This is a genomic window from Aeromonas sp. 600948 (genome assembly GCF_049174875.1).
In the GTDB taxonomy this organism is placed as follows: Bacteria; Pseudomonadota; Gammaproteobacteria; order Enterobacterales; family Aeromonadaceae; genus Aeromonas; species Aeromonas veronii_A.
This window is the reverse complement of record NZ_JAAKTY010000026.1, coordinates 1-56,779: the sequence shown is the minus strand read 5'-3', so window position 1 is coordinate 56,779 and position 56,779 is coordinate 1. Positions and strand designations below refer to the sequence as shown.

Genomic DNA, 56,779 nt, shown 5'->3' with positions numbered 1-56,779 from the left:
AGCCCCTGCCATTTCCCGCGGCGGGTCGATATCCTCGATGCGCACCAGCCAGCGCCCCTGCTGCGCTCTGGCCTGCAAAAAGCTGCCGAGGGCCGCAATCAGCGAACCGAAGTGGAGCGGGCCTGAGGGTGAAGGTGCAAAGCGGCCGACATAGGGACGTGCAAGGGGTGAGGACGGGGGATTCACTGGCATGACTGTTCGGGTAAGCAATTCATTGAGGCTGCATTCTGGGGCGCGACCGCCAAAAGCTCAATAAAAAAGGGAGCCCGCGAGCTCCCTTTTTCATATACCAGAGGGTCGGGATCAACCGGCCATCTGTTTTTCCTTGATCTCGGCCAGCGTCTTGCAATCGACACAGAGGTCGGCAGTCGGACGGGCTTCCAGACGACGGATACCGATCTCGATACCGCAGTGTTCGCAGTAACCGAAATCATCGTCTTCAAGCAGCTGCAAGGTCTTCTCGATCTTCTTGATCAGCTTGCGTTCACGGTCGCGGGTACGCAGTTCAAGAGCGAACTCTTCTTCTTGCGCGGCACGATCCACGGGATCCGGGAAGTTGGCAGCCTCGTCTTTCATATGGTCGACGGTACGATCAACTTCCTGCATCAGTTGGTTGCGCCAGGCACCCAGGATCTTGCGAAAATGCGCCTTTTGTTGGTCATTCATGTACTCCTCACCCGGCTTTTCCTGGTAAGGCGCGACACCCGCAATGGCCAGGGGGCCCAGAGATTTCCTGTTTTCGCCTGTTGGCATGCCCTGTCTCCTAATTCAGCACGCTACCCGTGCCATCCATAAATTGAGGGCGACATCTATAGCAGAAGGGTAACGGGTAAGCAAACGAGCCGTACCAATAATGTTACCCACTCCAATATTTATGCACTCCCCTCGGGTAACAGGTGACCAGATTCAAACGGGACAAACCCTTGAGCCACCATGCCTTGCACCCCAACATGGGGCCGATAGCATAAAATTTCAACCCCCGCCGCGATTGCCTGCTCAATTAGCAGACTATAGTGCGGATCTATATGGGTTGCAGGGCGCATCCGGCTTATTCCGGAGTGCAGCACCATAAAGAGCAGCACGGCCCTGTGGCCCGCCGCTTTCATCGCCATCAACTCGCGCAAATGCTTGGCTCCACGGGCAGTGACCGCATCGGGGAAGTAGCCCATGCCAGCCTCCTCCCGCTCGTCGAGCAGGGTGACCGATTTTACCTCGATGTAACAATTGCCCTTTTCGTCATCTTCCAGCAACAGATCGATGCGACTGTTCTCTTCGCCATACTTCACCTCGGTGCGCAACCGGCTGTACCCCGCCAGCGGAGCGATGGCCTCCTGCTCGATCAGCTCCCGGGCAATCTGGTTGGCGCGCGCCGTGTTGACGCAGATAAAGTGGCCCGCCGTGCTCTCGGCGATCTCCCAGCTGTTGAGCAGCTTGCGCTTGGGGTTGTCGGAGGTGGAGTACCAGACCCGGGTGCCCGGATCGGCACAACCGGTCATGGCACCGGTATTGGCGCAGTGGATAGTGATGACCTCGCCGTTATCGAGTTGCACATCGGTCAGAAAGCGCTTGTAGCGGGCCACCAGCTGGCCCGATTGCAAGGGGGGATCAAAGATCACGGGTTAGCCCTCCGCGCGTCTTCTTTTACCCGGGCCTGCAGCGGCCAGCAGGCAAGCGGCTCGTAGCGCACCCCGTCCGGAGTCGAGATGGATTGATAGAGGCAGAACTCATCGGCCTGCAGCAGAAAATTTGGGGCAGGCAGGATGGCAGGGGCCTCGACCGCCTTGCGCGACAGGGTGACATGGGGGCGATAACCCTGCTCGCCATTGCCAAGACGCAACTTCTCACCGTGGCGGCGCAGCGCCTTCGCCAGCACGGTCAGCTCGTTGGGCCACTCCTTCGGGCCAATCCAGGCGGCCTTGGCCCGGCTGAACCAGCCGGTCTCATCCAGCCTGATGGAGAGCGGCGGACAGTGCTGACGCTCCACGGCGGCGATCAGGCGGCGGGTGGTCAACTCGTCAGCCTCACCCAGAAATGCCAGGGTCAGGTGGAGGTTGGCTTGCGGCACCGGCTGACCGGGCCAGGGCAGCTGATCGCGCCAGGCGATGAGCTCGGGGGCGAGCTCCTTGACGGGCAGGGCAAAGAAGAGTTTGGCCATGTGGTGATAATGCCTTTTTCACGCTCATTGGATGGACCCATTCTATGGCAGCCATTCGGCCATGTCTCGCCAGCCTCCCGCACGAGTAGCCATCTGCGCACATCCACTCACGGTGGCGCGGGTGGCTGTGGCAGAATAGGCGCCGTTTTACCGGTTGCTACAAAAGGTGCTCATCGCTTTGTCCCAGCTCCCCATCGTTTCGGTATTGCCCGAACTCTTTGCCGCCCTCGACAGCCACACCAGCGTGATCCTGCAGGCGCCGCCCGGCGCGGGCAAATCGACCCTGCTGCCGCTGGAGCTGGTGCGTCAGAACCGGCTGCCCGGCCGCATCATCATGCTGGAGCCAAGGCGCCTGGCTGCGCGCAATATCGCCACTTTTCTGGCCCGTCAGCTGGGGGAGAAGGTGGGCGAGCGCATCGGCCTGAGGGTGCGTGGCGAGAGCCGCACCAGCTCAGCGACCCGGCTCGAGATCGTCACCGAAGGGGTGCTGACCCGGATGTTGCAGCAAGACCCTGAGCTGACTGGCGTCTCGCTGGTCATCTTCGATGAGTTCCACGAACGCAGTCTGCACGCCGATACCGCGCTGGCCTTCGCCATCGAGAGCCAGCAAGGGCTGCGCGATGACCTAAAGCTCTTGGTGATGTCCGCCACCCTGGATGGCATGGCACTCGAGACCTTGTTGCCGGATGCCCCTGTGGTTCGCTCGGAAGGGCGCGGTTTTCCCATCGACTACCACTACCGCCCCGCCAATCGCCAGCAATGGCTGGAGCCGCAGGTCGGTGCCGTGGTGCTCGAAGCGCTGGCCGAGCAAGATGGCAGCCTGCTGGTCTTTCTGCCGGGACAGGGTGAGATCGAGCGACTGGTGCAATGGTTGGCAGACAAACTGCCGGACGACGTGACCCTCGCCCCCCTCTACGGCCGCCTCGACATGGCGGCGCAGCAGGCAGCCATCGAACCAGCGCCTGCCGGCCGCCGTAAGCTGGTGCTCACCACCAATGTGGCGGAGACCTCCCTCACCATCGAAGGGATTTCGGTGGTGATCGACAGCGGGCTGGAGCGACGGGCTTCCTTTGATCTGAAAAGCGGTGTCACCCGGCTGGAAACCCGCCAGATAGCCAAATCCTCCGCCACCCAGCGGGCCGGTCGCGCTGGCCGTCTCGGCCCCGGTTTCTGCTACCGGCTCTGGAGCAACGAAGTGCAGGAACGGCTCGCCGAGCAGAGCCCGCCAGACATCCTCACTCAGGAGTTGACCAGCCTGTTGCTGGACGCCGCCCAGTGGGGGGCAAAGGTGGAAGATCTGCCGCTTCTCGATATGCCTCCCGCCGCCGCGGTGGCCAGCGCCCAGCGGCTGCTGGTGGCCCTTGGCGCCATGAAGCCGGAGGGTGAGCAACAACTCACTCCCGCTGGCCGCGCCATGGCCGCCTTCGGTACTCACCCTCGCCTCGCTCGCATGCTGCTGCGCGCCCGCGAGCTGGAGTCAGAGGGTCTGACAGGGATTGTCGCCGATGCCGCTTATCTGGTGGCGTTGCAGGAAGAAGATCTGCGAGGATCGGAGCGCCTCTCGGTGCTGTTCCACCGCCGTCAAAACGCCCTGCGCCAAAACGCTGCCCGCTGGTTTGAACGGCTTGGCGCCCGCCCTGCCAATGCACAGGGTCAGTGGCTGGGGCTACTCTGTGCCCTCGCCTGGCCGGATCGCATCGGCAAACTGCGCAGCGGCAGTCGCTATCAACTCAGTGGTGGGGTGAGCTGCGATCTGGTAGAAGGTCATCCCTGTCAGGGACAAGCCGCCCTTATCGCTATCGAGATGGGGCAGAACGATCGCGGCAGCCGCATCTTTATCGCCGAACCGGTCGATCTGGACGAGCTGGTACGCCTGCTGCCGGAACTGGTCAGCGAACGGCAGTGGTTCGACTGGGACGAGCGCGAGGAGCGGGTGCGCGCCGAACGCCAGCAGGTGATCGGCGAACTGGTGTTGAGCCAGCGGCCGCTGACCGAACTCTCTGACGAGCAGAAAGGGCGCTGCCTGCTGCAAGGCATTCGCCGCAAGGGGCTGCATGTGCTGCCTTGGGACGAGAGCAGCGAAGGGCTGCTGGCCCGTCTGCGCTGTGCCCGCGACTGGCTGCCCGATGAGGGGTGGCCCGCGATGGATGACGAGAGCCTGCTGGCCACGTTGGAACAGTGGCTGCTGCCAGCGGTGAGCGGTATGACCCGGCTGGAGCAGCTGAAGAGGCTCAATATGAGCGACATCCTGCGCCAATCCCTGCCCTGGCTGTTGCCCAAACGGCTGGACGAGGCGCTGCCGAGCCACTTTGCGGCACCGACCGGCAGCCGGGTGCGGATCCGCTATCAGCCAGGGCAGGCACCGGTGATCCCGGTGCGGATTCAGGAGATGTTCGGGCAAGGCTCGACCCCCTGCGTGGCCGATGGCCGGGTGCCGCTGGTAGTGGAGCTGCTCTCCCCTGCCCAGCGACCGCTGCAGATCACCGCCGATCTGGCTGCTTTCTGGGCTGGATCCTACGAACAGGTGAAGAAAGAGATGAAGGGACGCTATCCCCGCCACTACTGGCCGGATAATCCGCTGGAGGCGATGCCGACCAGGGTCACCAAGAAGAAGATGGGTATCTAGGTTCGATTGGCCAGGCCCGATCGGACGTTCGCGAATGCGACATAACAAGTAGAAAAGAAAGCAAAGAGGATTTATGGCAACCCAACGACGCAAGCGAGCCCCCAAGAAGGCAGCGCCCAAACGCACCATCTGGCGCAAGCTGTTCTGGCTTGGCTTCAAGCTATCTCTGGTGGTGGCGGCCTTTATGGTGGTGTTTGGCATCTACCTCGATACCAAGGTGCGCGAGCGCTTCGATGGCGAGAAGTGGCAGCTGCCGGTGATGGTCTACAGCCGCCCGCTGGAGCTCTACCCCAGCCAGCGCCTGTCGCGAGACCAGATGCTGCGCGAGCTCAACATGCTGAGCTACAAGCAGGTGCGCCAGCCTCACACGCCGGGTGAATACACCATCAACGGCAACCGCATCGAGCTTATTCGCCGCCCGTTCGAGTTCTATGATGGCGCCGACGGAGCCCGTGGCCTGCGCCTCACCTTCAACGGCCCGCGCCTTGAGGGGATCCAGTCGCTGGAGAACCAGCGCCAGCTCGGTTACGCCCAGATGGACCCAGTGCTGCTCGATCGCCTCAATACCGAAGATCGGGAAGATCGCCTGCTGGTGCGTATCGCCGAAGTGCCCGACAGCCTGCTGGTGACCCTGCTCACCACCGAAGATCGCGACTTCTACCAGCATGGCGGCGTCTCGCCGGTGGCCATCATGCGCGCCATGTTCGCCAACCTGATCGCGGGTCGCACCGTGCAGGGGGGCAGTACCCTGACCCAGCAGCTGGCCAAGAACTTCTTCCTGACCCGTGAGCGCAGCCTGTGGCGAAAACTGCAGGAAGCCTACATGGCGGTGCTGATCGACTATCGCTACAGCAAGGACGAGATCCTCGAGTCCTACCTCAACGAGGTCTATCTGGGGCAGAACTTCTCGCAAGGGGTCTATGGTTTCGGCCTCGCCTCCTACTTCTACTTCGGCATTCCGGTCAACGAGCTGGATATCGATCAGGTCGCCCTGCTGGTCGGTCTCGTGAAAGGCCCCTCCTATTACGACCCATGGCGCTTCCCGGAGCGGGCCAAGACCCGCCGTGATCTGGTGCTGAAGCTGCTGATGGATCACGGCAGCCTGACCCAGGCAGAGTATGAACTGGCCAGCCGCCAACCCCTCGGCATCATCACCCGTGGCCAGATGAGTTATGGCCGCACCCCGGCCTTTATGGGACTGCTCAAGCGAGAGATCCAGAGCCGCTTCGGCGCCGATCTGCTCAAGCAGTCCGGCCTCAAGATCTTCACCAGCCTCGACCCCATCGCCCAGCACGCGGCCGAGCGGGCGGTCGAATCGGGCCTCGCCGATATCGAGAAGCTGCGCGGCAAGAAGAAGCTGGAGGCGGCCATGGTGGTCTCCGACTGGCACAAGGGCGAAGTGGTCGCGCTGGTGGGTGGCCGCGATCCCCGCTACGCCGGGTTCAACCGGGCGCTGGATGCCCGCCGCCAGATCGGCTCGCTGGTGAAACCGGCGGTCTACCTTACCGGTCTCTCAAACGGTCTGACCCTGGCGACCCCGCTCAAAGATCAGCCGATCCGCATTCGCGGTCAGGATGGTCAGGTCTGGACGCCGCAAAACTACGATCGCAAGTTCCGCCAGAGCGTGCCGCTGATGGATGCGCTGGCCAGCTCCCTCAACGTACCGACCGTCAATCTCGGTCTGCAGGTGGGGCTGGAGAAGGTAGTCGACACCCTGCACAAGCTGGGAGTCCAGCAGGAGATCCAGCCCTATCCGTCGCTGGTGCTGGGGGCAGTGGCCCTCTCGCCGCTGGAGGTGAACCAGATGTATCTGCCCATCGCCAATCAGGGACTGACCCAGCCGCTGTCGGCCATTCGCGCCGTAGTCAACGGGGATGGCAGCCTGCTCTATCAGCATGATCAGACCGCCAAGCGGGTCACCGACCAGCAAGCAAGCTGGCTGACCCTGTTCGCCATGACCAAGACGGTGAGTCAGGGCACGGCCCGCGCCCTCAGTGCCAAGTTCCCCGGCGCCACCATGGCAGCCAAGACCGGCACCACCAACGAGCTGCGCGACTCCTGGTTTACCGGGATGGACAACAACGAGCTGGTCAGTATCTGGGTCGGGCGCGACGACAACACCCCGGCGGGCTTGACCGGCGCAAGCGGGGCACTGCAGCTCTTTAGCGGCTACATGAGCCAGCGAGGCGTCAACAGCCTGAGCCTGCAGATCCCGGAGGGGATCACCTGGGCCAACTTCTCCCGTGCCAGCGGCACCCGCGTCACCAGCGACTGCCCGGGCAGCCTGCAGGTGCCGGCCAAGGTATCGACCATGGGCTCACCGACCAGCTGCAGCAGCCCGGGTACGCCACGCAGCGCACTGGACGACTGGTTCGGTGGATTCTTCAACTGACCGAGGGAGACGGGTAGCCCGGGCTGCCCGTCTCGCCATCCCGCTTACAAGGAGTCACCATGCACCAGCCGCTGTTTGAGGCCATCCACCACGTTGCCATCATCGCCAGCGATTACCAGCGATCGCGCCACTTCTATCACGAGGTACTGGGGCTGCCCATCATCGCCGAGACCCTGCGCGAGGCGCGCCAGTCGTGGAAACTGGATCTGGCCCTGCCGGACGGCAGCCAGCTGGAGCTGTTCAGCTTCCCCTCGCCTTCCGAGCGCCCCTCCCACCCCGAGGCGTGCGGCCTGCGCCATCTCGCCTTTCGGGTCAGCGACCTTGACCGCGTCATCGCCCATCTGCATGCCCATCGAGTCGATGTTGAGCCAGTGCGGGTGGATGAACTGACCGGCAAGCGCTTTACCTTCTTCGCCGACCCGGACGGTCTGCCGCTGGAGCTCTACGAAGCGCCGCGCTGAGCCTGCATCGACCAAGCAATCAGCCAAACAAAAGCCGCTCGGTTGCGACCGGGCGGCTTTTCTTATTGCTTCAGGTTATCAGGCGGTAGTCAACATAACGACAGCCAGCGCCATCACCATCATGCCAGCCCAGCCGATGGGCTTGAGCCGCTCACCGAAGAAGAGCAAACCGCCAAGCGCCGTACCGACGATGCCGATAGCCCCCCAGGTGGCGTAGGCAACAGCCAGGTCAATCTGGCCACCACTTACCGCTTCCGAGAGCAGGGTAAAGGCGCCGAGTACCAGCATGATCCCCAGGAAGCCCCACCCCTTGTAACGAAAACCCTTGGAGCGGTTGATGGCCATGTTGGCGCCGATATCGATCAGTGCGGCACCCAGTACAATCACAAACGGACTCATGCTGTGGCCTCCGCTTCTACTGACTTGTCTGCAGGCTCATCATGGGTCTCCCCCATGGTCACCATAACAATCCCCACTATCGCGAGAGCCAGGCCAATCAGCTCCTGAACGGTCACATCGTAACCAAGGAACATGACCGACACTATGGTGATCAGGGTGATCCCGAGCCCCTCCCAGAGCGCAAACGCAATACCAATGGAGATTGTTTTGGCGGCTTTCGCCAGCAACCAGTACGAGAAACCGATCAACAGCCACATCGGGATGTAATTCATCCAGCCAGCTCCCTGCTCGGGGATCATGGCCATGCTGGAGGTACCGGCGACCTCGGTCACGATGGCGCCGGTCAAAAATAGCCGGGCCAGAAACATACGACTTAATAACATATAAGATGCCTTTGTTGCTTCGACGGGAGAGATGGTAAACGGGGAGAAGCAACTCGCGACAATCGCTCAGCGTCGATTATTCCGACGCCACAGGTTTGCCTTGCCTTGGTTCGGCACGCTAAGGTGATGGTGAAAAACTCCGTCATGGTCTGTAAAACATGAAGTTATATCAGATAGAACTCTTTGTAGAGTCAGCCAATAGCGGCTCTATTGCCAACACCGCCCGTCGTCTCGGCAAAAGCCGCAGCGCTGTCAGCACCTCCATCGCAGCACTGGAAGTTGAGCTTGGCGTCGAACTTTTCGAACGAGGAGCCAATCAGAGTCGCCTGACCGAGATCGGCGAGCTGGTACTTGATGATTGCACTCGCCTGCTACAGGCGGCCAACAGCTTGCAGCAGAAGTGCAAACATTACGCCTCGGGTGCCGAAGTGGCGCTGCGGGTTGCCCGCGATGACGCAATCCCCGAGCAAGTGTGGCGCGAGATGCTGGCCAGCCTGCACAACCAGTTTCCCGGCACCAGTATCTCGCTGGTGCTTGCCTCTCCGCCTGAACTGCCAGCGCTGGTGGAAGAGGGGTTCGTCGATGCCGCATTTGGCCTTATTACCGAGGATCAGGAGCGCAGCGGCCTCAACATCGATCTGCTCAACCCGATCCGCACCCTGATGGTGGTGGCGCCCAGCCATCCGCTGGCCGGACTGAAGCGGGTCAAACAGCAGGATCTGACCGATCACACCCAGGTAACTCTCTCGTATGTAGATGAATTTTCTGTAAAAAGCCTGCTACCTGTGGGAGGCCAGCATATAGGTCTCTCCAGCTTCGAGTTGATGCGTAACGCGGTCCTCGATGGGCTGGGCTGGGCGGTGCTCCCCTCGCCACTTATCCAGAGCCAGCTGCGACAAGGCACCCTGCTGACCCTGAAGCACAAGTTCAGCCTGCAGTGGCGAGACTATGGCGTCTATCTGGCAGAAAATGCCTATCACGGCAAAGTATTGGCCTGGTTGAAAAAATCGATCCAGAGTTATCTTGAGCCTTTCGAGTAAAGATGAAAGAGGCGGTGCCAGCTCACGATATCTGCTTATCCTGATGATCCTGACAGAGGTGATCGTGCATACTCTTCACATACTCATTGAGCGCCGGAGGCGTAACCGATATGAGCAGTGCCCAAGACAAGGACGATATCTGGCTGGATGACGACATCATCGAACTCGATGATGAAGAGGTCGTGGTCCCCAAGGCACTCAATCCCTGGCAAGTGCTGATCGTGGATGATGAGCCGGATATTCATCACGCCACCCGGCTTGCCCTCTCCAATATTCAATACAAATCTCGCCCGCTCGAGCTGCTCAACGCCTATAGTGGTGCAGAAGCCGCCACCATGCTGGAGGCCAATCCCAGGATTGCCCTGATCCTGCTGGATGTGGTGATGGAGACCGAAGATGCCGGTTTGCGGCTGGTGCACCGGATCCGCAACGAGATGCGCAACTCGCTGGTGCGGATCGTGCTGCGTACCGGCCAACCCGGTCAGGCACCGGAACAAAGGGTGATCCTCGATTACGACATCAACGACTACAAGACCAAGACCGAGTTGACGGTACAAAAACTCTTCACCACCGTCATCGCCTCCCTTCGCTCCTACGAAACCCTCAGCGCCATCGACAAGAGCCGACAGGGACTCGGCAAAATTCTGGAGGGCGCGGGCGATCTCTACCATCTCCATTCACTCAAGGAGTTTGCTTCCGGCGTGCTCAAACAGATCAGCGCCATTCTCGATGTGGGCACCGAAGGGGCCATCTGTGCCGAACGCCGTCCAGGCGAACATGGGCTTGAGATCCTGGCGGCAACCGGAGACTACGAGGCGCTGCTGGAGGAGAAGAGCCTTGATGAATTTTCTGCCCTGAAAGAGTCGGTCATGAAGGCGTTAAACGAGCGCTGCAACCGCTTTGAACACCCGCAGGACTCTCTCTATATTGCAGCCCAGAATGGCCGCGAGTTCGTGTTGAGCTTCACCCCGACCCAGCCTCTGGATCCTCTCGAGTGCGACCTGCTGGATGTCTTCTGCCAGCGCATCTCGGCGGCCTACGACAATCTCTATCTCTACAACCAGCTGCTTCGTGCCCAGGAGGCCACCGTGGTGGCGCTGGCGGCGCTGGCGGAGTTTCGTGATTCCGATACCGGCGAGCATGTCTTGCGGGTGCAGAAGCTCTCGGATGCCATCGTGGCCGAATTGAAGCAGATGGCGGTCTACCCGGAGCAACTGACTCCGGAGTTTGTCGAAATGATCGGTATGGCTTCCATCCTGCACGATGTGGGCAAGGTGGGCACCCCGGACCATATCCTGCACAAGCCCGGCCGTTTCGACCCGGAAGAGCGGGCCATCATGGAGCAGCACGCCGGTATCGGCGCCAATATCCTGCACAAGGCGGGCGAAATGGTGGAGGGAACCAGCTACCTCTCGCTGGGGGCAGAGATCGCCCGGGGCCACCATGAGCACTTCGATGGCAAGGGCTACCCGCAGCAGCTGGCTGGCCAGCAGATCCCGCTGTCGGCGCGGATTGTGGCGGTAGTCGATGTGTTCGATGCCCTGCTCAGCAAGCGCCCCTACAAGGAGCCCTGGACGCTGACGCAGACCATGGAGTATATCCAGTCCCGCTCCGGTACCCAGTTTGACCCTCATGTAGTGACAGCCCTGTCGCGACTGGTCAACGAGTCGAGACTCCCCTACTCGCTCTGACCCTCTTTACTCGCAACTCCACATGCTCTGCCGGTGACCTTGCTCACCGGCAGAGCATCAAAACAGCCGTTTTGTTGCATCCCGCACACATCAAAGTGCCGCAAAGCGGAAACATCCCCCTTCTTTGTTAACGATAACCGCTGAAATATGGTCATTTAACATCACATCGCTATAATATCGGCCTGCAAACCTGATACTAACAACGAAGGAATTATCATGAGCCTGAACCTGGTACCGGCTGGCAAGAGCCTGCCCGACGATATCTATGTCATCATCGAAATCCCGCAGAATGCCGACCCGATCAAATACGAAGTCGACAAGGACAGCGGTGCTATTTTCGTTGATCGCTTCATGTCTACCCCGATGTTCTATCCGTGCAACTACGGCTACGTGAACGCGACCCTCTCTCTGGATGGTGACCCCGTCGACGTACTGGTTCCGACCCCCTACCCGCTGCTGGCCGGCTCCGTCATTCGCTGCCGCCCGGTTGGCGTGCTGAAGATGACCGACGAATCTGGCGAAGATGCCAAGATCGTTGCCGTGCCGCACTCCAAGCTGACCAAGCAGTACGACCACATCCAGGATGTGAACGATCTGCCGGAACTGCTGAAAGCCCAGATCCAGCACTTCTTCGAGCGCTACAAAGAGCTGGAAGCGGGCAAATGGGTCAAGGTGGAAGGTTGGGGCGACAAGGCCGCTGCCGAAGCCGAGATCAAAACCTCTGCCGAGCGTTACGCTGCCAAGTAAGCATCACTCGGTTTGTAAAAAAGGCGCCTTATGGCGCCTTTTTTGTCGGTGTTTGCGGCAGCAGACCGGCCGCCTCTTCGGCAGGATTGCCCTGAATGTATATTTCACGGCCATCTTTCTGGTAGGGACGATAGTAATCACCGCCACAGCGATAGCCGCCGCCCGGCTGGCTCATCAGCTCGCAGTTGACCGGCAACACCTCCAGCCACTTGATGGCCTGCTGGTAGCGCAGCCACTCCTGCCATTCGTGTTCGCGCGCCAGCTGGTCACGCAGGGCAAAGGTATCCGCAACGGACATCCCCTTGTTGACGATCACCTGACCCGCCATGGCTGGCAGGCTGAGCAGCCCAAACAGCACTATGATCCAAGGCTTCATAACCCCTCCAGAGTGACTTAATTTCACAATTAAATTAAAAGTCACATCAATCTGTTATCCAGATCACAAAACGAAACATCACCAAAGTGGTGCCGGCTCACCTAGTTGTTAATTATCGTCCACGGCAGGAAGCACCACCATGAAGCTGACCCCCGCGCTGTTGCTCAGCCTCACTCTCTACACCACCCTTGGCGCCACAAGCAACGCCAGCGAGATCAACATGAGCTGGCAGTGGCAATCCACCGATGGCCAGCGCAAGCACTTCCAGCTGACCACCGACGATCAGGTGATGGCCGCCAGTCGCCACGAGATGAGCCTGCTGAAGGCCTCTCTCACCAATCCGCTGGAGACCCTTTACGCCTATATCAGCCCACGGCTCTACAACAGCATCAACCTGATCAATCAGAGCAGCCCCGAGACAGCTACCAAGTTTCGCAATCTGGAGCAGGCCTTCACCCTGCGGGACGACAGCATGGAGTCGCTGCTATTCTGGCAAGCCTACCAACAGTATCAGGAGGATGCCTTCTACCAGATGAGGGTGATACCCTGCGTCCATCCTGCCAATCGCAAACTGCCTTGCGTACGCCCCGATTACTCCCAGCTCTTCTACCACTTCAAAGGGCACCTCAAGCCACTGGCGCAGCAGTTTGCCGCCAAGGATCTCGCCACCAGCGTCAGCCTGATGCAAGAGTGGCTAAACGCCATCCCCACCCAGCCGGAGCAGCTGGATCACTTCGCGCCGCCGCTGCAGGCACTGCAAGATAACAAGGCCGACAGCGATGAGAAGGCTCTGCTGATGGCCAGCCTGCTGGCAGAGCTGGCCCCGCAATATGTGCTCAGCATCATCTATCCGGATATCAGCATCGGCAGCGTCTCCCCTGCCTGGCTGGCCATTACGGCAGACAGTGGCGTACCCGGTGATGTGGTGGTGATCAACAATCAGCGCCATGTGCTGCTGACCGGCTCGTCCCTGCTGGCCCAGCAGATGACCATGGCCAAGATCCCCCTCATCAGCGAGTCGCTCTACTGACGCAGACAGCTCAGACCAGCAGCCAATTCATTGATTTTTATCGATGTCATGCCATCCTAGCCGCCCTTGCCAGCCAACCACCTGACTGGCGGGGCGCCGACGCTTCTGAATTGCGATCTTATTTAACACTTTTTAAACAGATCCGATCAGTTTAGGATGAAGCTCGTCCATTCCCTCAATCCGAAACTCGTTATAACATAACAAATGGAGTGTCATCAGGATGAAACATCTCGTACTTACTTTGGCGCTGCTGCCATCTCTGGTCTTTGCTCACAACTTCAAGGATGGCAACCCGGTGCCGCTGGTCAATGTCAGCGACAAGGGGGAGCTGGTACTGAATGGCAAGGATATCGGCTACCAGCCGTGGCAGAGCACCTCGCTCACCGGCAAGGTGTTCCTGATCCAGCATATTGCCGGTCGCTCCAGTGCCAAGGAGCTGAACGCCCCGATGATCGAGGCGATCAAGGCCGCCAAGCTGCCGCAAGACAAGTACCAGACCGTTACCGTCATCAACAGCAATGACGCCATCTGGGGCACCTCCGGCTTCGTGAAGAGCAGTGCCGAGGACAGCAAGAAAGAGTTCCCCTGGTCCGCCATGGTGCTGGATGCCAAGGGCATGGCGCGCAACGCCTGGGATCTGACGCCGGAAAGCTCGGCGATCATTCTGCTGGATAAAGAGGGCAAGGTGCTGTTTGCCAAAGATGGCCAGCTCGACGCCAACAACATTGCTACCGTGATGGGGCTCATCAAGTCCCATCTCTAAGTCAGAGAGAAAGGGCGCTGATGGCGCCCTTTCCATAAGGGTCTATGGGTCGTATCAAGCTGAAAATCTGGATCTTGCTGCTGGGCTGGTTATGGCTGCAGCCTGCCCTTGCCCGGCACCAGTTTGAATCTGCCCTGCCCGGCCACGACGACCATCACTGCCTGGTTTGCGCCCTCCATCTGGATGGCAAGCAGGTCATCACCGCCACCCCCTATTGTTTCCCCGGTTCGACCTCTGTTCTGCCCGTCGTTGCAACCATGCAGCGCTCGGCGGATACAGCCACGCTTCACAGCTATGCCATCCGTGCGCCGCCCGCCTCTGTTTTTATCTATCCCTTTGTTTAATTTCGCTATTTGTTTTGAAAAAGGATTAAAGATGAAAGCAGTTACTCTGTTGCTGGCCGCAGCGGCCTTTGGCGCACACGCAAATCACGACGAACACGAGAGCCACAGCCACGGCGCCCACGAGCATGGCCATGGCCACCTCAATCTGGTGGTCGATGGCGACCAGCTGATGATCGAGCTGCAGGCGCCTGCAGCCGATCTGGTAGGCTTCGAGCACGCAGCCAAGAGCGATGAAGAGAAGGCGCAGTATGCCAAGGCGGTCGCCCGCCTCCAGCAGCCTGACGCCCTTTTCCGCTTCGACCCGGCCGCTGGCTGCAAACTGACCCAGCAGGAGCTGCAAGCCGCCAAAGAAGAGCATGACCATGACCATGACCATGACCATGACAAGGCTGCCAGCAACAAACATGAAGACCACCATGATCATGACGAAGCGGGCCACGCCGATATGGGCGCCATGTACACCTACACCTGCGCCACGCCGGCCAAACTGACCGGCCTTGAGGCGACCCTGTTCAGCGTCTATCCGAGCCTTGAGAAGCTGAGCGTGCAGGGGATCCTGCCCACCGGCCAGACCGCTGGCGAGCTGACCCCGTCCGCCAACAAGCTGAGCTGGTAACGCCATGAAAAAAGCCGTGGTTGAGATCCGCGATCTGGCCTTTGCCTGGCCAGGTGGCGACGCTGTACTCGATCTGCCCGCCCTCACCATCCGCGAGGGTGAGCGGGTCTTTATCAAGGGCCCGTCGGGCTCCGGCAAGTCGACCCTGCTCGGGTTGCTGGCCGGGATCCAGACCGCCAACCACGGCACCCTGGAGGTGCTGGGCCAACCATTGGCCCGGCTCTCTGGCCGTGCCCGTGACCACTTCCGGGCGGCCAATCTGGGTTATATCTTCCAGCAGTTCAATCTGCTGCCTTTTCTCTCGGTGCAGGACAACGTGACCGCTGCCCTCACCTTTTCGCCCGCCAAACGGTCTCGCCTGCAAGGGAGTCCGGAGCAGGAGGCGCGCCGTCTGCTGGCGGAGCTGCAACTGCCGGATGACGCACTGCATCGCCCCGTCCATGCCCTCAGCATCGGCCAGCAGCAGCGGGTTGCCGCCGCACGGGCGCTGATCGGCTCGCCGCCACTGGTGATCGCGGACGAGCCCACCTCGGCACTCGACACCGACAACCGGGCCGCCTTTATCAAGCTGTTGTTCGAGGAGTGCGACAAGCAGGGCTCGACCCTGATCTTCGTCAGCCACGACCCTTATCTCGAACCCCTGTTCCCGCGGGTCGAAAACCTGCAACAGCTCAACCGGAGGGCATCATGCTAAAGCTCGCCCTGCAAAGTCTCTGGGCCCGCCGCCTTACCGCCGGGCTCACCCTGCTGGCCGTCGCCATCAGCGTCACCCTGCTGCTCGGGGTGGAGCGGGTGCGCACCCAGGCCCGCGAAAGCTTCTCCAACACCGTCTCGGGAACCGATCTCATCGTCGGCGCCCGCTCCGGTCAGGTGAACCTGCTGCTCTACTCGGTGTTTCGCATCGGCAACCCCACCAACAACGTGGGGTGGGACTCCTATCAGGCCATCAAGCAGAAACCGGGCGTAGCCTGGACCATCCCGCTCTCCCTTGGCGACTCCCACAAGGGATTTCGGGTGCTCGGCACCAATGGCGACTACTTCACCCACCTGAAGTACGGTCAGCAGCAGTCGCTGCAACTGCGGGAAGGGCGGCCTTTCGAGACGCCGTTTGAAGCTGTGCTGGGCGCTCAGGTGGCCGAGAAGCTCGGCTATCACCTTGACCAATCCATCGTCATCGCCCACGGCGCTGGCAACACCTCCTTCAGCCAGCACGACAATCTGCCGTTCAAGGTGGTGGGTATTCTGGCGCCGACCGGTACGCCCATAGATCGCACCATCCATGTGCCGCTGGCGGGGATCGAGGCGATCCATCTCGGTTGGGACACCGGCCGCCACAGCAAGAACGTGACACCGGAGCAGGCGCTGGCGCAGGATCTCACCCCGAAAACCATCACCGCCTTTATGGTGGGGCTGAGCAACCGCATTCTGGCGTTCCAGCTGCAGCGCAGCGTCAACACCTATCCCAAAGAGCCGCTGATGGCGATCCTGCCGGGGGCCGCCCTGCAGGAGCTGTGGAGCCTGATGAGCGTGGCGGAAACCGCCCTCTCGGTCATCGCCGGTTTCGTGGTGGTGGCGGGCCTGATCGGCATGCTGACTACCCTGCTGGCAGGGCTTAACGAACGACGCCGGGAGCTCGCCATCTTGCGATCCCTCGGCGCGGGCCCTGCCCACCTGTTCCTGCTGCTGGCGCTGGAGGCGATGGCGCTGACCACGGTCGGCATCGCTCTCGGCGTCGCCGTGCTCTATCTGGGACAGGGGCTTGCCTCGCCCTGGCTGCTCAGCCACTATGGCCTGCAACTGAGTCTGGGGCTGCCGAGCACCTACGAGTGGCAGTTGCTGGGGGTAGTGTGGCTGGCAGGCATGGTGATCGGCCTGCTCCCTGCCGCCCGCGCTTACCGCTACAGCCTGAGCGATGGTATGAGCATTCGCGTCTAGCGAGACGCCCAAAAATCGAAACAGAAGGACAGATGATGAAGTGGAAAATTGTGGCGCTGCTCGCCAGCCTGCTGGTGCTGCCCGCCCTGGCCGCCGATTACAAAACCATCGACTGGGATGTACTGATCCCGGAAGGGGAAAAACTGCTGCCACCGCCCCAGGTCAATCACGAAGATCCCATGTCGGTGCCGCAACCGGTGGGCGGGGTAAACAAGAAGCTGGACAACCAGGATGTGCGCATTCCGGGCTTCGTGGTGCCGCTGGAAGGGGATGCCAAGAAGATCACCGCCTTCCTGCTGGTGCCCTACTTCGGCGCCTGCATCCATGTGCCGCCGCCCCCCACCAATCAGGTGATCTATGTGAGCTACCCCAAGGGTGCACCGGTGGATGACCTGTGGGATGCCATCTGGGTGAAGGGCAAGATGCGCACGGTCAGCTCCAGCCACGAGATGGCCACCGCCTCCTATTCGATGGAAGCGGTCGAGGTGAGCGTCTACGAGGAGTAATCCTCCCGTTGCAAAAAAAGCGGCCTCCACGGAGGCCGCTTTGTTATCTTGGCATCCCGGTTGGAGTAACATTCAGCTCCAGAACCTGTGCGAATGGAGTCAGCATGGCAGACCTCCCCCCCCCGAAAAAAGAGAGTTCGATCCTGAGCAGCCAGGAGCAGACCCTGCGTCTGGCCCGCAGTCGCGGTATCGACGGCATGCTCACCCGCAACACCGACAGCACCTTCGAACAGCGCGCCACCTTTCGCCATCTGGCGGATCAGGCCGCCCGTCAGCGCAATCTGGAAGCCATCATGGTGATGGCCTCCCGCCACTGCGAAGAGACGGCAGCTGGCGGCGAGATGGACAGCGACTGGCTGACCCGCTTCCTGCAACTGGCGGAAGATATCAGCATGGTGCCGATGCAGCAGCTGTGGGGGCGGATCTTCGCGCTGGAAGTCGCCACGCCGGGCCGCTTCTCCATCCGGGCGCTCGCCACCCTCAAAGAGATGACCCAGCGCGAGGCCCAGCTGTTCCAACGTATCTGCTCACTGACTTGCCACTACACCGGCAGCGACGAGCAGCGACTGCTGCTGGGGCTGCACAAGGGGGCCACCCTGCTGAGTCGTGCCAAGGCAACCCGCCTTGGCCTTGGCAAATACCGGCTGCCCTACAACGCCCTGCTGCAACTGTTTGAGCTGGGGCTGCTGCATCGCGCGGAGCTGGAGTCCGGCCCGCTGCCCGCCGATGGGGTCGAGCTGGAGTTCGGCAACCAGCGCTGGCAGCTGCAGTGCAAGCAGAACAACATCACCCTGCTCTACTACCGCCTCACCCCGGTGGGCAACGAGCTTGCCCAGCTGCTGCAAGAGTCGCCGCTGGAGGAGTACCTGCAAGATCTGAAAACCGTGCTGGTGCAGGGTATCCAGATTGAAGTGATGCAGCTCGTCAGCGCCCCCTCCTCACCCGCTCCCGACCCTCTCCCCTGATCTCTGGCGGGGCAGTGGATGCCCCGTCGGTTCGTGGCTCCTTCGCATCAAGCTGCTGACTCCAAGCTCATGGGCTTGACCAGAATAGGTTGCAAATTGCAGATGCCGCAGAGGCACACCCCGTCTGCTCAGTTGCATATTGCAAACAGCAACGATCTTTTCCTGCCAAAACGGCACTAATAACACATCAATCATTAGCTTTTGCCAGCTGGCCCGCCCTTTGCACACGTCTTGATGCAGATCAAAATTTAACCACCACAGCTCGGGAGCAAGGCCATGAGAATCAATCAACCGGTTACCCAAAGAGAACGTCTCTACCCAGACCACCAGAGCCTCATCTCCACCACGGATCTGGAGAGCCGCATCACCTACGCCAACGAGGAGTTCTGCGAGATTGCAGGCTTCCAGCTCGACGAGCTAGTGGGGGAACACCACAATCTGGTACGTCATCCTGACATGCCGAAACAGGCCTTTGCCGATCTGTGGAACCATATCCGCGAAGGCAAGAGCTGGATGGGGCCGGTGAAGAACCGCTGCAAGAGTGGCGATCACTACTGGGTCAGCGCCTTTGTCACCCCCATCAAGGATGCCAGTGGCCGGGTGGTGGAGTATCAGTCGGTGCGCACCGCCCCGAGCGAGGAGCTCAAACAGCGGGCCGAGAAGGTCTATGCCGACCTGCGCAACAACAAGCTGCCGCTGGCGCTCAAGTTGCCCACCTTCTCCCATACCCTGGCCATCAACCTCTGTCTGCTGCTGAGCCTGCTCGCCATGTTTGCACTGGGCTACAGCCACGATATGAACTGGCAACTGGCGCTGGCCGCCCTGCCGCTGGCGATAGCGGCCATCACCCTGAATGCCCTCTCCCGTCGCCTCGGCAAGCTCAACAAGATGGCCCGCAGTCGCTTTGACAACCCGCTGATGCAGCTGCTCTACACCAACAAGGTGGACAACATCGCCGCCATCGAACTCTCGATGGTGATGAATCAGGCCGAGTTCAACGCCGTGCTGGCCCGCACCCAGCAGACTTGCAGCAAGATCCTGCAGGCCGCCGAGGGGGATCTGCGCAACGCCGAATCCATCACCGACAACCTGCAACAGCAGCAGGCCGAAACCAATCAGGTTGCGACCGCCGTGACCGAAATGTCGGAATCCATTCGCGAGGTGTCACAAAGCTCGACTGACTCCTCCAGCCTGCTGGATGAAACTGCCGTGCTGTTCAAGAGCGGCAACAGTAGCGTGGCCGAAACCGTGGCTGCCGTGGCGGGCATGAACAGTGAACTGATCACCTCCAAGAGCGTGATCAGTGCGCTGGTCGGCCACTGCCGCGATATCGACGGCATCCTCGATGTGATCAACAACATCGCCAACCAGACCAACCTGCTGGCCCTTAATGCCGCCATCGAAGCCGCCCGGGCCGGTGAAGCAGGCCGTGGCTTCTCGGTGGTAGCCGACGAGATCCGCTCGCTCGCCATCAAGACCCAATCCTCTACCAGCGAAATCCAGAAGATGATCACCGAACTGCAGAACAGCTCCGGTGAAGCAGAGCAGGCGATGGAGAAGGGTTGCCTGCTGGCGGACAGCTGCCAGCAGAAGGCATCGGCTACCGGCGCTATCCTGCAGCAAATCAACAGCATGCTGCAGCAGGTTGCCTCCGGCAGCAGCCAGATTGCCCACGCAGTACAAGAGCAATCCCACGTCACTGCCGAGATCAACCGCAACGTGCTCAGCATCAAGACCCTGGCCGATGACTCCAGCGTCGGCAGCCAGCACGCCGTCCACGGCATCACCCAGCTGGTGACCCAGCTGAGCGACCTCAACCGTCTGGTACGCCAGTTCCAGAAAGGGGCTCCGACAAGCCAGAGCCGCTACGAGATGCCAGCCGCCCGCGTGGTGCCGGTTCGCTAAGCCAGATAAAGACAAGCAATCAGCGCAGAAAAACCACATGGGCCCTTGGGCCCATGTGGTTTTTTAATGTCTGCCGACAAGCTGGCGACATACCCGCTTTCCCCTTCCGATTCCCCCCTGCGCTGATGGGCGGCCGCTCTGACACGAACACATCTCCACCAGTTATTGATTAATTTATTGATCTTGCTCAGGAAATGGCCCGCTTGCGCTTTTCACCCCAGCCCCGTTCGGTAACATAGCTGCCTGGCAACCTCTTGTCGGAGTCAGCCATGAGCCAAGCCAGTGCCAAAACGCAGGTAAAAAAGCAGCAGACTGGAGGCTGAAATTCAGGGGCGGTAGCGTGGTTTTTGCAGGTTGGCGCAGAGCGTATCGAGACCCAACAGACGAGCATGATCACCTCAACCAGAGCAGGATAAAGATGGATTGGGCCGGTCTGTAAAACAGATGTGCAGATACGTTTCGCGGTAAACGTTGGGCTTCACTTCGTTCAGCTCCAACCTACGATTTTTAGCCCAACATACGAGATCATTTTCAGCAAGAGCCATTTAATGTCAAAAAGCAAAACTTATAGTGACCCTAGATTTCACTATGAAATATGGAAAGGTCCATCTTCAGAATATGGGAAAAACCATAAATCAATTTTTTACGTTGAAAACCATAATGCTTCATGTGGGTATTCTGAACTTGCTATTGACTTTGGCATGGCCGCTGATGCATTAATTGAAAAATACCGTATTTCAGAGATTGAAAACTGGATTGCTCCAGTTGCTCACATATCGAGACAAGTTATTGAACTACATTTAAAAGCATTGATGCATTCAATAAATACTTTTGACAAAACCTTTGATACTGCGCCTCTTAATAGCCATAGTCTTGAAACGATATGGTTAGCTTGTAAAGATTGGCTCATCGGTAATGGTTACAAGCTTAATGATGATGCTCGCCTTGAAATGACAAACAATATTATTACTGCATATCATGAAATTGACCCTTCCGGAGACCTATTTCGTTTTGGCATATCTAGAAAAATCGCGTTCAATAAGCAGAAGAGCTATGACCGTGTAGGTATATTTTTAGAAAATTTTGAAAAGGAGTTCAAATCAGCACAATGCCTTCTTCGTCACTGGGAGGCAGTAGTATTTAGAGAGTGTGTCAAAATTGAAATGGGCTGGGAGAATGACCCATATTTTTATCCAGACAACTTCCCAAGAAACTCGTAATGCCCACATTGTTTAATACTCAGGGGCGGTAGCGTGGTTTTTGCAGATTGGCGCAGGGTGTAGCCCAGCCCACTAGGCGAGGGCGGTCAGGCCGACCAGCGCGGAATAAATATGGATTTAGTTGATCGGTAAAAAATGTTCAGATACGTTTCACGGTAAACGTTGGGCTTCACTTCGCTCAGCACCAACCTACGACTTTTAGCCCAACATACGAGATAAAAGAGGAAGTCAAGCAAACGCATTCAGCTTCAGAGGGAAGCATATACGGCATTTATTTTAAGTATAATTTCATAGCCTGTATTAGGGTGGAGCTAAGTTATATTGAAGGCGGTATTAATTTATTAGTGCCGCCTTCTATCTAATCACTACCTGAATTACATCATAAAAGGGAATTGAAATGGCAATAGATATTATTGAATGTACTGACTGGAATGATTTTAAAAACAAAATAATTTCAGACCTTTATGTCGAGGGCAGATTTAAAAAAGGAAAATACCTCTTTAGAGGTCAAGGTGGAGAGGATTGGTCATTAAGTTCCTCATTTGATCGTTGGTATCATGGAGAGCTAAAAAATAAAGTTGCAACAGCAAAAGAATTGTTAAATCAGTTCAAAATGGAATGTGAGCTTGAAGACTTACCTGATAATGTCAGAGATAATGACATAATGATGATGAGTTTAGGTCAGCATCATCACCTGCCAACTCGGCTGCTAGATTGGAGCGAAAGTCCTTATGTGTCAGCATTTTTCGCTTTTAGCTTGCATGTCAGGGCAACGGAGGAATCCAGTAATAAAGTTGCTATCTGGGTTTTAAATACAGAAGACCCTATCTGGAATCCAGAATTCGGCTGTGAAATTGTTAATGTACCATCATTTGGTAATGAGCGAATTAAAAATCAACACGGTAAGTTTACACACCTTAAAACACTTGAATCCTCTATTGAAGAGTATGTTGAACATTACCCTAATGAAGGTAGGTTAATAAAGTATGTGTTGCCAGCACGTGATGCTGTAAATGCATTGTCGGATCTAGACTCCATGGGAATTAATTTCGCTAGGATTTACCCCGGAATATATGGAAATGCAATGTCAGCTCAAATTAGAGTACTGGCGAAATTGTAACTCAAACCATTCTCTTAATTTGGAAAAAAACTCGCTACGCGGTTTTTATCGTTTAGCTTAGCCTTAATCAGCATTAGCCATAGGTATAGGAGCTTTAAAGTGGCACAACAAATATACAGAACTGTCAGCCATGTTGATGGGTGGGTAGGTCTGCCTCAGTATGAAATTCGTGGCAATCAAATATATAGAACTGTTTCTCACGCAGATGGCTGGGAAGGATTGCCCCAATACGAAATTCGTGGCAATCAAATTTATCGAACTGTTTCACATGTGGATGGGTGGGAAGGTTTGCCACAGTATGAAATCAGAGGTAACCAAATATACCGGACAGTTTCTCATGTGGACGGCTGGGAAGGCTTGCCACAGTACGAAATAAAGTAATGCTTCACAAGGCTAGGCATAGCGACGTCTTTTTCGTTGTGGCTTCGCCTTCACTACAAAGCCGAGCGTGCTGGCGGCTTTATGTGATTGCTCTGATGGTTCTGTCAGCTCGTAGGTTCGAATAGCGCAGCGTATTCGGATAATCGAGAATAACCCCGCCGCGATATAAGCAAGGATCGGAAGATCCCGTTGCGGGGTTGCTATCGACCGCCTTGGGGCGGCTCAAAACTTGCCGGTGCCACTATAAGCTGGATTTATGGGTTTTCCGATAATGACCCAACTTTTGCTTATAGTGGCTGCCGCCAGCCCATCAGCGCCTGTGGTGGCCAACTTAACGGCTGGCGGGCGCTTGTTATAGGTTCTTCCGATCCAACTACAGGTAGTTCCCCTGCCGCAGGGTGGTCAGCAGCTCATCTACCAGCGCGGCGACCGGTTTACCGGCGTTAAGCAGATGGATTTCCGGCTGCTCGGGTGTCTCATAGGTAGAGTCGATACCGGTAAAGTTGCGAATTTCCCCTGCCCGCGCCTTTTTGTAGAGCCCCTTGGGGTCGCGCTCTTCGCAGACGGCGAGCGGTGCATCGACAAAGACCTCGACAAACTCCCCTTCCCCCAAGAGGCTGCGCACCAGCTCACGCTCGGCACGGAACGGCGAGATAAAGGCGGTGAGCACGATAAGTCCCGCATCCACCATCAGTTTCGCCACTTCGCCGACCCGGCGGATATTCTCCTGCCGCGCAGCATCATCGAAACCAAGATCGCCACAGAGGCCGTGGCGCACATTGTCCCCATCCAGCAGATAGGTATGCTTACCCTCAGCGGCCAGCGCCTGCTCCAGCGCCCCCGCCAGGGTCGATTTGCCCGCCCCCGACAGCCCGGTAAACCAGATCACCAGCGGTTTTTGCCCTTTAAGCTCGGCCCGGCTCTGTTTGTCCACGGCATGCTTGTGCCACACGATATTGCTCATCCCACACTCCTTGCTTGGCGCTCACGCCTCAAAACTTAAACGGTCCGGCACCACGGGGAGCCGCCTTGGACTATCAGCCGACAACGTACTGGTGCCATGGCATTGCTCATCCAACACTCCTTGATTGGCGCTCACGCCTCAAAACTTAAACGGTCCGGAACCACGGGGAGGCGCCTCGGACTATCCGCCGACAACGTGCTGGTGCCATGGCATTGCTCACCCAACACCCCTTGATTGGCGCTCACGCCTTAAAACGGAAACAGCAGGGGCACCATCACAATCACCCCGAGGCTATAGGCCAGCGAGACCGGCAGGGCCAGCTTGAGGTAGTCCGGCATCTTGTAGTTGCCCGCGGCATAGACCATCAGGTTGGTCTGGTAGCCGTAGGGCAGGATAAAGCTGGAGCTCGCCCCGAACAGCACCGCCAGAATAAACGGCATGGTCGAGACATCCATGCTGAGCGCCAGCTGGTAACCCATGGGGAAAGCCAGCGCGGCCGCGGCGTTGTTGCTCATCAGCTCGGTCAGCACCAGCGTAAACACATAGATACCGATAAAGGCGATGATGGGGCTGGCACCGTTGAACTCCCCCATCAGCCAGTCGGCGATAAGCTTGGCCAGCCCGCTCTTTTCCAGCTGATCGGCGATGGCCAGCGCCCCGCCCACCACCAGCCAGATATCCAGCGGAAAGCGGCGGCGGATCTCGTCCAAAGTCAGAATACGGGTAAGCAGCAGCGCCACCAGCATCAGCAGCAACCCCTTGAACAGCGGCACCAGATCAAACACCGAGAGCGCCAGCACCCCGAGAAACCCCAGCACCACGGCGGCGCTGCGCTTGCCATCGAGACGGGTGGAGGCTTCCAGCCCACTCACCACCACAAACTCCCGCCCCAGCGACTTGTTGCGGGCAAACTGGGGGCCAGGAGCCAGCAGCAGGGTATCACCGGCGTGCAGCTCAATCTGGCCGAGGCCACCGGTGAGCTGGGTTTCGCCGCGACGCACCGCCAATACCACCGCATCGAAGTGGGTACGGAATTCGGCATCCTTGATGGTCTGACCCACCAGCCGCGAGCTGTGGCTGACGATCACCTCCACCAGATGCTGGCCGTTGAGGCGGTGCTGGCCGTAGAGATCCAGCCCCTTCATCTCCTGCAACACGCCGACGCTCTCCACATCGCCGCAAAACAGCAGCACATCCCCTTCGTGCAGCTCGTGTTCCGGCTGCACCGGGCAGATCACCTGCTCGCCGCGAATGATTTCTGCCAGATAGAGGCTTTTCAGGCTGCGCAGGCCGTTCTCCTTGACGCTGCGCCCCGCCAGCGGTGAACCGGCGCCCACCTTGGCTTCGAGAAAGTAGCCGGATTCGCGGCTCATCTCGGTATCCTGCACCGGCAGGTGACGGGCAAACAGCAGCACGGCCACCAGACCGGTCAGCAAAGTGCCCGCCCCCACCATAAAGAAGTCGAACATGCCGAGCGGCGGCGCCCCCATCTTGATGAGGAAGCTGTTGACGATAAGGTTGGTGGAGGTGCCGATCAGGGTCAGCACCCCGCCAAAGGTGGCCGCGAAGCACATGGGCAGCAGCAGTCGCGACGGCGCATGGTTGGGGTTGCGTTTGACCGCTCCCAGCATGGAGGCCACCACGGCGGTGTTATTGACGAAGGCAGACAGGAAGGCGGTGGAGAACCACACCTTCACCAGCACCTTGTTGAATGAACCCGTGCCCACCAGATTGGCGAACCAGCTCATGATGCGGGTCTTCTCCACCGCCAGCGACACCAGCAGCAACAGCACCAGCGTCAGCAGGGCACTGTTGGTGTAGCCCGCCGCCACGGCGTTGATATCCGCCAACCCGCTCAGGTAGGTGATGAGCACGGCGCCCGAGAAGAGCAGCGCCGGGCGGAGTTTGCCCTGGATCAGCAGGGCCACGAGAGCAGCCAGCAGACCCAGCACCAGGAATTGTTGCCAGGTCATGGGCTTACTCCTTGCTTATGTCGTTACCGATGGCAAGGGCTTGCCAGTGCGGGAAGTGCTTGCGCACCAGCGCATTGAGCTCGATTTCAAACTCGCTGTAGTGCCCTTTTACCGCTTTGGCCGCCAAGCCTTCCACTATCATGCCGGCGCCGACGGTGACGTTGGTCAGCCGGTCGATCAGGATAAAGCTGCCGGTATCACGGATCTCCTGATACGGGTCGAACGCCACCGGGTCGGTGAGGCTCAGCTCGCACAGGCCGATCTCGTTGAGCTTGAGCTCGCTTGCGTCCAACTCATCCAGCTTGTTGATCTCGATGCGGTGGCGGATGGCCTCCACCTGACCGCGACTCTTCTTGGTGGCCAGTTTGACGTCGTAGACCCGACCCGGTTGCAGGGACTCCTCCCCCATCCAGACGATATGGGCCAGCAGATTCTGGGTCACTTGCGGCTGCTTGGCGGCATCCACCAGCAGGTCGCCGCGGCTGATGTCGATCTCGTCGGCGAAGGTGACCGTGATGGCCTGACCCGGCAGGGCGTACTCCAGATCGCCGTCGAAGGTGACGATGCGGGTCACTGTGCTCTCCTTGCCCGACGGCAGCACCGCCAGCTTGTCGCCCACCCGCAGGATGCCGGAGGCGAGCGTGCCTGCGAAGCCGCGAAAATCGAGATTGGGGCGGTTCACATACTGCACCGGCAGGCGCACCGGATGGCGCTCCAGCTCGCGCTCTACCTCGGCGGATTCCAGCAGGGAGAGCAGGGTTTCGCCCTGATACCAGGCCAGCTTGTCGCTTGGGTTGACCACGTTGTCACCGTCCAGCGCCGAGACCGGCACGATATGAATGGTGTCGACGCTGAGCTTCTTGGCGAACTCGCGATAATCAGCACTGATGCGCTCGAACACCTCCTGACTGAACTCCACCAGATCCATCTTGTTGACCGCCACCACGAACTGCTTGATGCCGAGCAGGCTCGCAATAAAGCTGTGACGACGGGTCTGATCCAGCACGCCTTTGCGGGCGTCGATCAGAATGATGGCCAGATCACAGGTGGAGGCGCCGGTCGCCATGTTGCGGGTGTACTGCTCATGGCCCGGGGTATCCGAGATGATAAATTTGCGCTTGGCGGTGGAGAAATAGCGGTAGGCCACGTCGATGGTGATGCCCTGCTCGCGCTCTGCTTGCAGGCCGTCAACCAGCAGCGCCAAGTCCAGCTTCTCGCCTGTGGTGCCGAGCTTCTGGCTGTCGGACTCCAGCGCTTTGAGCTGATCTTCATAAATCTGCTGGGAGTCGTGCAGCAGGCGACCGATAAGGGTGCTCTTGCCGTCATCCACGCTGCCGCAGGTGAGAAAACGCAGCAGACTCTTGTGCTGCTGGGCGTGCAGGTAGGCTTCGATGCCCTGTTCGGTGATGGCGGTCTGAATATGGCTGTTCATGCTGACGACTCCTTAGAAATATCCCTGACGCTTCTTCTGCTCCATGGAGCCGGCCTGATCGTGGTCAATCAGCCGCCCTTGCCGCTCGCTCGAAGTGGTGAGCAGCATCTCTTCAATAATTTCCGGCAAGGTGGTGGCATCGGATTCGATGGCCCCGGTCAGCGGGTAGCAGCCGAGGGTGCGGAAGCGCACCAGCTCCTGCTTCACTTCGTCTTCCGGGCCGATGGGCATACGCTCGTCATCCACCATGATCTTGATGCCGTTGCGCTCCACCACCGGACGGTAAGCGGCGAAGTAGAGCGGCACTATGTCGATCTTTTCCAGATAGATGTATTGCCAGATATCCAGCTCGGTCCAGTTGGAGAGCGGGAACACCCGGATGCTCTCCCCCTTGTTGACCTGGCTGTTGTAAACCCGCCACAGCTCCGGGCGCTGGTTCTTCGGATCCCAGCGGTGGGACTTGTCACGGAAGGAGTAGACCCGCTCCTTGGCGCGGGACTTCTCCTCGTCGCGGCGCGCGCCACCGAAGGCGGCGTCGAAGCCGTATTTGTTGAGCGCCTGCTTGAGCCCCTCGGTCTTCATGATGTCGGTGTGCTTGCCGCTGCCGTGGACGAAGGGGTTGATGCCCATGGCGAGCCCTTCCGGGTTCTTGTGGACGATGAGATCCAGCCCGTACTTTTTGGCGGTCTCATCGCGGAACTTGATCATCTCCTTGAACTTCCAGTCGGTGTCGACGTGGAGCAAGGGGAACGGGATCTTGCCCGGATAGAAGGCCTTGCGGGCCAGGTGCAGCATGACGGAGGAGTCCTTGCCGATGGAGTACATCATCACCGGGTTTTCAAATTCGGCAGCCACCTCGCGGATGATATGGATGCTCTCGGCTTCCAGCTGCTGCAAGTGCGTCAATCTTTCACGGTCCATGTTGGTCCTCGGGTCATTGCTTATGCGCCTGCTCGGGGCGCTGGGTGGTTCAGTGCGCGGCCGCACCGGCAGCCGCATCAAATATCTCTTTCTCGGTCAGGCCAGCTGCACCAGCTTGAGGTCGCAGCCATCGAGATCCGGGTTAGCGCGCTGCTGCTCGCCGCTTTTTTCTCCAAACCAGGCGAGCCGCTCGCGCAGAGCGACCACTTCGCCGATGACGATAAGCGACGGGCTCACCGCCTGTTTGGCCAGCTCCGCCAAATCGGCCAGCGTGCCGGTCAGCACCCGCTGGCGGGATGTGGTGCCGCGCTCGATGATGGCGATGGGGGTGGCTTGGCTTCGGCCGTGATCCACCAATTGCTGCTGGATATGCTCGGAGCGCATCAGCCCCATGTAGATGACCAGGGTCTGACTGGTGGCGGCGAGCTGCTGCCAGTCGGGCTCCTTGCCCTCTTTCTGGCAATGGCCGGTAATAAAGACGGCGCTCTGGGCGTAATCACGGTGAGTCAGCGGAATACCGGCATAGGCGGTGGCCCCGGCGGCGGCCGTGATGCCGGGCACCACCGAGAAGGGGATGCCTTCATCGGCCAGCACTTCCAGCTCTTCGCCGCCACGACCAAACATAAAGGGATCGCCCCCTTTCAGCCGCACCACACGGTTGCCCGCCTTGGCGTATTCCACCAGCAGGCGATTGGTCTCCTCCTGCGGCACGCTGTGGGCGCCCGCCTTCTTGCCGACCGACACCAGGGTGGCATCGCGGCGCACCAGATCGAGGATCTCAGGCGAGACCAGCTGGTCGTAGAGCACCACTTCAGCCTGTTGAATCTGTTGCAGCGCCTTGAGGGTCAGCAGGCCCGGGTCACCGGGGCCCGCCCCCACCAGCACCACCTCGCCCACTTCGCTTTTCGCCTGATCGAGGCCATCGCTCAGCCACTGCTCGGCCCCTTGCCAATCCTCTTTTTCAATCAGGCTGGCCAGGGTGTTGGAGGCAAAAGCGCGCTCCCAGAAGCGGCGGCGATCGGAAATCGAGGAGAGCACCCGCTTGGCCTTGTCACGCACCCGGCCTGAGAGCTCGGTCAGCCCGCCAAGATGGCGCGGCAGCAGGCTCTCCAGCCGCTCGCGCAACAGGCGCACCAGCACCGGCGCCTTGCCGCCGCTGGAGACCGCCACCATCAGCGGCGAGCGATCAATGATCGAGGGAAAGATAAAGCTGGAGCGCTTGGGGTCATCCACCACGTTGACGAACAGACCCAGCTGATTGGCACTTTGATAAACCAGTGCGTTGACTTCGAGGTTGTCGGTCGCCGCCACCACCAAAATCTGACCAGCCAGATGGGCCGGGGTGAAGCGCTCCGCCAGATGGGTGAAACGACCGGTGAATTCCGCAAATTCCGGTTCAAGCTCCGGGGAGACCAGGGTCAGCCGGGCACCGGCCGCCAGCAGCAGGCGCGCCTTGCGGAGGGCAACCTCGCCCCCACCCACCAGCAGTACCGGGCGGCCTTCCAACTTGGCAAACATAGGTAAATAATCCATTTCGGCCCATCCCTCGGAACACGACTAATATGGGGCGACTATAGGCAGGGCAGCTTATCCCTCAAAATAATAAAAAATGCTTTTTAATGCGTTTTGGTAATTAGCAAAGCCGATTCATGACAAAGGCGTACAAAGTCACTTGTGGTACCTGACGCCAGACCATAGGCTAGGGACTGTGTTTCATAAGGAGCTAAATGATGAATGAATCATTGATTGTGCTAGGGATTTTCGTGTTCCTGGTGCTCGCCACACTGAGCGCGGGCATCAAGATAGTGCCCCAGGGCTACAACTGGACGGTAGAGCGCTTCGGCCGCTACACCCGCACCCTGACCCCGGGCCTCAACCTGTTGATCCCCTATGTGGATAGGGTCGGCCACAAGATCATCATGATGGAGCAGGTGCTGGACATCCCGGCACAAGAGGTGATCTCCCGCGACAACGCCAACGTCACCATCGACGCCATCAGCTTTGTGCAGGTGGTGGATGCCCGCAAAGCGGGCTACGAGGTCAACGATCTCACCAGCGCCATCCGCAATCTCACCATGACCAATATGCGGACTGTGCTCGGCGCCATGGAGCTGGACGAGATGCTCTCCCAGCGCGACACCATCAACGAGAAACTGCTGCGCACCATGGATGCCGCCACCGCCCCCTGGGGCATCAAGGTGACCCGCATCGAAATTAAAGATGTGCGCCCGCCGCTGGCACTGGTCGAGGCGATGAACGCCCAGATGAAGGCCGAGCGCCAGAAACGGGCCGAGGTACTGGAGGCCGAAGGGGTGCGCCAGTCCAAGATCCTGAAAGCGGAAGGGGAGAAGCAGTCCCAGATCCTCAAAGCCGAAGGTGAGCGTCAGGCCGCCTTCCTCGCCGCCGAAGCGCGGGAGCGTGCTGCCGAGGCGGAAGCAAAGGCGACCCATATGGTTTCCCAGGCAATTGCGGAAGGAGACCTGCAGGCCATCAACTACTTCGTGGCTCAGAAATATACCGAGGCACTGGCCCGCATCGGTGAAGGCACCAACAGCAAGATCATCATGATGCCGCTGGAAGCGGGCAGCCTGATTGGCTCTGTGGCTGGCATGGCCGAGCTGTTCAACAAAGATGGCAAGGGCAGCAAGTCATGACTGCCCTGTTAGAGGGGCTGACCCACTGGCACTGGCTGGGGCTCGGCTTCATTCTGCTGGCCATCGAGGTGCTCGGCTCGGTGGGCTTTTTGCTCTGGACCGGCATCGCCGCGCTGGAAGTGGGCCTGCTGCTGCTGATCTGGCCCTTTGGCTGGCAGGCGCAGCTGCTGCTGTTTGCGGTGCAATCCCTGCTCACCACCTGGGCCTGGTGGCGCTGGCAGCACCAGCGCGACAACTCGGGTCAGGATGCCGCCAGCACCATCAACGAGCGGATGCAGAGCTATATGGGCCGCGAGCTGAACCTGCTGGATGATGTCGCCCAAGGCACCAGCCGGGTACATCTGGACGACACGGTCTGGACGGTGCGCTGCGACGAGTCGCTGCCTGCAGGCAGCAAGGTCAGGGTGGTGGGGGCCGACTCCCACATCCTGCTGGTTGAACCCCGCAAATGACGCAACTCTGCCATCGAATCATAAAAAAGCCCGCGATCGCTCGCGGGCTTTTGTCTCTCTGGCAACGACTCAGGTACGCAGCCGATCGAGCTGACTGGCGAGCGCCGTGGCCGCTTGCTCCAGCGCCTCGCTCAGTTGATGGCTGGAGCTGGCCTCCTGCCCAATCACGTTGGCGGTATCACCAATCCGCATCAAATTCTTGTTTATATCATCACTGACGGCGCTCTGCTGCTCGGCGGCGGTGGCCACCTGACTGATGTGGTCGTGGATCTGCTGGATCTGGGCCACCACCCGATTGAGCGCCTCGAACGCCTGCTCGGTGCCCTGCACCGTGGTGGTGGAGCGCTCGATGCCGGTATTCATCAGACGTTGACTGCTGCTCACCTCTGTTTGCAGGCTACCAATCAGCTGGCCAATCTCGTCGGTCGATTCACGGGTCTTGTTGGCCAGCGCCCGCACCTCGTCTGCCACCACTGCAAAGCCGCGGCCCATGTCCCCTGCCCGTGCTGCCTCGATGGCGGCGTTGAGGGCCAGCAGATTGGTCTGCTCGGCAATGGCGCGGATCACATCGAGGATCCGGCTGATATTGGTGCTGCGCTGGGCCACCAGCGCCACCGCCTTGTCCGCCTCATGCATATCGCCGACCAGAGTATGGATCTCGTTGCGGGCATTGCTGAGGGTCTGCTGGGCGGTATTGATGTGGTGGGTCGCCGCTTCCGACTCCTGCGCCGCCTGCTCGGCATAACCCGCCACGCTGACTGCCGTGGTGCTCATCTGATGCATGGCGCTTACCACGCTCTCCAGCTCCAGATTCTGCTCGTCCAGACTGTTGCGCATGGTGTCGGCGGTATGTTTCATCTCCCGCGCCTGCTGGTAGACCTGCTGGCCAATCCCCTTGCTCATTTGCACCATGCCCCGCAGCTTGCCGAGGAAGGCATTGAGCTGAGAACCCAGATCGATCAGCTCCTGATGGGTGTCGATCTCCATCTGCTGGGTCAGGTCACCCTCGTTGCTGGAGAGATGACCCACATGGCGGCTGATAAGAGAAAGTGGCGCAGTAATGGTCTGGATAAACCAGACCAGCAGCCCCAGCACCAGCAGGGTAATCCCGCCCATGGCGATGATCTGCTGCCGCTGGCCATCCACCAGCAGGGCGCCCAGTTCATTGCTGATGGCGTGCGCCTTGCCGAGCGCCAGCGCCTTGGGCACCTTGATCATCAACCACCACTGGGTATTGGCTGCTTCAACCCGAATGGGCTGATGAAGAATGAAGTCACTGTCGCTGCTGACCGGCCGACCGTCAGGCAGGGTCAGGCCCACCTCCTTGAGTGGACGGCCCAGCTTGTCGGCATAGCGGTTGCTGCCCACAATCAGCCCCATCTTGCTGACCAGGGTCACATCCGCCTTGTTGTCATAGAGGCTCTTGCCAAGGTTTTCAGCCAGTTGCTGGAAGATGGGCAGGTTCATATCCACCCCGGCCAGCCCGACAAACTTGCCGTCACGCAGCACGGGCACCGTGAGACTGGTCATCAGCATCTTGTTTCCCGGACTGATTTCGTAAAGGTAAGGCTCCATCAGGCAGGGCTGACGGGTATCGCGACCACAGAGATACCACTCGCTGTTGCGAATGCCGAACTCGTTGAGGGAGGTATCAAACTTGGCCTCGCTGGCGGCGGCGTCCACCGCTTGCTGGGCGACGGCCCCTCCCTGATCCTTGGTGAAATAGACCTCCAGACTCCCCTTGCCCGCCACCGAGTGGCTGGCTCCGGCAACCCAGTTGGCATCCTCGCCATCGTAGCCGTTCGGTTCAAACTGGGCATAGATGGAGCTGATCCCGCTCGCCTGCTGCAGGCTGCTGCCGAGCAACGACTCCACTTGAGGCCGCGACAAGCGCAGTTCCGGTTTGGCCATGGCTGCTTCAATCTGGGCGGTCACGGTCAGGGGGATTTGGTAGGAGTTCTGCATCAGCGAAGCAATCTGGATGGCATAGCGCTCTGCCTGATACTGCAGACTGCGGGAGACCTCCTCTTCCAGTGCATCGCTGGTCTGGGTCATCACCATATTGCGAAGGGAACTGAAAGAAGCCGATTGCAACAGGGTCATGGCCAGCCCGGTCAACAGAAACAGCCCCATGGTCAGAGACAACAACTTGAACTTGAGGGAACGTTGCTTCATACGACAACTCCTTATGGCAATATGACAACGAATAAGTTGAGTATATTCGTCCACTTGCAGCACACCGGATTTGTGATGGGTTTGTCACCGGCTTCTGGTTATAATTTTGGCCTTCCCGAGCGTTGATGGAACAGTCGCAATGAGCAATGCACTGAGCAGTGTCCCGCCGGTAGTCGCGATGGACTACCCCTTTCCGGCCAAACCTCTTCCCCTGAGTGCCGAGCAGAGAACGACCTTGACCACAGAAATCAAGGCGCTACTCAAGGAGCGCAAAGCGGTACTGGTCGCCCACTACTACACGGATCCCGAGATCCAGGCGCTAGCCGAAGCCACCGGCGGTTTCGTCGGTGACTCGCTGGAGATGGCCCGCTTTGGCCGCGATCACGAGGCGCAGACCCTGATCGTCGCCGGGGTGCGCTTCATGGGGGAGACCTCCAAGATCCTGAGCCCCCACAAACGGGTGCTGATGCCGACTCTGGAGGCCGAATGCTCCCTCGATCTGGGCTGCCCCATCGAGCAGTTTTCCGCCTTCTGCGATGCCAACCCGGATCATACCGTGGTGGTCTACGCCAATACCTCGGCTGCGGTCAAAGCACGGGCTGACTGGGTGGTGACCTCCAGCATCGCGCTGGAGATCGTCGAACACCTCGACAGTCTGGGTCACAAGATCATCTGGGGCCCGGATCGCCATCTGGGTGCCTATATTGAGAAGAAGACCGGGGCGCAGATGCTGCGCTGGCAGGGCCACTGCATCGTCCACGATGAGTTCAAGGCCCGCGCCCTACGCGAGCTGAAAGAGCAGAATCCTGACGCCGCCGTGCTGGTTCATCCGGAATCCCCCGCCTCGGTGATCGAGCTGGCCGATGCGGTGGGCTCCACCAGTCAGCTGATCAAGGCGGCCAAAGAGCTGCCCCAGCAGAAGCTGATCGTGGCGACCGATCGGGGCATCTTCTACAAGATGCAGCAAGCTTGTCCGGAGAAAGAGATGGTGGAAGCACCGACCGGTGGCGATGGCGCTACCTGCCGCAGTTGCGCCCACTGCCCCTGGATGGCGATGAATGGTCTGGTGGCGATCAAGGAGGCCCTCACCGACGGTGCCGAGCGCCACGAGATCCATGTCGACGAAGATCTGCGGGTCAAAGCCTTGATCCCCCTCGACCGCATGCTCAATTTCGCCGCCGAACTCAAGCTCAAGACCCAGGGCAACGCCTGATTGCCGCCGTCACGAGATGCAAAGAGGGCTCCCGCGGGAGCCCTCTTTATTTATCTGAACCTCATCCTGATCAGATGATCACGGTGGAGAGGCTGTGCTCATCATCCGGCGCAACGGTCACCCCCGCCTCGCCAGCGATGGCAGCTTCGACGCAGAGCATGGTGCGATAGCCATCGTCGCTCATGTCGGCCATGGCGGTGGCCCCTTCCAGCCATGGGGTCCAGACCACCACGCTGTCGTGGTTGCCACTGACAACCCGGGTCTTGCGCTCACCATCCTGCACGCTCACCAGCGCCTCTGGCTGCCAGTAGACCCGATCCAGCGGCCCGCTCAGGGTCAATGCACCCTGCTGCTTGGCATCCTGTCCGGTCAGCTTGTCGGCATAGGGCTCGCCCAGGCCGGTGACGCTTACCACCTCTGGTGAGCTGATCTGCAAATAGGTGTGCAGCGCACCGCTATAGGTCAATGGCTGAGCACCTGTGTTGCGAGTGGTCAGCACCAGCGAAAGCTCTTTGCCCACCAGCACGTCCAGTTCCAGCTCGAAGGCGTGATCCCACAGGGCACGGGTCGCATCGCTGTCACGCAGGGAGAGATGAACAAGCGTGCCATCAGCGTGATCTGAGACCCCGTCCAGCATCCAGAGGGTGGTGCGTGCAAAACCGTGGGAGGGCTTGCCGCTACCAACGCGGGCGGGCGCCGGGCCAAACCAGGGCCAGCAGATCGGGATACCACCGCGAACAGGCTTGCTGCCATCCAGCACCGCCTTGTCGCTCAACCAGATGGAGGCTGGCTCACCATGACGCTGATAGCTCAGCACATGGGCGCCAAACAGGCTGATCTCGGCCTTGGCATAGTCGTTGTTGATGGTGAGAACCGGCAGACCGGCCGCATTGTTGGCAAGCTTGCAATTGGCTGTCAGGGGACGAATGGATTGCATGTGGACTCCTGTCATCAGGGGAAACCGAAAAACAAAAAGGCGGCCAATGGCCGCCTTTTTCAAGCTACGCGATTGCGCATCCCAAATTACTTGGAGATGTGAGCGATCAGGTCCAGAACTTTGCTGGAGTAGCCCATTTCGTTGTCGTACCAGGATACAACTTTAACGAATTTGTCGTTCAGCTGGATACCAGCCTTGGCGTCGAATACGGAGGTCTGACGCTCACCCAGGAAGTCGGTAGATACAACTTCGTCTTCGGTGTAGCCCAGAACGCCTTTCATAGCGCCTTCGGAAGCAGCTTTCATCGCTTCGCAGATTTCTGCGTAGGTGGCAGCTTTCTTCAGGTTAACGGTCAGGTCAACAACAGACACGTCCGGAGTCGGAACACGGAAAGCCATACCGGTCAGCAGGCCTTTCAGTTCCGGGATAACTACGCCAACAGCTTTGGCAGCACCGGTAGAGGACGGGATGATGTTCTGAGCCGCACCGCGGCCACCGCGCCAGTCTTTGGCAGACGGACCATCAACGGTCTTCTGGGTAGCAGTGGTAGCGTGAACGGTGGTCATCAGGCCAGACTCGATACCGAAGGTATCGTTCAGAACCTTGGCGATCGGTGCCAGGCAGTTGGTGGTGCAGGAAGCGTTGGAAACGATGTCCTGGCCAGCGTAGGTAGAGTCGTTAACACCCATTACGAACATCGGGGTAGCGTCTTTGGACGGGCCAGTCAGAACAACTTTCTTGGCACCAGCAGCGATGTGCTTACGAGCAGTCTCGTCGGTCAGGAACAGACCGGTAGCTTCAGCAACAACGTCAACACCGATTTCGCCCCACTTCAGGTTGGCCGGGTCACGCTCAGCGGTAACACGTACGGTTTTGCCGTTTACAACCAGGTTGCCGTCTTTAACTTCAACGGTACCGTTGAAACGACCGTGAGTTGAATCGTACTTCAGCATGTAAGCCATGTAGTCAACATCGATCAGGTCGTTGATACCAACAACTTCGATGTCTGCACGCTCGCAAGCCAGACGGAATACGAAACGACCGATACGGCCAAAACCGTTAATACCTACTTTGATAGTCATATTTAGTTACCTAACTGTTCAGTAGTCAAAGAAAATTCCGCTTGTAAATTTACTAGAACTCTCCGGTGAGTCAACCAACATTCTGTCTGAAATTGCGCTATATCATGAAAAACTGTGAAATTAATTTTCTGTTTATGTAACTGATTACCACGTTTTGACGAAAAAAGTGCCAGATCGTGGCATCGCGCAGATATCAACAATAGTGCCTACTCGGTCACACAACCATTCACAGAGATATGTAAAAATGTGCGCGGTTTAGCATGGCCAAAGAGCCACTGTTCAAGTACCACCCCATAAAAATCAAACAAAATAGTATAGATAGAATCCACAGCGGGAATTCTCAAACTATGACCACCCTGATTGAACAGCTGGCTGCCGCAAAAGGTATCGCCAGCGAGTATGTCGATGCCTGGGGCCACCCGGCCCAGGTATCAGAAGAGAGCAAGGCCGCCATGCTGGGCGCCATGGGCTACCGCGTCGATGACGAGGCCGCACTGGTGCAGCAGCTGGAAGAGGAGCATCGCCAGCACTGGCTGCGGGCGCTGGATCCTGTGATGGTGGTTCGCACCGGCGACGCCGTTACCCTTGAGGTTCGCCTCCCCATCGAATTCGTCAACGACGCCCTCACCTGGCAGCTCCAGCAGGAGCAGGGTGCAGTGCTGTCCGGTCAATTCACCCCCATCGAGGGTGAGCTGGTCGGCGTGGCCGAATTTGAAGATATGGAGTGCCAGGCCTATCGCGTCACGCTGGATATGGCCCCGGAGCTGGGTTATCACCAGCTGGTGTTGCTGGAAGAGGGCAATGACGAGCCGCTGGCCACCATGCGCCTCATCGTTGCCCCCAAGGCCTGCTACAAGCAGGCGCCGATTGCCGATGGCCGCAAGGTATGGGGTCCGAGCGTGCAGCTTTACTGCCTGCGCAGCCGCCATAACTGGGGTATCGGTGACTTCAGCGATCTGGGCCAGCTGGTTGAGAAAGCCGCCGCCTGGGGTGCCCACTTCGTCGGCCTCAACCCTATCCACGCCCTCTATCCGGCCAATCCGGAGAGCGCCAGTCCCTACAGCCCCTCTTCCCGTCGCTGGCTCAACGTGGCCTATATCAATGTGGAAGCGGTGCCCGAATTCCAGCAGAGCGATCGCCTGAAAGCGGAAGTGGCGAGCCCTGCCTTCCAGCAACATCTGGCCGATCTGCGCGCCAAAGAGAACGTCGATTACACCGGCGTGATCCAGACCAAACTCGGCATGCTGCGTCAGGTGTTCGATGAAGCCACCCTGAGCGCCGAGCGTCAGGCCGCCTTTGATGCCTTCGTGGCCGCCGGTGGCGACAGCCTGCAACAGCAGGCAGCATTTGATGCCCTGCAGGCCCACTTCTATGCCAAAGGCGAAAATGCCTGGGGCTGGCCGGTATGGCCGCAGGAGCTGCGCGATTACCACAATCCTGCCGTTGCCGCCTGGATGGCCGCGCACCCGCAAGATGTCAACTTCTACCTCTATCTGCAGTTCCTGGCCGACGAGCAGCTGGCGCAAGCCGATGCCCGTGCCAAGGCTGCCGGCATGGTGATGGGGATCTACCGGGATCTGGCAGTGGGTGTCTCCGAAGGCTCCACCGAGATCTGGGCCAACCAGGATCTCTACTGCCCGAAAGCCTCGGTCGGTGCGCCGCCCGATATTCTCGGCCCGCTTGGTCAGAACTGGGGCCTGCCCCCGATGAACCCGAACAAGCTGTTTGAAGCGGCCTATCAGCCGATGGTGGACTTGTTCCGTGCCAACATGCGCTCCTGTGGCGCACTGCGTATCGACCACGTGATGGCCTTGCTGCGCCTGTGGTGGGTACCGCCCGGAGCGTCCGCCGCCAAGGGCGCCTACATCTACTATCCGGTCAACGATCTGCTGGGCATTCTGGCCCTCGAATCCCACCGTAATCAGTGCCTGCTGATCGGCGAGGATCTGGGCACCGTGCCGGAGGGGATCGACGTGACCCTGAAAGAGAACGGCGTCCACTCCTACAAGGTGTTCTTCTTCGAGCGCTCCAAGGAAGATGGCGGCTTTATCTCTCCTGCGCACTACACCGAGCAGGCGATGTCGGCCCTGACCACCCACGACATGCCGACCCTCAAGGGCTTCTGGCACTGCGATGATCTGGCGCTCGGCCGTCAACTGGGTCTGTATCCGGATGAAGATGTTTTGAAGACTCTGTATGCTGATCGCCACCAGGCCAAACAGCGGATCCTCGACAGCTTGCATGCCCACAAGGTCATCTCTGACAACATCAGTCATGACGTGAACTGGGTCGGCATGAACACCGAACTCAACCACGGTCTGCAGATCCACATGTCCCGCGGCAGCTGCGCCCTGTTCAGTACCCAGCTGGAAGATTGGCTAGAGATGGACAAGCCGGTCAACGTACCGGGCACCAGTTACGAATACCCCAACTGGCGCCGCAAGCTTTCCGCTGATCTGGAAGATATTTTTGCCAATGAGGCACTCAAGGCACTGGCTGGCAAGATGAGCCAAGCCCGTGATGAGGCCAGTCGTTGAGACGCTGTCTCCCACAGCGCTCTCACCTAAATCCACTCCGGCTTCGGCCGGAGTGGATGCTCTGTCATGAAAGGAAATCTCGATGCTCGTTGAACGTTTGGTTGCTGCCCGCTGTTCCGATCCCTTCTCTCACTTAGGCCTGCAGGCCAATCCGGATGGGCCCGGCCTCAAACTGACCGCCTGGTTGCCTGATGCCCTCGAAGTCCGCGTCAAGGATCTCAAGTCGGGCAAAGTCGTTGCCACCCTGGCGCCCACCGATGAATCGGGTCTTTTTGAAACTGTTTTCACCCGCCGCAAAAACTCCTTCCCCTATCAGCTGATCGCCAGCTACCAAGATGCCACCACCGAGGTCATCGACCCCTATCAATTTCAGGATGCCGCTTGGTCGGGTCTTGCCGAACTGACCGCCCAGCCGGAAAACCTCTACCACACCCTTGGCGCCCAGCTGCGCACCGTGGAGCACCTTGGTCAGCAGGTGGAAGGGGTGCGTTTTGCGGTCTATGCGCCGAGCGCCACCTCGGTGAGCCTGATCGGCGATTTCAACTTCTGGGATGGCCGCCGCCACCCGATGCAGCGCAGCCTCTGCGGTCACTGGGTGCTGTTTGTGCCGGGCCTCAAGGCCGGGGATCGCTACAAGTTCGAGCTCAAGGATCCCATGGGCAACCGGCTGCCCCACAAGAGCGATCCGGTCGGCTTCTACTGCGAGCAGTATCCGTCGTTCGCCTCCGTGGTCTATGACCACGCCCAGTACCAGTGGCAGGATGCCGAGTGGATTGCCAGCCAGCACAACGACAAACGCGAGCAGCCGCTCTCCATCTATGAGCTGCATGTCGGCTCCTGGAAACGCCACCCCAACGGCGACAGCCTGAGCTGGCGCGAACTGGCAGTGGAGCTGGTCGCCTACGTCAAGGAGATGGAGTACACCCACATCGAGCTGCTGCCAGTCTCCGAGCACCCCTTCAGCGGCTCCTGGGGCTACCAGCCGGTGGGTATGTTCTCCCCCACCAGCCGCTACGGCACCGCTGATGATTTCAAATACTTCGTCGACCAGTGCCACCAGGCCGGGATCGGCATCATTCTGGACTGGGTACCCGCCCACTTCCCGTCCGATGCCCACGGCCTGGCCCGTTTCGACGGTACCCCGCTCTATGAATATGAAGATCCGCGCCGTGGCTGGCACCCGGACTGGAACTCCTACATCTACGACTTTGGCCGCGACACAGTGCGCCAGTTCCTGGTGGCGAGCGCCCTGTTCTGGCTCGACAAGTTCCACATCGACGGCCTGCGGGTGGATGCGGTCGCCTCCATGCTCTATCTGGACTACTCCCGCAACGCCGGTGAGTGGGTACCGAACGTCGATGGCGGCAACCACAACTACGAGGCGATCAGTCTGCTCAAGTGGACCAACGAGGAGGTCTACGGCAAGTATCCCCACGCCATGACCATCGCCGAAGAGTCCACCGCCTTTGCCGGTGTCTCCCGCCCCACCTTCCTCGGCGGCCTCGGCTTTGGCTTCAAGTGGAATATGGGCTGGATGCACGACACCCTCACCTACATGCAGAAAGAGCCGATCCACCGCCGCTACCACCACAACGACATGACCTTCTCCATGGTTTACCACTATGACGAGAACTTCATCCTGTCGCTCTCCCACGACGAGGTGGTACACGGCAAGCACTCCATGCTCTACAAGATGCCCGGTGACGAGTGGCAGCAGGCTGCCAACCTGCGGGCCTACATGGGCTTCATGTACGCCCATCCCGGCAAGAAGCTCAATTTCATGGGCACCGAGATCGCCCAAAGCAACGAGTGGAACCACGATGCCCAGCTGCCGTGGCACCTGCTGCAATATCCCAAGCATGCCGGTCAGCAGCGGCTGATCCACGATCTCAACCACCTCTACCGTCATGAGCCTGCCTTGTATCAGGCCGATTATGAGCAGACCGGCTTCCGCTGGCTGGATCATAACGATGCCGACAACAGCATCTTTGCCTGGCTGCGGGCGGACAAAGAGGGCAAGCAGGCTATTGTGGTGGCTTGCAACTTCACCCCGGTGCCCCGTCTCGAATATCGGATCGGCGTCCCAGCTGCGGGCCACTATCGGGTGGTGCTCAACACCGACAGCGAGTATTACTGGGGCAGTAACTATGATGTAGGTCTGGTGTTCGCTGCCGAGCCGACCCCCTGGCAGGGGATGGCACACAGCATAGTGCTGGATCTGCCGCCGCTGGCGACCTTGTTTATCAAACAGGAGTCTTGATGCTTGTAATGGAAAAAGGGGTGGGCCACCCGCTGGGGGCCCGCCTTGACGAGAACGGTTGCCACTTCTGCGTCTGGGCCCCCCAGTCGGACAAGGTGGAGATCTGCCTGTACGACGAGCAGGAGCAGGAGCTGATGCGGCTGGAGCTGCCCGGCCGCCGTGGCCAGTATCGCTTTGGCTACGTGCGTGGCGTAAAGGCCGGTCAGCGCTACGGCTATCGGGTCTATGGCACCCCGCAGGAGGGGATGCTGTTCGATCCGCAAAAACTGCTCATCGACCCCTACGCCAAGGCGCTCAGTCGTCCCACCTACTGGGATGAAGCCCTCTATCAGGGTGACAGCGCCGGTATGATTGCCAAGTCGGTGGTAGTGGATGACAGCTTTGACTGGCAAGGGGTTGGCAAACCCGGGATCAGTCCAGCCCGCACCATTATCTACGAGACCCACGTCAAGGGCTTTACCAAGCAGCATCCAGGGATCCCCAAAGCGCTGCAGGGCACCTACCTTGGCATCTGTCACCCGCTGGTCATCGAGCACATGAAGAGTCTCGGCATCACCTCGGTGCAGCTGATGCCGGTGGCCGCCTTCATGTCGGAACCGCGACTGGAACAGCTGGGACTGACCAACTACTGGGGCTACAACCCCATCGCCTTCTTCGCCCCGGAGCCGCGCTACAGCACCAGGGCCGACGAGGCGGTGACCGAGTTCAAGACCATGGTGCGCGAGCTGCACCGGGCCGGGCTCGAGGTGATTCTGGATGTGGTCTACAACCACACTGCCGCCTCGGGCTTCGACGGCCCCACCCTCTCGTTCAAGGGCTTTGACAACGCCGGTTACTACGCCTTCGAAGCGGGTCCCCACGGCCCGGACTACACCCGTCATGCCAACGTGACCGGCTGCGGCAACAGCGTCAATCTGGATCACCCAAACACCCTGCGACTGGTGCTCGATGCCCTGCGCTACTGGGTCACCGAGATGCAGGTGGATGGCTTCCGTTTCGATCTGGCGGTGACGCTGGCGCGGGAAGCAGGGGAGTTCGAGCCCATGGGCGCCTTCTTCAAGGCCGTGATGGCCGACCCTGTGCTGTCACAGGTCAAGCTCATCGCCGAACCCTGGGATATCGGTCCCTTCGGCTACCGGCTGGGTCAATTCCCGAGCCAGTGGCAGGAGATCAATGACCGCTATCGCGATACTGTGCGTGCCTTCTGGCGCGGTGATGCGGGCAAGATGGGGGACTTTGCCACCCGCTTGGTAGGCTCGCGGGATATCTTCCCGAAGAACTGGCGATCGCCCCACACCAGCGTCAACTACCTCTGCTATCACGACGGTTTCACCCTGGAGGATCTGGTCTCCTACAACCAGCGCCACAATCAGGCCAACGGTGAAGACAATCGGGATGGTCACGGCAACAACCTCTCCTATAACCACGGGGTAGAGGGGCCGACCCTGGATCCGCGGGTCAACAGCCTGCGCCAGCAGCAGAAACGCAATCTGATTGCCACCCTGCTGCTGTCGCAAGGGACACCGCACTTCCTTGCCGGCGACGAGATGGGACGCAGCCAGCTTGGCAACAACAACGCCTACTGTCAGGACAACCAGATCAGCTGGGTCAACTGGCAGTGGCGACCGGAGGATGAACGGCTGTTCGCCTTCACCCAGCAGATGATGGCGCTGCGGGCGGAGTCCAGCGTCTTCTCCAACCTGCAACTGAGCGACGACAGTTGGAATGGCGCCCCGTCCAGCTGCCATCAGGTCAACTGGTATCACCCGGACGGCCACCAGCTCACCGATCAGGATTGGCACGCCCCCATGGGGCAGGCGTTCGCCATGGATATCGGCATGATCAACTGTGTCGGCGAGCGCTGGTACGTGCTGTTCAACGCCAGCGATTACGACATCCAGTTCCGCCTGCCGCCTCCGGGAGAAGGGCTGGAGTGGATCCAGACCATCGACACCGCCACCAACGATGGGCTGCCCTTCCTGCCCGATGACATCAAACGGCAGGTAGCGGTCGGCCGGGCCCACTCCCTCAAACTGCTGGAGCGGGTGGCGCTGGCCAGCACGGCGGAGGATGCCCAGCCACCGCAGCAGGAAATTCTCCCTGCATCCGGTGAGGAGATGGTTGCCACCTCGATCACAGATACAGGCAAAGCATAAGAGGCATGCTGGAGTCAGCTTTACGGAGCCGCTATGCTGGGCTCCGGTATGGATGGCAAGGAGTCGGTATGAGCAGTAACAATCCGGAACAGTGGCGCAGCAAACTGACCGCCGAGCAGTTTCACGTCTGCTGGGAGAAGGGCACCGAGCGCCCCTACAGCGGCGCCCTGCTCCACAATCGCAAGAGCGGCGACTACCTCTGTGTCTGCTGCAAGAGCGTGCTGTTTCACTCAGGAGCCAAGTTTGATTCCGGCTGCGGCTGGCCCTCGTTCGACAAGGCCATCGAGGGGACGGTGGAGTACACCGAGGACAACAGCCACGGCATGAAGCGAGTGGAGATCACCTGCCGCCAGTGCGGCTCTCATCTCGGTCATGTCTTCCCCGACGGACCGACCGAGACCGGCCAGCGCTACTGCGTCAACAGCCTGAGTCTGGATTTCGATCCCGACGCTTAAGCGGCTGACCCATTGCAATAAAACCGGCGCCTCCATCACGGAGGCGTCGTTTTTATCGGGATTTCACCGGCTTCACGCCAGCAGGATAGCAGCCATCACCAGCAGGGCCGCAATGGCCGGTATCGGCAGCTTCAACACACGCAGCAGATAAAAGCCGATGGCCGCCAGCGCCAGATCGGTCGGCGCCAGCACCGCGCTCTGCCACACCGGCTGATAGAGCGCCGCCAGCAACAAGCCCACCACGGCAGCATTGATGCCGGTGACGGCCCCCGCCAGACGGGGCTGGGCCAGCCACTGTTGCCAGCAGGGGCCCACCGCCCAGAGCAGCAGAAAGCCGGGTGCAAAGAGCGCCAGGGTCGCCAACAGGGCCCCGCTCATCGGCATTTCTGGCTGCAACTGGGCGCCAAGATAGGTGGCAAGGGTAAACATGGGGCCCGGCACCAACTGCGCCAGGCTGTAACCGGTCAGAAACTGCTGCTCGTTGAGAGTGTGTCCCACGCTCTCTTGCAGTAGCGGCAGCACCACATGACCACCGCCAAACACCAGACTACCGGCGCGATAGAAGTCGGCAACCAGCTGGCCAAGCGGGCTGCTGAGCAGCGGCAGACCGATAAAAAGGATGCCAAACAGCAGCAGGGTCGGCCAATGGGGCTGACTGCTGGCGGCAGAAGGTAGCTCGGCGGAGGCTGGCACACTACCCGCCCCGCTCTGGCTGCGGGCGCAGATCAACGCCGCTCCCGCCAGCATCAACAGTTGAGTCAGCAGACCGGGCTGCCACCAGAGTGCGGCAGCGGTCACCACCATAATCCCTTGGGTCATTCCAGTGGCACAGAACTGACGACTCATGGTGAACACCGCATCGGCCACCACGATAAGCGCCAGCAGCTTGAGGCCGTGCAAAGCCGCATCGAGCCACAGATTGCTGCCCAGCTGGCCGATGCCGATCGCGGCCGCCAGTAGCAGCAGAAATGAGGGCAGCGTGAAGCCAAGAAAAGCTGAGAGCGCCCCGCCCAGACCGGCGCGATGACGACCGATGGCGAAACCAAGCTGGCTGGAGGCGGGCCCCGGCAGCAGTTGGCACAGCGCCAGCAAGCGGGCAAATTCGGCCTGTGTCAGCCAGCCAAGCCGCTGGACGAAGGTGCGCTGGAAATAGCCGATATGAGCGGCCGGACCACCAAAGCTGATGCAGCCCAGCCATAAAAACTGAATAAATACCTGTCCCACGCTCTTCTCCCTCATCCCTCTTCTCCCGATGGAGAGGGGATATTATGACAGCGCGATGATCGTTTTATGACAATCAGACTGATTAGGCCGACACCATGGGCATATCACCCGGCAAATAGCAGCGTCCCGCCAGCCAGCAGGCGATGGACTGACGGCTGGCGTCGAAATGGGGCTCGGGCAACGCGCGCGGATCGCACCAGACCCAGCCTTCGCACTTCTCCGGCTCCAGCAGTTGCGGCTCACCATCGGCCTTAGCGTGCAGCGTCACCGAGATATAGTGCAGCCCGCTCTCGCGCCATGTCTCCAGATTGTTGGTCACCGCCACCACCTCGGGCCCGTGGATCTCAAGTCCCGTCTCCTCGGCCACCTCGCGGATCGCCGCCGACTCGAAGCTCTCCCCCAACTCCAGATGACCACCCGGGATCGACCAGTAGGGGGCATGGCTCCCTTTGCGTTTGCCAAGCAGCACCTGGCCTTGGGCGTTGGTCAGGATGACGCCGACCCCGACGCGGGGATAGAGAGTGGACATGAAAACGCTCCTTCAATCAGGCAATAAAACGGCCTCACCTTAGGCCCAAGGAGGGCACAGGGCAAGCCCCGGCTGCACGGCACCTGCGGCCGTCAGTGGTCCCCCCCCTTGCCCCTTAACCGGTTATCACTGATGCTGGGGAGTGAAGCCCGGATGGAGAGGTCATCCCCATCCTCTCAGTCCCCCATTACCCCGAGGAGTCCGCCATGAAAAAATTGCTCCCCCTGTGCGCCCTGCTGCTCACGGCTTGCCAAACCACGCCGCCCCCCAACTCGCTCGCCATCGATGATGCCGACGCCTGGCAGGCCATTTGCAAAGATGGCACCCGGGTTCGCGCCGTGGTGGCAGAGGGGATCTGTGGGGATCATCGTGGGGTAGCCATGTGGACGAATAAGCCAAGAGAGGAACGGATGGCAGAAGAAGCCGCCAAATAGTGTGATCTAGACACCATAAAATGACACTGCCGGCCAATTGGCCGGATTTTTTCGCGATCTCGCCAGCACTTTGCCACCTTGTTCATGGTGCGCTCAGTTTTCTGTTCCCATACTGGCCCTACAGTTCCAATAGAGGAGAGACAAGATGCAAACATCCATCGTCGGGCTCTCCATTCTGTGGGGGCTAGCCAGTTTTGGTGTTCAGGGGGATTTCATCGGGAGCCGTGATTCCGTTGCGCCATCCTGGCAAGCCGAGTCCAGAGTGGAGATGGAAGGTTATCTGATTGAATCGCTTGGCGAAGATCGCTGGCTGTTCGACAACGGCAGCGAGAGCCTGCTGGTCTCACTGCCCGAGGGGCAATGGGTGCCGACCGGCGAGCGGCTGCGGGTCAGCGGCGAACCGCTGCAGGAGCAGAGCGGCTGGCTGCTGCAGGTGGCAGACATCAGCCAGGTCAGCGTCTGACAGCGGCAGTCGCCCCGTCACCGCGACAGCTAATCCAGACCCGATAACCACTACCGAATAACCAAGAGCGAATAGCAAAAGAGGAGGCCAGTGGCCTCCTCTTTCTGTTTATATAAGCGGCTTGCGCGGGCTCACCCCAGATGGTTGAGCGGTAGTGCCGTCTTGTGCTTGATGCGACGCAGCACGAAGCTGGAGCGCACTCCGGTCACCCCCGGAATATGGGTCAGCTTGTCCAGCAGGAAGTGCTGATAGTGCTCCATGTCGCGCACCACCACCTTGAGCTGGTAGTCGGCATCATTACCGGTGATGAGATCACACTCCAGCACTTCGGGCAGTTCGCTGATGGCGCGATCGAAGTTTTCGAACCGCTCGGGCGTGTGTCTGTCCATGGAAATGTGAATGTAGGCGGTGAGGGTGAGGCCAAGCTGGCGGGCGTTGAGCAGAGTAACGTGGGTGTCGATGAGACCGGCATCCTCCAGCGCCTTGACCCGGCGGGAGCAGGGGGACGGCGAGAGCCCGACCAGCTCGGCCAGTTCCAGATTGCTGATGCGGCCATTCTCCTGCATCAGCTCGAGAATATGTCTGTCTATGCGATCAAGTTTCAGCATTTACCCTTCCTCGTTGCAATGACTAATCCACTTTTCCTAGATTAAGGGTGAACTATTGCAAAAACAACCGAAATAAGTGGTTACTTTGCAACCACTCACCGGCATGGGAGGGATACTATGATTACATCTTCCGGTGGCAAAGCAGATACCTGACCGGGTCTCTGCGGTGAAGGACCTTACCGGGTCAAGAGCCCCATCAGCCGTCTTACCTTATCGGGAAACGACGGGCTGGAACGAGAGAACCCCCTCCCCGAAGGCAACAAAGCAGGCATCCCGGCGCCTGCTTTGTTGTTTTTGGGCGTTTGATGAAATCAGAGCGCGGGCGGCGTGATGCGATAGAGGCAGCGATGCGCCCCCTCCAGCAGATATTGCTCCCGCTCCACCGTCGCCGGCGCCAGCAGCTGGCGAAACAGCGCCAGCTCGCTGCGACAGAAACCGCGGCAGGTACGCGCTGCCGCACAGATGGGGCAGTGGCTCTCCCACAGCAGCCAGCTACCATCCTCTTCGCGGAGGATCTCCGCCATGTAGCCCTCGCGAGTGCGCAGCTCCTTGAGCGCCGCCAGCCGGCCAGATAGACCATGGGACCCCAGCGCCTCCTGATAGCGAGCAAGCATTTGCTGCTCCCGCTGCTGGATCAGCCGCTCCATCCCCTCCTCGCCAAACAGCTCGCGCACGTTGTCGATCAGTTGCACGGTCAGGTCGCTATGGCTATCGGGGAAGCGCTGCCAGGCCTGCTCGGTGAGCTGCCACAGCCGCACGGGACGACCGCGCCCGCGCGCCTCGTCGCTGAATGTGACCCACCCCTCCTGCTCCAGCGTGAGCAGGTGCTGGCGGGCGCCCATGGAGGTCATCTGCAACTGCTCCCCCAGCGCGGCGGCGCTCTGCGGGCCATGGCTCTTGAGCAGAAACAGGATCTTGTCGGTGCTTGCGTTCATGATCTCATTATGGGGAGCGCTCTTTATTAAATCAACAATTCACTTTACTTAATCCCGTCTATGAATCAGTATAAATAAACCAATAACTTTATTTAATGGGTGCAACATGGAGAAACACGGGCACAAAAATCCCCTCTGGGTGCTGATCATGACGGTCACGCTGGCAGTTGCAGGTTTCAGTCTCCCCTCCCCGGTGTTGGCACCTTTGCTGCTGGATCCGGCCCACGGCATGCTGACGCCGGATGCCTCCGACTGGAGCCGCAAGGTTTGGCTGGGGGTCATCATGGGGCTCTATCCCCTGTTCCAGCTGGTGGGCAGTCCCTGGCTCGGTCGCCTCTCCGACCGCTATGGCCGCAAGCCACTGCTGTTGCTCTCGCTGGCGGGGGTACTGGCAGGCTATGCCCTGATGGCGTTAGGTATCGCCTGGCGCTCCATGTCATTGTTACTACTGGGGAGGGCTCTTGCAGGCCTATTCAGCGGTAATGTGGCAATCGTGCAAGCAATGGCAGCTGACCTGAGTACGACCCAGACCAAAGCGAGCAACTTCGCCAAAATCAGCATGGGGATCAATTTGGGCTGGGTGGTAGGACCGATGCTCGGTGGCTACGCCGCGGTGATCTCGGGGGATTACAGTCTGGCCGCCTGGCTGGCCGTCGTGATGACCCTGCTCAACCTGCTGCTGGTCTACTGGCTGATCCCCTATCGTCCACCGGTGGCGGCCGCCCGGCAGGCCCCGACCCTCTCCAGCCGCCAGCTATTGCTGCAACCGGCCCTGCTCCCCTACTTCGCGCTTACCCTGATCAGCTATGGCGCGGTGCAGCTCTATTTCACCTACTTCAATCTCTGGCTGGTGGAGCAGCGATCTTGGGATCCAGCCCAGTTGGCGCAAGCGGGTGTGCTGGTGAGCTTATCCATGATGGCGGGCTCCTGGCTGAGTGGCCGATTTGCTCGCCACTGGCGCGGCAGCACCCTCGGCATCGTCGGCCATCTAGTGATGGCGAGCGGTATGCTGCTCTTTATCCTGCCCGTGCACTGGTGGGGGCTGGCACTCACCTTCGTTCCGGCCGGCATCGGCATGAGCCTAGGAGGGCTGGCAATTTCTGTGGCGATCTCCAACCGTAGCCATGCCGAACAGCAGGGGCAAGCAATAGGGCTCTATCGTGGACTGACGGTTAGCAGCTCAATCCTGGCAGCCGTAGTGGGCAGTCTGGTGCTGCTGGCCGGTACCGAGTGGCCCTTCTATCTCGCCACCCTCTGCTCCCTTGCCAGTGCCGCCGGTTTCTATCTGCTGCGCCGCCGTGCCGACCGTCGTCAACAGCTGGCCAGCTGCACCTGAGCCACGAAGGGATCACAGTTCGGCGCTTCGGCCGCGGGCAAGACTTGCATCGGGGCGCCGGGTCTGGGACGGTAAGGCTCTTTGCGGATTTGTTCGATGCTGGAGGAGCTATGAGTGAGTACAAGGCCATCGCGCTCGATATGGATGGCACCCTGCTGACCCGGGATCACAAGATCTCGTCGGCCACCCGAGCCGCCCTGGCGCAAGCCCGCGCCCACGGCATCAAGGTGCTGCTGGTCACGGGGCGCCACTACATGACGGCGCGTCCCTTCCACCACGAGCTGGCACTCGATACCCCCCTCATCTGCAGCAATGGCGCCTATCTCTATGATCCGGTGCAGAACCGGATCCTCAGCGGCGACCCGCTGGCGGCCGCCCCGCTTACCGAGCTGCTAGCCGCGGTCGAGGCACAGCAGATGGGCGCCCTGTTCCACCTGAGCGAGGGCATTGGCTACATCGGCTGTGAAGAGCATGTCACCCGCATCCGCCACTGGTCGGCCAATCAGCCGGATCACCTCAAGATCGCCCTCCACCCGGTCGAGGAGCTGGCAGGCTGGCTCGACAACCCGGTCTGGAAGCTGGAGCTATTCAATCAGGATCCGGCACGCCTGCACACCTTTATGGGCGAGGTGGTCGAGCAGATGCCCTTTACCCGTGACTGGGCGGCCCCCTATGCGGTGGAGCTGGTACAGCCCGGTTGCAGCAAGGGCAACCGGCTGGCCCAGTGGGCTGCCAGCGAAGGGATTGCGATGGAGCAGGTGGTGGCGTTTGGTGACAACAACAACGACATCAGCATGTTCGAGCAAGTTGGGCTGGCGGTGGCAATGGGCAATGCGGCCCCGCAGATCCAGAGCCATGCCCACCGGGTCACGGCCGACCACAACGAAGATGGTATCGCACTGGCGCTGCAGCGCTGGGTACTGCCCTGATCTGACGGGATGCAACATGGCCAGCACGCGGGCTGGCCATGAAGAGAGGGATTAACCGCCGAAGGAGAACTGGATCACCCGATCCGGATAGCGCAGACGGTTGTACTCCCGGCGCAGGGATTCGTAGTGGCGAATGGCCCGATCGCGCTTGGCGCGGTAGTAGTCGCGCTGTTCCGTGTTGGTTTCGTTGCGGATGCTGCGCTCCAGCGTATCGATATCCCGCTCGGTACGCTCCAGCTCGTCGCTGATCTCCCGCAGGCGGGCGGCCAGTTTGTACTCTTCGTAGCCGCGTTGATACTGCTTGAGGAAGCTGGCGTCATTGGGGCATACCCCCAGATAGGCCTGCCCCTCCTTGCCCTTGCTGTAAGCCAGCTCGGGAATGCAGTAGAGCTCCAGCCCCTTGTCGTAGCCCCGTTTCCACTCGGCCTCATCCACTTTGAGGCCATATTCGCTGCAAGAAGAAACGTAGTCGCGGGTCGCCTGACGGGTTTTGCCTTCCGATCCATCCTGATAACCCAGGTTGTACCAACTCATGGTGCGGCACTCATCTTCTGACAGGGCACTGCATCCCGCCAGCAATACCGGCAGGGTCAGCAACAGGATTTTGAGGGACATGGACAGACTCCGGAAAAGATAGTGAGCGGCATTCTAGAGAGGATAAAAGGCCATAACAAGGGATGCGCTCCCATGCGGTCTGGCGCGGCTTATTTGATGTTTTTATCACTATTCAACGCCGTGCCGGACGGGGCGGCCAACCCGCTTTCCTTGTTATCAGGTGCAAGGTAAACTGCGCCATCTTTTAACTGGCGCGCAACAAAAACAATGAAAGTCCTGACCGTCGATTACCGCTCACCCGATGCGGCCCAACGCTTCACCGAATCCCTGCGAACCACCGGCTTTGGCGTGTTGACCAACCACCCTATTCCGAAAGAGCTGGTGCAGTCCATCTACGACAACTGGTATCGCTTCTTCATGAGTGAGCAGAAGCAGGATTTCCTGTTCAACCGCGAGACTCAGGATGGCTACTTCCCGCCGTCGGTCTCCGAGGTGGCCAAGGGCCATAGCCAGAAAGACATCAAGGAGTACTTCCACATCTACCCCTGGGGCCAGATGCCACAAGAGCTGAAAGAGCAGGCGATGGAGTACTATCGCCTCGCCAACGGTCTGGCCGCAGAGCTGCTGAGCTGGGTGGAGCAGTACACCCCGGCCGATATTGCCGCCAACTACAGCTGCCCGCTCTCCTCGATGATCGAAGAGAGCCAGAAGACCCTGCTGCGGGTGCTGCACTATCCGCCGTTCGATGGCACCGAGGAGCCGGGCGCCATCCGCGCCGCCGCCCACGAGGATATCAACCTGCTCACCATTCTGCCCGCCGCCAACGAGCCGGGGCTGCAGGTGAAGGGCTCCGATGGCGAATGGATGGACGTGCCGTGCAACTTTGGCACCCTCATCATCAATATCGGCGACATGCTGCAGGAGGCCTCTCGCGGCTACTACCCCTCCACCACCCACCGCGTCATCAACCCGACCGGGGGCAGTGCCGCCAAGTCGCGCATCTCGCTGCCGCTGTTCCTCCATCCGCGCCCGGATGTGGTGCTCTCCGAGCGCCATACCGCCCACAGCTACCTGATGGAGCGGCTGCGGGAGCTGGGGGTGATCTAGTCCCCCGACGAACAGTTGTCAGAGACCAAACCGGAGCAATCTCGCTCCGGTTTTTATTTGGTGGCAGGATTGGGCAAAAAACAGAATTAAATTAGCCAATTATGCCAATAAATTGCATTTACACCTGATAACCGTCGTAGTGATTGCGCCGTGACCTCCGTAACATGAGCGCCATTCTGCCCCTGCCCAAGGGGCGCTCGATTGGAGTTCTTATGAAGCAGTCCCAATGGTCATCCCGACTCGGCTACATCCTCGCCGCAGCGGGTTCCGCGGTCGGTATCGGCGCAATCTGGAAATTCCCCTATGTCACCGCCGTCAACGGCGGCGGCGCCTTCCTGCTGGTCTTTCTGCTCTTCAGCTTCACCCTGGGGGTTGCGGTACTGATGGGGGAAACCCTGCTCGGCAGCATGAGTCGCCGCGGGGTAGTCGGAGCCTTCTCCGATCTGCTCGGCAAACAGTGGCGCTGGGTTGGGGTAATGGGAGTGATCTCTACCCTTCTCATCTACTGCTTCTACAGCGTGGTGGGCGGCTGGACCCTGGGTTATACCGGCATGGCCCTCTCCGGTCAGCTCAACCATGGGGATGCGGCTGCTCTCACCGCCCGCTTCAATGACTATGTCAGCGGCGACGTCTGGCCAATCCTCACTCACCTGCTGTTTGCCGCCCTCACCTGGATGGTGGTGCAAGGGGGCATTCAGAAAGGGGTGGAGCGCACCCTGCGCTGGATGATGCCGGCTCTGTTCCTGATGATCCTGATGCTGGTCGCCTTTGGCCTCACCTTGCCCAATGCGATGGCGGGGGTTCGTCACTTCCTGATGCCCGACTTCAGCAAGCTGGGGATGTCCGGCGTGCTCGATGCCATGGGGCTGGCCTTCTTCTCCCTCTCCATCGGTCTGGGCATTCACACCACCTACGGCGCCTATCTGCCGACCAGCGAAGGGGTTGGTCGCTCAAGCCTCTGGGTGGTGCTGCTGGCCAGTATGGTGGCGGTACTGGCGGGCTTGATGATTTTCCCGGTGCTGGCCTCGACCGGTATCGACCCGGCCTCCGGCCCCGGTCTCACCTTTATGACCATGCCGGCAGTATTTCAGCTGCTGCCCTTCGGTCAGGTGCTTGAGGTGATCTTCTTCGCCCTGCTGGTCTTTGCGGCGCTCTCCTCGGCCATCTCCCTGCTGGAGCATTTGCAGTGCTTCCAGTGCGAGACCTGGGGCTGGTCACGCCGCACGGCCTGCAGCGCCATCACTGGATTCGTCATGGTTAGCGGTGTTCCGGTCAGCCTGTCGTTTGGCCCGCTGCAACACGCCACCCTGTTTGGCAAAACCATTTTCGAGTTGCTGGACTTTGTCACCTCCAACCTGATGATGCCGCTGTTCGGCCTGATGCTGACGCTGCTGCTGGGCTGGAAGCTGGGACGCAAGGCGTTGCCGCAAGGGATTGCCAGCCACTGGCATCACTTGCTGATGAACTGCTGGCGCTGGATTGCCCCCTTGCTGATCGGCGGGATCTTGATTCGCGGTCTGGTGTGACGGTTACTCTTCGCGGGCGGGCTCATCGGCCCGCCCCTGGGCGGCTCTGACGGCATCCAGGGCATGCTGCCAGCGGGTGATCTCGGCATCATCCGTTCCCTTGGAAAAGACGATATAGAGACCGGCCTGATGGAGCAGTACCCCACTGCTGACGATGCGGCGCCGGGATAACCCCATCTTGTCGAGGGTGGCCTCCATCACCAGCTCCGCCATCGGCAAGGCATCGATCTTGCCCAGCATCAGCCGCTCTATCGCCTCCCCGACCGTCTTGTAGCGCACCAGATTGGTGTAGCCCTCATGGGTCAGCCGCACATCATCGGCATTGCCCAGCACGACCCCCACTCTGGGCAGATCTCGCAACTGTGCCAGCGAGGTCAGCGGGTGGCGACTATCTGGCGCCTGATAGATAAAGACCCGATTGATAAAGAGCGGGCCAACCCATTTGAAATGGGACTCCCGCTCCGGGAGCCGCTGTACCACGAACAGTCCATAGCCGGGCTCGACCCGTGCCAACGCCAGCGCCCGCTTGAGCGGGTAAATCCGCACCGGATAACGGGTGCCAAGCTCCTCCTGCACCTCATCGATCAGGCGAATGGCAAATCCGTCGAGCTTGCCGTCGCGGTATTCGGTAAAGGGGGGTAAATCGTGACTCAGCAGGGTTAATCCGGGCTGCGCCGACACACTCAGGCTGATCAGTAACCAGGGCAGCATCATCCATCTCATACGACATCCTGTCTCATCGTTGTCCCCGTCAGTGCCATGTCGCGGTCACTAGTTCCAGAAGAAGCTACGTCGATTATCGCCCAGTAAATAGCCACAAGGTAGAAAAGATGCTACCCTGCGAGGTTCCCCACATTGAGTTGTACGTACAGTCAGAGTGGTGACAGCGGCACACATAAAAAATTTTTGATTTTATGTGTCAATTATTCTTTCCATGGTTTAGGCTGTTCCCTCATTCATTAGTCAGGTTGCCACCTCATGTCTGCCATCCTCGTGCTGTTTGGTCGATTTTTTAGCTCGCAAGAGAGGTGACCTTGCACGCACAGTTTTTCTGAATGTTCATTGCAAAGGTCGCCTCAGGCGGCCTTTTTTATGGTCTGTCGTTTATTGCTACAGAGGAGTATTGCTTCGATGTCGTGTTACCCGGAGGTTGTATGAGCCAGGTTCAGTGGTCTTCCCGTCTCGGTCATGTGCTGGCCGCAGCAGGCACAGCGATTGGCCTTGGTGCCATCTGGAAGTTTCCCTATGTGACCGCCACCAATGGCGGTGGCGCCTTCCTGCTGGTGTTTCTGCTGTTTAGCTTCACCCTGGGGGTAGCGGTACAGGTCGGCGAAACCCTGCTCGGCAGCCATAGCCAGCGCGGGGTGCTCGGCGCTTTTCGCAAACTGGTGGGGCCGAACTGGCGCTGGATGGGGTATATGGGGATCGCCTGCGGCTTCTTTATCTACAGCTTCTACAGCGTGGTGGGCGGCTGGACCGTGGGTTACGCCGCGCTGGCGATGGCTGGCAAGCTCAACCTGAGCGAGGGGAGTGCCCTCACCGCCCTGTTCAACGGCTATGTCAGCAACCCCTGGTGGCCGGTGCTGACCCATCTGATTTTCGCAGGCCTGACCTGGTGGTTCGTGCAGGGGGGTATTCAGAAAGGGGTTGAGCGGGCACTGCGCTGGATGATGCCCGCGCTCTTCATCATGATGTTGCTGCTGGTTGGGGTCGGTCTCTCCATGCCGGGCTCCATGGCGGGTGTACGCCAGCTGCTGCTGCCGGACTTCTCCATGCTGACCGGCCAGAGCGTGCTGGACGCGCTGGGACTGGCCTTCTTCTCCCTCTCCATCGGGCTAGGGGTACACACGACCTATGGCGCCTACCTGCCCAATAGCGAAGGGGTACTGCGCTCTGGGGTCTGGGTCGTCACCCTGGCAAGCCTGATCTCGGTGCTGGCGGGCTTGATGATCTTCCCGGCGCTGGCCTCCACCGGTATCGACCCTACCGCAGGGCCCGGGCTCACCTTTATGACCATGCCTGCCGTCTTCAGTCATCTGCCGTTCGGTCAGGGGCTGGGGGTGGTCTTCTTCCTATTGCTGCTGGTCGCTGCCCTCTCCTCCTCTATCTCCATGCTTGAGCATCTGGTGCGCTTTACCACCGAGGAGTGGGGCTGGTCGCGTCGTGGCGCCTGCCGGGTGTTGACCCTGCTCATCATGGCCTCCGGCATTCCGGTGAGTCTGTCGTTCGGCCCCTGGAGTGATCTGACCCTGTTTGGCAAGACCATCTTCGAGCTGCTCGACTATCTCACCTCCAACCTGATGATGCCGCTGTTTGGTCTGGTGCTGACCCTGCTGCTGGGCTGGCGACTGGGTCATGCCATATTGCCTGCGGGCCTGTCACCCGCCCTGCGTCTGGCGCTGCTCTGGTGCTGGCGCGTGGTGGCGCCGCTGCTGATCAGCGGGATCCTGATCCGCGGGATCATGTAACGCTTTGCGAATCCGTGCGGGCAGGCCTTGGCCTGCCCTTTTTATTGCTGGCGTTTGCTTTATTACAGGCGTTCATATAAGCAGCATCACGATGGACAGGAGTGAAGTCAGTGGCCGTCGAACAATCTCGGAAGAGCAGGATGAAGAAGGATCGGAGTGGCAGAGTGGCAGAGTGGCAGAGTGGCACATTAAGAGGTGGCGTTCGGCTCGCCACACCGGCAACAGAAGAAGTTGAAGTACTGAATTGCGGGCAAAAAAATCCCCATCTGAATGGGGACTTTCTCTGCAACCGCAGCTGATATCTCAGCCTCGCTTGCGAATATGGTGGTCGTTACTGGGATCGAACCAGTGACCCCCTCCTTGTAAGGGAGGTGCTCTCCCAGCTGAGCTAAACGACCT

General features: G+C 59.6%; 53 protein-coding genes and 1 tRNA gene (1 of these 54 cut by a window edge). 32 read left to right on the top strand and 22 right to left on the bottom strand.

Annotated features, from left to right (window positions below; all coding sequences use genetic code 11):
- The 4 genes from gluQRS to thpR all read right to left on the bottom strand — a co-directional run.
- Positions 1–192: the 5' portion of a tRNA glutamyl-Q(34) synthetase GluQRS gene (gene gluQRS, locus G5182_RS18050; RefSeq protein WP_421172731.1), read on the bottom strand. The gene continues 717 nt to the left of window position 1, outside the view; the window shows 192 of its 909 coding nt (coding positions 1–192); the start codon lies at positions 190–192; its stop codon lies beyond the left edge, outside the window.
- A gap of 111 nt (positions 193–303) precedes the next feature.
- Positions 304–753, bottom strand: coding sequence for an RNA polymerase-binding protein DksA (dksA, locus tag G5182_RS18045; RefSeq protein ID WP_005335644.1), 450 nt, complete (start codon positions 751–753; stop codon positions 304–306).
- Positions 754–872: 119 nt separating this feature from the next.
- A complete protein-coding gene (gene sfsA / locus G5182_RS18040; RefSeq protein WP_201939152.1) occupies positions 873–1,616 on the bottom strand; it encodes a DNA/RNA nuclease SfsA in 744 nt (247 codons plus the stop codon).
- The gene (gene thpR / locus G5182_RS18035; RefSeq protein WP_201939158.1) at positions 1,613–2,155 is read right to left on the bottom strand and encodes an RNA 2',3'-cyclic phosphodiesterase; all 543 of its coding nucleotides are present in this window, start codon (positions 2,153–2,155) and stop codon (positions 1,613–1,615) included. Before thpR ends, sfsA begins: the two co-directional genes overlap by 4 nt.
- A gap of 178 nt (positions 2,156–2,333) precedes the next feature.
- Between thpR and hrpB the strand changes: the two genes are divergently transcribed.
- From hrpB to G5182_RS18020, 3 genes are all read left to right on the top strand, one after another.
- On the top strand, positions 2,334–4,781 hold the full coding sequence (gene hrpB / locus G5182_RS18030) for an ATP-dependent helicase HrpB (RefSeq protein WP_227341385.1): 2,448 nt from the start codon (positions 2,334–2,336) through the stop codon (positions 4,779–4,781).
- Positions 4,782–4,854: 73 nt separating this feature from the next.
- Complete coding sequence (gene mrcB / locus G5182_RS18025) at positions 4,855–7,173, top strand: penicillin-binding protein 1B (protein ID WP_227341386.1); 2,319 nt, start codon at positions 4,855–4,857, stop codon at positions 7,171–7,173.
- A 59-nt stretch (positions 7,174–7,232) separates the two neighbouring features.
- Complete coding sequence (locus G5182_RS18020; protein ID WP_227341387.1) at positions 7,233–7,634, top strand: VOC family protein; 402 nt, start codon at positions 7,233–7,235, stop codon at positions 7,632–7,634.
- A gap of 78 nt (positions 7,635–7,712) precedes the next feature.
- On the opposite strand, the gene G5182_RS18015 is transcribed toward G5182_RS18020, so the two are convergent.
- A complete protein-coding gene (locus tag G5182_RS18015; RefSeq protein WP_005335659.1) occupies positions 7,713–8,033 on the bottom strand; it encodes an SMR family transporter in 321 nt (106 codons plus the stop codon).
- A complete protein-coding gene (locus G5182_RS18010) occupies positions 8,030–8,416 on the bottom strand; it encodes a DMT family transporter (RefSeq protein ID WP_005335660.1) in 387 nt (128 codons plus the stop codon). Before G5182_RS18010 ends, G5182_RS18015 begins: the two co-directional genes overlap by 4 nt.
- A gap of 158 nt (positions 8,417–8,574) precedes the next feature.
- Between G5182_RS18010 and G5182_RS18005 the strand changes: the two genes are divergently transcribed.
- The 3 genes from G5182_RS18005 (at position 8,575) to ppa (ending at position 11,894) form a co-directional block, all read left to right on the top strand.
- Positions 8,575–9,456: a LysR family transcriptional regulator gene (locus G5182_RS18005; RefSeq protein ID WP_216979467.1), complete on the top strand. Its 882-nt coding sequence runs from the start codon at positions 8,575–8,577 to the stop codon at positions 9,454–9,456.
- Positions 9,457–9,566: 110 nt separating this feature from the next.
- Entirely contained in the window at positions 9,567–11,147 is a 1,581-nt protein-coding gene (locus tag G5182_RS18000) for a DUF3369 domain-containing protein (RefSeq protein WP_216952039.1), read from the top strand.
- Between the two features lie 216 nt (positions 11,148–11,363).
- Complete coding sequence (gene ppa, locus G5182_RS17995; RefSeq protein WP_005335667.1) at positions 11,364–11,894, top strand: inorganic diphosphatase; 531 nt, start codon at positions 11,364–11,366, stop codon at positions 11,892–11,894.
- Positions 11,895–11,922: 28 nt separating this feature from the next.
- Here the strand turns inward: ppa and G5182_RS17990 are convergent, their stop codons facing one another.
- Positions 11,923–12,270: a hypothetical protein gene (locus tag G5182_RS17990; protein ID WP_167557563.1), complete on the bottom strand. Its 348-nt coding sequence runs from the start codon at positions 12,268–12,270 to the stop codon at positions 11,923–11,925.
- Positions 12,271–12,409: 139 nt separating this feature from the next.
- Between G5182_RS17990 and G5182_RS17985 the strand changes: the two genes are divergently transcribed.
- The 12 genes from G5182_RS17985 to G5182_RS17930 all read left to right on the top strand — a co-directional run bounded on the left by G5182_RS17985 (position 12,410) and on the right by G5182_RS17930 (position 23,055).
- Positions 12,410–13,300 carry a hypothetical protein gene (locus G5182_RS17985; protein WP_167557564.1) on the top strand — a complete coding sequence of 297 codons (891 nt, stop codon included), beginning with the start codon at positions 12,410–12,412 and terminating at the stop codon, positions 13,298–13,300.
- 220 nt (positions 13,301–13,520) lie between these two features.
- On the top strand, positions 13,521–14,063 hold the full coding sequence (locus G5182_RS17980; RefSeq protein WP_005343253.1) for a YtfJ family protein: 543 nt from the start codon (positions 13,521–13,523) through the stop codon (positions 14,061–14,063).
- Between the two features lie 44 nt (positions 14,064–14,107).
- On the top strand, positions 14,108–14,407 hold the full coding sequence (locus tag G5182_RS17975) for a DUF2607 family protein (protein ID WP_110303537.1): 300 nt from the start codon (positions 14,108–14,110) through the stop codon (positions 14,405–14,407).
- 31 nt (positions 14,408–14,438) lie between these two features.
- A complete protein-coding gene (locus G5182_RS17970; protein WP_421254600.1) occupies positions 14,439–15,023 on the top strand; it encodes a DUF2796 domain-containing protein in 585 nt (194 codons plus the stop codon).
- Positions 15,024–15,027: 4 nt separating this feature from the next.
- Positions 15,028–15,717, top strand: a complete 690-nt coding sequence (locus G5182_RS17965) for an ABC transporter ATP-binding protein (protein ID WP_216975925.1) — start codon at positions 15,028–15,030, stop codon at positions 15,715–15,717.
- Complete coding sequence (locus G5182_RS17960; protein ID WP_005354695.1) at positions 15,711–16,958, top strand: ABC transporter permease; 1,248 nt, start codon at positions 15,711–15,713, stop codon at positions 16,956–16,958. Before G5182_RS17965 ends, G5182_RS17960 begins: the two co-directional genes overlap by 7 nt.
- 32 nt (positions 16,959–16,990) lie before the next feature.
- The gene (locus G5182_RS17955; protein WP_026034852.1) at positions 16,991–17,464 is read left to right on the top strand and encodes a DUF3299 domain-containing protein; all 474 of its coding nucleotides are present in this window, start codon (positions 16,991–16,993) and stop codon (positions 17,462–17,464) included.
- 104 nt (positions 17,465–17,568) lie between these two features.
- Complete coding sequence (locus tag G5182_RS17950) at positions 17,569–18,429, top strand: TIGR03899 family protein (RefSeq protein WP_227341389.1); 861 nt, start codon at positions 17,569–17,571, stop codon at positions 18,427–18,429.
- A 276-nt stretch (positions 18,430–18,705) separates the two neighbouring features.
- Positions 18,706–20,334 (top strand): PAS domain-containing methyl-accepting chemotaxis protein, encoded by a 1,629-nt coding sequence (locus G5182_RS17945; protein WP_421254599.1) that lies wholly within the window; start codon positions 18,706–18,708, stop codon positions 20,332–20,334.
- 548 nt (positions 20,335–20,882) lie between these two features.
- The gene (locus G5182_RS17940; RefSeq protein WP_227341391.1) at positions 20,883–21,554 is read left to right on the top strand and encodes a hypothetical protein; all 672 of its coding nucleotides are present in this window, start codon (positions 20,883–20,885) and stop codon (positions 21,552–21,554) included.
- A gap of 397 nt (positions 21,555–21,951) precedes the next feature.
- A complete protein-coding gene (locus tag G5182_RS17935; protein WP_227341392.1) occupies positions 21,952–22,674 on the top strand; it encodes an FRG domain-containing protein in 723 nt (240 codons plus the stop codon).
- A 99-nt stretch (positions 22,675–22,773) separates the two neighbouring features.
- Entirely contained in the window at positions 22,774–23,055 is a 282-nt protein-coding gene (locus G5182_RS17930; protein ID WP_227341393.1) for a hypothetical protein, read from the top strand.
- 373 nt (positions 23,056–23,428) lie between these two features.
- Here the strand turns inward: G5182_RS17930 and cysC are convergent, their stop codons facing one another.
- The 5 genes from cysC to cysG all read right to left on the bottom strand — a co-directional run bounded on the left by cysC (position 23,429) and on the right by cysG (position 29,878).
- The gene (cysC, locus tag G5182_RS17925; RefSeq protein WP_227341394.1) at positions 23,429–24,019 is read right to left on the bottom strand and encodes an adenylyl-sulfate kinase; all 591 of its coding nucleotides are present in this window, start codon (positions 24,017–24,019) and stop codon (positions 23,429–23,431) included.
- 248 nt (positions 24,020–24,267) lie between these two features.
- Entirely contained in the window at positions 24,268–25,992 is a 1,725-nt protein-coding gene (locus tag G5182_RS17920; RefSeq protein ID WP_319919670.1) for an SLC13 family permease, read from the bottom strand.
- A gap of 4 nt (positions 25,993–25,996) precedes the next feature.
- The gene (gene cysN / locus G5182_RS17915) at positions 25,997–27,424 is read right to left on the bottom strand and encodes a sulfate adenylyltransferase subunit CysN (RefSeq protein ID WP_421254598.1); all 1,428 of its coding nucleotides are present in this window, start codon (positions 27,422–27,424) and stop codon (positions 25,997–25,999) included.
- A 12-nt stretch (positions 27,425–27,436) separates the two neighbouring features.
- Entirely contained in the window at positions 27,437–28,369 is a 933-nt protein-coding gene (gene cysD / locus G5182_RS17910; protein ID WP_421252594.1) for a sulfate adenylyltransferase subunit CysD, read from the bottom strand.
- 72 nt (positions 28,370–28,441) lie between these two features.
- A complete protein-coding gene (gene cysG / locus G5182_RS17905; protein ID WP_069529720.1) occupies positions 28,442–29,878 on the bottom strand; it encodes a siroheme synthase CysG in 1,437 nt (478 codons plus the stop codon).
- 197 nt (positions 29,879–30,075) lie between these two features.
- On the opposite strand from cysG, the gene G5182_RS17900 reads away from it, so the two are divergent.
- Together G5182_RS17900 and G5182_RS17895 are read left to right on the top strand one after the other, a co-directional pair.
- Positions 30,076–30,999 carry an SPFH domain-containing protein gene (locus tag G5182_RS17900; RefSeq protein WP_227343102.1) on the top strand — a complete coding sequence of 308 codons (924 nt, stop codon included), beginning with the start codon at positions 30,076–30,078 and terminating at the stop codon, positions 30,997–30,999.
- A complete protein-coding gene (locus tag G5182_RS17895) occupies positions 30,996–31,451 on the top strand; it encodes an NfeD family protein (protein ID WP_421254597.1) in 456 nt (151 codons plus the stop codon). The genes G5182_RS17900 and G5182_RS17895 overlap by 4 nt, the downstream gene beginning before the upstream one ends.
- Positions 31,452–31,520: 69 nt before the next feature.
- Here the strand turns inward: G5182_RS17895 and G5182_RS17890 are convergent, their stop codons facing one another.
- Positions 31,521–33,626, bottom strand: a complete 2,106-nt coding sequence (locus tag G5182_RS17890) for a methyl-accepting chemotaxis protein (protein WP_227341398.1) — start codon at positions 33,624–33,626, stop codon at positions 31,521–31,523.
- A 139-nt stretch (positions 33,627–33,765) separates the two neighbouring features.
- Here G5182_RS17890 and nadA point away from each other — a divergent pair, with 139 nt between their 5' ends.
- Positions 33,766–34,839, top strand: a complete 1,074-nt coding sequence (nadA, locus tag G5182_RS17885; RefSeq protein WP_005335706.1) for a quinolinate synthase NadA — start codon at positions 33,766–33,768, stop codon at positions 34,837–34,839.
- A 70-nt stretch (positions 34,840–34,909) separates the two neighbouring features.
- Here the strand turns inward: nadA and G5182_RS17880 are convergent, their stop codons facing one another.
- Both G5182_RS17880 and gap read right to left on the bottom strand, forming a co-directional pair.
- Positions 34,910–35,776 (bottom strand): D-hexose-6-phosphate mutarotase, encoded by an 867-nt coding sequence (locus G5182_RS17880; RefSeq protein ID WP_202005331.1) that lies wholly within the window; start codon positions 35,774–35,776, stop codon positions 34,910–34,912.
- Positions 35,777–35,862: 86 nt separating this feature from the next.
- The gene (gap, locus tag G5182_RS17875) at positions 35,863–36,858 is read right to left on the bottom strand and encodes a type I glyceraldehyde-3-phosphate dehydrogenase (RefSeq protein WP_005335708.1); all 996 of its coding nucleotides are present in this window, start codon (positions 36,856–36,858) and stop codon (positions 35,863–35,865) included.
- 347 nt (positions 36,859–37,205) lie between these two features.
- Here gap and malQ point away from each other — a divergent pair, with 347 nt between their 5' ends.
- From malQ to msrB, 4 genes are all read left to right on the top strand, one after another.
- Positions 37,206–39,395, top strand: coding sequence for a 4-alpha-glucanotransferase (gene malQ, locus G5182_RS17870; RefSeq protein WP_227341399.1), 2,190 nt, complete (start codon positions 37,206–37,208; stop codon positions 39,393–39,395).
- Between the two features lie 82 nt (positions 39,396–39,477).
- Entirely contained in the window at positions 39,478–41,655 is a 2,178-nt protein-coding gene (glgB, locus tag G5182_RS17865) for a 1,4-alpha-glucan branching protein GlgB (RefSeq protein ID WP_421252591.1), read from the top strand.
- Entirely contained in the window at positions 41,655–43,811 is a 2,157-nt protein-coding gene (gene glgX / locus G5182_RS17860) for a glycogen debranching protein GlgX (protein WP_227341401.1), read from the top strand. Before glgB ends, glgX begins: the two co-directional genes overlap by 1 nt.
- A gap of 68 nt (positions 43,812–43,879) precedes the next feature.
- Positions 43,880–44,266 carry a peptide-methionine (R)-S-oxide reductase MsrB gene (gene msrB, locus G5182_RS17855; RefSeq protein ID WP_040068248.1) on the top strand — a complete coding sequence of 129 codons (387 nt, stop codon included), beginning with the start codon at positions 43,880–43,882 and terminating at the stop codon, positions 44,264–44,266.
- Between the two features lie 72 nt (positions 44,267–44,338).
- On the opposite strand, the gene chrA is transcribed toward msrB, so the two are convergent.
- Positions 44,339–45,490: a chromate efflux transporter gene (gene chrA / locus G5182_RS17850; RefSeq protein ID WP_408082998.1), complete on the bottom strand. Its 1,152-nt coding sequence runs from the start codon at positions 45,488–45,490 to the stop codon at positions 44,339–44,341.
- Positions 45,491–45,572: 82 nt separating this feature from the next.
- A complete protein-coding gene (locus G5182_RS17845) occupies positions 45,573–46,019 on the bottom strand; it encodes a nucleotide triphosphate diphosphatase NUDT15 (protein ID WP_064339420.1) in 447 nt (148 codons plus the stop codon).
- A 206-nt stretch (positions 46,020–46,225) separates the two neighbouring features.
- On the opposite strand from G5182_RS17845, the gene G5182_RS17840 reads away from it, so the two are divergent.
- Positions 46,226–46,453, top strand: a complete 228-nt coding sequence (locus G5182_RS17840; protein WP_216952052.1) for a hypothetical protein — start codon at positions 46,226–46,228, stop codon at positions 46,451–46,453.
- A gap of 145 nt (positions 46,454–46,598) precedes the next feature.
- Positions 46,599–46,916: a hypothetical protein gene (locus G5182_RS17835; RefSeq protein ID WP_421254596.1), complete on the top strand. Its 318-nt coding sequence runs from the start codon at positions 46,599–46,601 to the stop codon at positions 46,914–46,916.
- 131 nt (positions 46,917–47,047) lie between these two features.
- Here G5182_RS17835 and G5182_RS17830 read toward each other — a convergent pair whose 3' ends face one another.
- A complete protein-coding gene (locus tag G5182_RS17830) occupies positions 47,048–47,524 on the bottom strand; it encodes an Lrp/AsnC family transcriptional regulator (RefSeq protein WP_005304871.1) in 477 nt (158 codons plus the stop codon).
- A 311-nt stretch (positions 47,525–47,835) separates the two neighbouring features.
- Positions 47,836–48,459: a helix-turn-helix transcriptional regulator gene (locus tag G5182_RS17825; RefSeq protein WP_123172359.1), complete on the bottom strand. Its 624-nt coding sequence runs from the start codon at positions 48,457–48,459 to the stop codon at positions 47,836–47,838.
- A gap of 106 nt (positions 48,460–48,565) precedes the next feature.
- Here G5182_RS17825 and G5182_RS17820 point away from each other — a divergent pair, with 106 nt between their 5' ends.
- Together G5182_RS17820 and G5182_RS17815 are read left to right on the top strand one after the other, a co-directional pair.
- Positions 48,566–49,795: an MFS transporter gene (locus tag G5182_RS17820; RefSeq protein WP_227341403.1), complete on the top strand. Its 1,230-nt coding sequence runs from the start codon at positions 48,566–48,568 to the stop codon at positions 49,793–49,795.
- Between the two features lie 110 nt (positions 49,796–49,905).
- Entirely contained in the window at positions 49,906–50,724 is an 819-nt protein-coding gene (locus tag G5182_RS17815; RefSeq protein ID WP_111900214.1) for a Cof-type HAD-IIB family hydrolase, read from the top strand.
- A 51-nt stretch (positions 50,725–50,775) separates the two neighbouring features.
- Here G5182_RS17815 and G5182_RS17810 read toward each other — a convergent pair whose 3' ends face one another.
- A complete protein-coding gene (locus G5182_RS17810; RefSeq protein WP_201958289.1) occupies positions 50,776–51,339 on the bottom strand; it encodes a DUF2799 domain-containing protein in 564 nt (187 codons plus the stop codon).
- Positions 51,340–51,546: 207 nt separating this feature from the next.
- Here G5182_RS17810 and G5182_RS17805 point away from each other — a divergent pair, with 207 nt between their 5' ends.
- Both G5182_RS17805 and G5182_RS17800 read left to right on the top strand, forming a co-directional pair.
- Positions 51,547–52,386 carry an isopenicillin N synthase family dioxygenase gene (locus G5182_RS17805; protein ID WP_421254595.1) on the top strand — a complete coding sequence of 280 codons (840 nt, stop codon included), beginning with the start codon at positions 51,547–51,549 and terminating at the stop codon, positions 52,384–52,386.
- Positions 52,387–52,598: 212 nt separating this feature from the next.
- Positions 52,599–53,912: a sodium-dependent transporter gene (locus tag G5182_RS17800; protein WP_421254594.1), complete on the top strand. Its 1,314-nt coding sequence runs from the start codon at positions 52,599–52,601 to the stop codon at positions 53,910–53,912.
- A gap of 3 nt (positions 53,913–53,915) precedes the next feature.
- On the opposite strand, the gene G5182_RS17795 is transcribed toward G5182_RS17800, so the two are convergent.
- Positions 53,916–54,635: a substrate-binding periplasmic protein gene (locus tag G5182_RS17795; RefSeq protein ID WP_421254593.1), complete on the bottom strand. Its 720-nt coding sequence runs from the start codon at positions 54,633–54,635 to the stop codon at positions 53,916–53,918.
- A gap of 431 nt (positions 54,636–55,066) precedes the next feature.
- On the opposite strand from G5182_RS17795, the gene G5182_RS17790 reads away from it, so the two are divergent.
- A complete protein-coding gene (locus G5182_RS17790; RefSeq protein WP_421206853.1) occupies positions 55,067–56,380 on the top strand; it encodes a sodium-dependent transporter in 1,314 nt (437 codons plus the stop codon).
- Positions 56,381–56,702: 322 nt separating this feature from the next.
- Here G5182_RS17790 and G5182_RS17785 read toward each other — a convergent pair.
- Positions 56,703–56,778: transfer RNA gene (locus G5182_RS17785), tRNA-Val, on the bottom strand.
- Between the last annotated feature and the right edge of the window lies 1 nt (position 56,779).

What these genes read in the sequence shown, in the direction of transcription:
- dksA (WP_005335644.1), bottom strand. Translation starts at nt 753, where the DNA reads ATGCCAACAGGCGAAAACAGGAAATCTCTGGGCCCCCTGGCCATTGCG.
- thpR (WP_201939158.1), bottom strand. Translation starts at nt 2,155, where the DNA reads ATGGCCAAACTCTTCTTTGCCCTGCCCGTCAAGGAGCTCGCCCCCGAG.
- mrcB (WP_227341386.1), top strand. Translation starts at nt 4,855, where the DNA reads ATGGCAACCCAACGACGCAAGCGAGCCCCCAAGAAGGCAGCGCCCAAA.
- G5182_RS18020 (WP_227341387.1), top strand. Translation starts at nt 7,233, where the DNA reads ATGCACCAGCCGCTGTTTGAGGCCATCCACCACGTTGCCATCATCGCC.
- G5182_RS18015 (WP_005335659.1), bottom strand. Translation starts at nt 8,033, where the DNA reads ATGAGTCCGTTTGTGATTGTACTGGGTGCCGCACTGATCGATATCGGC.
- G5182_RS18010 (WP_005335660.1), bottom strand. Translation starts at nt 8,416, where the DNA reads ATGTTATTAAGTCGTATGTTTCTGGCCCGGCTATTTTTGACCGGCGCC.
- G5182_RS18005 (WP_216979467.1), top strand. Translation starts at nt 8,575, where the DNA reads ATGAAGTTATATCAGATAGAACTCTTTGTAGAGTCAGCCAATAGCGGC.
- G5182_RS18000 (WP_216952039.1), top strand. Translation starts at nt 9,567, where the DNA reads ATGAGCAGTGCCCAAGACAAGGACGATATCTGGCTGGATGACGACATC.
- ppa (WP_005335667.1), top strand. Translation starts at nt 11,364, where the DNA reads ATGAGCCTGAACCTGGTACCGGCTGGCAAGAGCCTGCCCGACGATATC.
- G5182_RS17990 (WP_167557563.1), bottom strand. Translation starts at nt 12,270, where the DNA reads ATGAAGCCTTGGATCATAGTGCTGTTTGGGCTGCTCAGCCTGCCAGCC.
- G5182_RS17985 (WP_167557564.1), top strand. Translation starts at nt 12,410, where the DNA reads ATGAAGCTGACCCCCGCGCTGTTGCTCAGCCTCACTCTCTACACCACC.
- G5182_RS17980 (WP_005343253.1), top strand. Translation starts at nt 13,521, where the DNA reads ATGAAACATCTCGTACTTACTTTGGCGCTGCTGCCATCTCTGGTCTTT.
- G5182_RS17975 (WP_110303537.1), top strand. Translation starts at nt 14,108, where the DNA reads ATGGGTCGTATCAAGCTGAAAATCTGGATCTTGCTGCTGGGCTGGTTA.
- G5182_RS17970 (WP_421254600.1), top strand. Translation starts at nt 14,439, where the DNA reads ATGAAAGCAGTTACTCTGTTGCTGGCCGCAGCGGCCTTTGGCGCACAC.
- G5182_RS17965 (WP_216975925.1), top strand. Translation starts at nt 15,028, where the DNA reads ATGAAAAAAGCCGTGGTTGAGATCCGCGATCTGGCCTTTGCCTGGCCA.
- G5182_RS17960 (WP_005354695.1), top strand. Translation starts at nt 15,711, where the DNA reads ATGCTAAAGCTCGCCCTGCAAAGTCTCTGGGCCCGCCGCCTTACCGCC.
- G5182_RS17955 (WP_026034852.1), top strand. Translation starts at nt 16,991, where the DNA reads ATGATGAAGTGGAAAATTGTGGCGCTGCTCGCCAGCCTGCTGGTGCTG.
- G5182_RS17950 (WP_227341389.1), top strand. Translation starts at nt 17,569, where the DNA reads ATGGCAGACCTCCCCCCCCCGAAAAAAGAGAGTTCGATCCTGAGCAGC.
- G5182_RS17945 (WP_421254599.1), top strand. Translation starts at nt 18,706, where the DNA reads ATGAGAATCAATCAACCGGTTACCCAAAGAGAACGTCTCTACCCAGAC.
- G5182_RS17940 (WP_227341391.1), top strand. Translation starts at nt 20,883, where the DNA reads ATGTCAAAAAGCAAAACTTATAGTGACCCTAGATTTCACTATGAAATA.
- G5182_RS17935 (WP_227341392.1), top strand. Translation starts at nt 21,952, where the DNA reads ATGGCAATAGATATTATTGAATGTACTGACTGGAATGATTTTAAAAAC.
- cysC (WP_227341394.1), bottom strand. Translation starts at nt 24,019, where the DNA reads ATGAGCAATATCGTGTGGCACAAGCATGCCGTGGACAAACAGAGCCGG.
- G5182_RS17920 (WP_319919670.1), bottom strand. Translation starts at nt 25,992, where the DNA reads ATGACCTGGCAACAATTCCTGGTGCTGGGTCTGCTGGCTGCTCTCGTG.
- cysN (WP_421254598.1), bottom strand. Translation starts at nt 27,424, where the DNA reads ATGAACAGCCATATTCAGACCGCCATCACCGAACAGGGCATCGAAGCC.
- cysG (WP_069529720.1), bottom strand. Translation starts at nt 29,878, where the DNA reads ATGGATTATTTACCTATGTTTGCCAAGTTGGAAGGCCGCCCGGTACTG.
- G5182_RS17900 (WP_227343102.1), top strand. Translation starts at nt 30,076, where the DNA reads ATGAATGAATCATTGATTGTGCTAGGGATTTTCGTGTTCCTGGTGCTC.
- G5182_RS17895 (WP_421254597.1), top strand. Translation starts at nt 30,996, where the DNA reads ATGACTGCCCTGTTAGAGGGGCTGACCCACTGGCACTGGCTGGGGCTC.
- G5182_RS17890 (WP_227341398.1), bottom strand. Translation starts at nt 33,626, where the DNA reads ATGAAGCAACGTTCCCTCAAGTTCAAGTTGTTGTCTCTGACCATGGGG.
- nadA (WP_005335706.1), top strand. Translation starts at nt 33,766, where the DNA reads ATGAGCAATGCACTGAGCAGTGTCCCGCCGGTAGTCGCGATGGACTAC.
- G5182_RS17880 (WP_202005331.1), bottom strand. Translation starts at nt 35,776, where the DNA reads ATGCAATCCATTCGTCCCCTGACAGCCAATTGCAAGCTTGCCAACAAT.
- gap (WP_005335708.1), bottom strand. Translation starts at nt 36,858, where the DNA reads ATGACTATCAAAGTAGGTATTAACGGTTTTGGCCGTATCGGTCGTTTC.
- malQ (WP_227341399.1), top strand. Translation starts at nt 37,206, where the DNA reads ATGACCACCCTGATTGAACAGCTGGCTGCCGCAAAAGGTATCGCCAGC.
- glgB (WP_421252591.1), top strand. Translation starts at nt 39,478, where the DNA reads ATGCTCGTTGAACGTTTGGTTGCTGCCCGCTGTTCCGATCCCTTCTCT.
- glgX (WP_227341401.1), top strand. Translation starts at nt 41,655, where the DNA reads ATGCTTGTAATGGAAAAAGGGGTGGGCCACCCGCTGGGGGCCCGCCTT.
- msrB (WP_040068248.1), top strand. Translation starts at nt 43,880, where the DNA reads ATGAGCAGTAACAATCCGGAACAGTGGCGCAGCAAACTGACCGCCGAG.
- G5182_RS17845 (WP_064339420.1), bottom strand. Translation starts at nt 46,019, where the DNA reads ATGTCCACTCTCTATCCCCGCGTCGGGGTCGGCGTCATCCTGACCAAC.
- G5182_RS17840 (WP_216952052.1), top strand. Translation starts at nt 46,226, where the DNA reads ATGAAAAAATTGCTCCCCCTGTGCGCCCTGCTGCTCACGGCTTGCCAA.
- G5182_RS17835 (WP_421254596.1), top strand. Translation starts at nt 46,599, where the DNA reads ATGCAAACATCCATCGTCGGGCTCTCCATTCTGTGGGGGCTAGCCAGT.
- G5182_RS17830 (WP_005304871.1), bottom strand. Translation starts at nt 47,524, where the DNA reads ATGCTGAAACTTGATCGCATAGACAGACATATTCTCGAGCTGATGCAG.
- G5182_RS17825 (WP_123172359.1), bottom strand. Translation starts at nt 48,459, where the DNA reads ATGAACGCAAGCACCGACAAGATCCTGTTTCTGCTCAAGAGCCATGGC.
- G5182_RS17820 (WP_227341403.1), top strand. Translation starts at nt 48,566, where the DNA reads ATGGAGAAACACGGGCACAAAAATCCCCTCTGGGTGCTGATCATGACG.
- G5182_RS17815 (WP_111900214.1), top strand. Translation starts at nt 49,906, where the DNA reads ATGAGTGAGTACAAGGCCATCGCGCTCGATATGGATGGCACCCTGCTG.
- G5182_RS17810 (WP_201958289.1), bottom strand. Translation starts at nt 51,339, where the DNA reads ATGTCCCTCAAAATCCTGTTGCTGACCCTGCCGGTATTGCTGGCGGGA.
- G5182_RS17805 (WP_421254595.1), top strand. Translation starts at nt 51,547, where the DNA reads ATGAAAGTCCTGACCGTCGATTACCGCTCACCCGATGCGGCCCAACGC.
- G5182_RS17800 (WP_421254594.1), top strand. Translation starts at nt 52,599, where the DNA reads ATGAAGCAGTCCCAATGGTCATCCCGACTCGGCTACATCCTCGCCGCA.
- G5182_RS17795 (WP_421254593.1), bottom strand. Translation starts at nt 54,635, where the DNA reads ATGAGATGGATGATGCTGCCCTGGTTACTGATCAGCCTGAGTGTGTCG.
- G5182_RS17790 (WP_421206853.1), top strand. Translation starts at nt 55,067, where the DNA reads ATGAGCCAGGTTCAGTGGTCTTCCCGTCTCGGTCATGTGCTGGCCGCA.